At 62.0% G+C, this 55939-nt stretch carries 54 protein-coding genes and 2 tRNA genes (2 of these 56 cut by a window edge); 17 read left to right on the plus strand and 39 right to left on the minus strand.

What is annotated here, in order from left to right; genetic code table 11:
- From H3H45_RS18130 to H3H45_RS18180, 11 genes are all read right to left on the minus strand, one after another.
- A protein-coding gene (locus tag H3H45_RS18130; RefSeq protein WP_182835106.1) for an ATPase, T2SS/T4P/T4SS family crosses the window boundary here: on the minus strand, positions 1–807 show its 5' portion. 849 nt of this gene lie to the left of the window's left edge; 807 of the gene's 1656 nt are visible here — the first part of the coding sequence; it begins with the start codon at positions 805–807; its stop codon lies beyond the left edge, outside the window.
- Between the two features lie 10 nt (positions 808–817).
- The gene (locus H3H45_RS18135; RefSeq protein ID WP_182835107.1) at positions 818–2290 is read right to left on the minus strand and encodes a type II and III secretion system protein family protein; all 1473 of its coding nucleotides are present in this window, start codon (positions 2288–2290) and stop codon (positions 818–820) included.
- An 87-nt stretch (positions 2291–2377) separates the two neighbouring features.
- A complete protein-coding gene (cpaB, locus tag H3H45_RS18140) occupies positions 2378–4435 on the minus strand; it encodes a Flp pilus assembly protein CpaB (protein ID WP_182835108.1) in 2058 nt (685 codons plus the stop codon).
- Between the two features lie 106 nt (positions 4436–4541).
- The gene (locus tag H3H45_RS18145) at positions 4542–5633 is read right to left on the minus strand and encodes a hypothetical protein (RefSeq protein WP_182835109.1); all 1092 of its coding nucleotides are present in this window, start codon (positions 5631–5633) and stop codon (positions 4542–4544) included.
- Between the two features lies 1 nt (position 5634).
- Positions 5635–6306, minus strand: a complete 672-nt coding sequence (locus tag H3H45_RS18150) for a hypothetical protein (protein WP_182835110.1) — start codon at positions 6304–6306, stop codon at positions 5635–5637.
- A complete protein-coding gene (locus tag H3H45_RS18155) occupies positions 6299–7216 on the minus strand; it encodes a hypothetical protein (protein WP_182835111.1) in 918 nt (305 codons plus the stop codon). Before H3H45_RS18155 ends, H3H45_RS18150 begins: the two co-directional genes overlap by 8 nt.
- On the minus strand, positions 7213–9285 hold the full coding sequence (locus H3H45_RS18160) for a Tad domain-containing protein (protein ID WP_182835112.1): 2073 nt from the start codon (positions 9283–9285) through the stop codon (positions 7213–7215). Before H3H45_RS18160 ends, H3H45_RS18155 begins: the two co-directional genes overlap by 4 nt.
- A gap of 21 nt (positions 9286–9306) precedes the next feature.
- The gene (locus H3H45_RS18165) at positions 9307–9558 is read right to left on the minus strand and encodes a hypothetical protein (RefSeq protein WP_182835113.1); all 252 of its coding nucleotides are present in this window, start codon (positions 9556–9558) and stop codon (positions 9307–9309) included.
- A 211-nt stretch (positions 9559–9769) separates the two neighbouring features.
- Positions 9770–10099, minus strand: a complete 330-nt coding sequence (gene grxD, locus H3H45_RS18170; RefSeq protein ID WP_182835114.1) for a Grx4 family monothiol glutaredoxin — start codon at positions 10097–10099, stop codon at positions 9770–9772.
- A 128-nt stretch (positions 10100–10227) separates the two neighbouring features.
- Positions 10228–12336, minus strand: a complete 2109-nt coding sequence (locus H3H45_RS18175; protein ID WP_182835115.1) for a molybdopterin oxidoreductase family protein — start codon at positions 12334–12336, stop codon at positions 10228–10230.
- 184 nt (positions 12337–12520) lie between these two features.
- Positions 12521–12952 carry a hypothetical protein gene (locus H3H45_RS18180; protein WP_173208467.1) on the minus strand — a complete coding sequence of 144 codons (432 nt, stop codon included), beginning with the start codon at positions 12950–12952 and terminating at the stop codon, positions 12521–12523.
- Positions 12953–13275: 323 nt separating this feature from the next.
- On the opposite strand from H3H45_RS18180, the gene argF reads away from it, so the two are divergent.
- Together argF and H3H45_RS18190 are read left to right on the plus strand one after the other, a co-directional pair.
- Positions 13276–14187 (plus strand): ornithine carbamoyltransferase, encoded by a 912-nt coding sequence (gene argF / locus H3H45_RS18185; RefSeq protein ID WP_182835116.1) that lies wholly within the window; start codon positions 13276–13278, stop codon positions 14185–14187.
- On the plus strand, positions 14184–15290 hold the full coding sequence (locus H3H45_RS18190; protein WP_182835117.1) for an ABC transporter ATP-binding protein: 1107 nt from the start codon (positions 14184–14186) through the stop codon (positions 15288–15290). Before argF ends, H3H45_RS18190 begins: the two co-directional genes overlap by 4 nt.
- Positions 15291–15460: 170 nt before the next feature.
- On the opposite strand, the gene H3H45_RS18195 is transcribed toward H3H45_RS18190, so the two are convergent.
- Positions 15461–16240 carry a PhzF family phenazine biosynthesis protein gene (locus H3H45_RS18195; RefSeq protein WP_182835118.1) on the minus strand — a complete coding sequence of 260 codons (780 nt, stop codon included), beginning with the start codon at positions 16238–16240 and terminating at the stop codon, positions 15461–15463.
- 347 nt (positions 16241–16587) lie between these two features.
- On the opposite strand from H3H45_RS18195, the gene H3H45_RS18200 reads away from it, so the two are divergent.
- On the plus strand, positions 16588–17817 hold the full coding sequence (locus H3H45_RS18200) for a hypothetical protein (RefSeq protein ID WP_182835119.1): 1230 nt from the start codon (positions 16588–16590) through the stop codon (positions 17815–17817).
- A gap of 74 nt (positions 17818–17891) precedes the next feature.
- Positions 17892–18674 (plus strand): type IV pili methyl-accepting chemotaxis transducer N-terminal domain-containing protein, encoded by a 783-nt coding sequence (locus tag H3H45_RS18205; RefSeq protein WP_182835120.1) that lies wholly within the window; start codon positions 17892–17894, stop codon positions 18672–18674.
- Between the two features lie 167 nt (positions 18675–18841).
- Here H3H45_RS18205 and H3H45_RS18210 read toward each other — a convergent pair whose 3' ends face one another.
- The 3 genes from H3H45_RS18210 to ybaK form a co-directional block, all read right to left on the minus strand.
- On the minus strand, positions 18842–19621 hold the full coding sequence (locus tag H3H45_RS18210; protein ID WP_182835121.1) for a substrate-binding periplasmic protein: 780 nt from the start codon (positions 19619–19621) through the stop codon (positions 18842–18844).
- A 47-nt stretch (positions 19622–19668) separates the two neighbouring features.
- Positions 19669–21156 (minus strand): glycerol kinase GlpK, encoded by a 1488-nt coding sequence (glpK, locus tag H3H45_RS18215; RefSeq protein ID WP_182835122.1) that lies wholly within the window; start codon positions 21154–21156, stop codon positions 19669–19671.
- A 77-nt stretch (positions 21157–21233) separates the two neighbouring features.
- On the minus strand, positions 21234–21704 hold the full coding sequence (gene ybaK, locus H3H45_RS18220; RefSeq protein WP_182835123.1) for a Cys-tRNA(Pro) deacylase: 471 nt from the start codon (positions 21702–21704) through the stop codon (positions 21234–21236).
- Between the two features lie 105 nt (positions 21705–21809).
- On the opposite strand from ybaK, the gene H3H45_RS18225 reads away from it, so the two are divergent.
- Positions 21810–22568, plus strand: a complete 759-nt coding sequence (locus H3H45_RS18225) for a DeoR/GlpR family DNA-binding transcription regulator (RefSeq protein ID WP_182835124.1) — start codon at positions 21810–21812, stop codon at positions 22566–22568.
- A gap of 346 nt (positions 22569–22914) precedes the next feature.
- Positions 22915–24450, plus strand: coding sequence for a glycerol-3-phosphate dehydrogenase (glpD, locus tag H3H45_RS18230; RefSeq protein WP_182835125.1), 1536 nt, complete (start codon positions 22915–22917; stop codon positions 24448–24450).
- Positions 24451–24611: 161 nt separating this feature from the next.
- On the opposite strand, the gene H3H45_RS18235 is transcribed toward glpD, so the two are convergent.
- From H3H45_RS18235 to H3H45_RS18245, 3 genes are all read right to left on the minus strand, one after another.
- Positions 24612–25634, minus strand: coding sequence for an alpha/beta fold hydrolase (locus tag H3H45_RS18235; protein ID WP_182835126.1), 1023 nt, complete (start codon positions 25632–25634; stop codon positions 24612–24614).
- A gap of 191 nt (positions 25635–25825) precedes the next feature.
- On the minus strand, positions 25826–27445 hold the full coding sequence (locus H3H45_RS18240; RefSeq protein ID WP_182835127.1) for an ATP-binding protein: 1620 nt from the start codon (positions 27443–27445) through the stop codon (positions 25826–25828).
- A 10-nt stretch (positions 27446–27455) separates the two neighbouring features.
- Complete coding sequence (locus tag H3H45_RS18245; protein ID WP_182835128.1) at positions 27456–28178, minus strand: response regulator; 723 nt, start codon at positions 28176–28178, stop codon at positions 27456–27458.
- A gap of 793 nt (positions 28179–28971) precedes the next feature.
- Here H3H45_RS18245 and H3H45_RS18250 point away from each other — a divergent pair.
- The 5 genes from H3H45_RS18250 to H3H45_RS18270 all read left to right on the plus strand — a co-directional run bounded on the left by H3H45_RS18250 (position 28972) and on the right by H3H45_RS18270 (position 36461).
- Positions 28972–31857 carry a ribonucleoside-diphosphate reductase subunit alpha gene (locus H3H45_RS18250; RefSeq protein WP_182835129.1) on the plus strand — a complete coding sequence of 962 codons (2886 nt, stop codon included), beginning with the start codon at positions 28972–28974 and terminating at the stop codon, positions 31855–31857.
- Between the two features lie 406 nt (positions 31858–32263).
- Positions 32264–33505 (plus strand): ribonucleotide-diphosphate reductase subunit beta, encoded by a 1242-nt coding sequence (locus tag H3H45_RS18255; RefSeq protein ID WP_182835130.1) that lies wholly within the window; start codon positions 32264–32266, stop codon positions 33503–33505.
- A 165-nt stretch (positions 33506–33670) separates the two neighbouring features.
- Positions 33671–34462, plus strand: coding sequence for a hypothetical protein (locus tag H3H45_RS18260; protein ID WP_182835131.1), 792 nt, complete (start codon positions 33671–33673; stop codon positions 34460–34462).
- Positions 34459–35952 carry a helix-hairpin-helix domain-containing protein gene (locus H3H45_RS18265; RefSeq protein ID WP_182835132.1) on the plus strand — a complete coding sequence of 498 codons (1494 nt, stop codon included), beginning with the start codon at positions 34459–34461 and terminating at the stop codon, positions 35950–35952. Before H3H45_RS18260 ends, H3H45_RS18265 begins: the two co-directional genes overlap by 4 nt.
- 347 nt (positions 35953–36299) lie before the next feature.
- The gene (locus H3H45_RS18270; protein ID WP_182835133.1) at positions 36300–36461 is read left to right on the plus strand and encodes a hypothetical protein; all 162 of its coding nucleotides are present in this window, start codon (positions 36300–36302) and stop codon (positions 36459–36461) included.
- Positions 36462–36722: 261 nt separating this feature from the next.
- On the opposite strand, the gene H3H45_RS18275 is transcribed toward H3H45_RS18270, so the two are convergent.
- The 4 genes from H3H45_RS18275 to H3H45_RS18290 form a co-directional block, all read right to left on the minus strand.
- Positions 36723–36914, minus strand: a complete 192-nt coding sequence (locus tag H3H45_RS18275; RefSeq protein ID WP_182835134.1) for a CsbD family protein — start codon at positions 36912–36914, stop codon at positions 36723–36725.
- A gap of 240 nt (positions 36915–37154) precedes the next feature.
- Positions 37155–37655, minus strand: a complete 501-nt coding sequence (locus tag H3H45_RS18280; RefSeq protein ID WP_182835135.1) for an MgtC/SapB family protein — start codon at positions 37653–37655, stop codon at positions 37155–37157.
- An 87-nt stretch (positions 37656–37742) separates the two neighbouring features.
- Positions 37743–38039 carry a hypothetical protein gene (locus H3H45_RS18285; protein WP_182835136.1) on the minus strand — a complete coding sequence of 99 codons (297 nt, stop codon included), beginning with the start codon at positions 38037–38039 and terminating at the stop codon, positions 37743–37745.
- Positions 38040–38147: 108 nt separating this feature from the next.
- Positions 38148–38294, minus strand: coding sequence for a lmo0937 family membrane protein (locus H3H45_RS18290; protein ID WP_182835137.1), 147 nt, complete (start codon positions 38292–38294; stop codon positions 38148–38150).
- Positions 38295–38582: 288 nt separating this feature from the next.
- On the opposite strand from H3H45_RS18290, the gene H3H45_RS18295 reads away from it, so the two are divergent.
- Complete coding sequence (locus tag H3H45_RS18295) at positions 38583–39272, plus strand: GNAT family N-acetyltransferase (protein WP_182835138.1); 690 nt, start codon at positions 38583–38585, stop codon at positions 39270–39272.
- Positions 39273–39278: 6 nt separating this feature from the next.
- Here H3H45_RS18295 and H3H45_RS18300 read toward each other — a convergent pair whose 3' ends face one another.
- The 3 genes from H3H45_RS18300 to H3H45_RS18310 all read right to left on the minus strand — a co-directional run bounded on the left by H3H45_RS18300 (position 39279) and on the right by H3H45_RS18310 (position 41712).
- Positions 39279–40061 carry a hypothetical protein gene (locus H3H45_RS18300; RefSeq protein WP_182835139.1) on the minus strand — a complete coding sequence of 261 codons (783 nt, stop codon included), beginning with the start codon at positions 40059–40061 and terminating at the stop codon, positions 39279–39281.
- A gap of 109 nt (positions 40062–40170) precedes the next feature.
- Entirely contained in the window at positions 40171–41022 is an 852-nt protein-coding gene (locus tag H3H45_RS18305; RefSeq protein ID WP_182835140.1) for a CAP domain-containing protein, read from the minus strand.
- Between the two features lie 234 nt (positions 41023–41256).
- Positions 41257–41712: a hypothetical protein gene (locus tag H3H45_RS18310; RefSeq protein WP_182835141.1), complete on the minus strand. Its 456-nt coding sequence runs from the start codon at positions 41710–41712 to the stop codon at positions 41257–41259.
- A 267-nt stretch (positions 41713–41979) separates the two neighbouring features.
- On the opposite strand from H3H45_RS18310, the gene H3H45_RS18315 reads away from it, so the two are divergent.
- On the plus strand, positions 41980–42378 hold the full coding sequence (locus H3H45_RS18315; protein ID WP_182835142.1) for a hypothetical protein: 399 nt from the start codon (positions 41980–41982) through the stop codon (positions 42376–42378).
- A 29-nt stretch (positions 42379–42407) separates the two neighbouring features.
- Here the strand turns inward: H3H45_RS18315 and H3H45_RS18320 are convergent, their stop codons facing one another.
- Complete coding sequence (locus tag H3H45_RS18320; RefSeq protein WP_328822424.1) at positions 42408–43151, minus strand: substrate-binding periplasmic protein; 744 nt, start codon at positions 43149–43151, stop codon at positions 42408–42410.
- An 83-nt stretch (positions 43152–43234) separates the two neighbouring features.
- Between H3H45_RS18320 and H3H45_RS18325 the strand changes: the two genes are divergently transcribed.
- Positions 43235–43414: a hypothetical protein gene (locus H3H45_RS18325; RefSeq protein WP_182835143.1), complete on the plus strand. Its 180-nt coding sequence runs from the start codon at positions 43235–43237 to the stop codon at positions 43412–43414.
- A gap of 13 nt (positions 43415–43427) precedes the next feature.
- On the opposite strand, the gene H3H45_RS18330 is transcribed toward H3H45_RS18325, so the two are convergent.
- The 4 genes from H3H45_RS18330 to dapA form a co-directional block, all read right to left on the minus strand.
- Positions 43428–43517: transfer RNA gene (locus H3H45_RS18330), tRNA-Ser, on the minus strand.
- A 166-nt stretch (positions 43518–43683) separates the two neighbouring features.
- The gene (locus H3H45_RS18335; RefSeq protein WP_182835144.1) at positions 43684–44553 is read right to left on the minus strand and encodes a phosphoribosylaminoimidazolesuccinocarboxamide synthase; all 870 of its coding nucleotides are present in this window, start codon (positions 44551–44553) and stop codon (positions 43684–43686) included.
- Between the two features lie 102 nt (positions 44554–44655).
- Positions 44656–45768 carry an outer membrane protein assembly factor BamC gene (gene bamC, locus H3H45_RS18340; protein ID WP_182835145.1) on the minus strand — a complete coding sequence of 371 codons (1113 nt, stop codon included), beginning with the start codon at positions 45766–45768 and terminating at the stop codon, positions 44656–44658.
- Between the two features lie 17 nt (positions 45769–45785).
- Positions 45786–46664 (minus strand): 4-hydroxy-tetrahydrodipicolinate synthase, encoded by an 879-nt coding sequence (gene dapA / locus H3H45_RS18345; RefSeq protein WP_182835146.1) that lies wholly within the window; start codon positions 46662–46664, stop codon positions 45786–45788.
- Positions 46665–46878: 214 nt separating this feature from the next.
- Here dapA and H3H45_RS18350 point away from each other — a divergent pair, with 214 nt between their 5' ends.
- Positions 46879–47436 (plus strand): glycine cleavage system protein R, encoded by a 558-nt coding sequence (locus tag H3H45_RS18350; protein WP_182835147.1) that lies wholly within the window; start codon positions 46879–46881, stop codon positions 47434–47436.
- Between the two features lie 20 nt (positions 47437–47456).
- Positions 47457–47930 carry a peroxiredoxin gene (locus H3H45_RS18355; protein ID WP_182835148.1) on the plus strand — a complete coding sequence of 158 codons (474 nt, stop codon included), beginning with the start codon at positions 47457–47459 and terminating at the stop codon, positions 47928–47930.
- 52 nt (positions 47931–47982) lie between these two features.
- On the opposite strand, the gene H3H45_RS18360 is transcribed toward H3H45_RS18355, so the two are convergent.
- Positions 47983–48222, minus strand: coding sequence for a sulfurtransferase TusA family protein (locus H3H45_RS18360; protein ID WP_182835149.1), 240 nt, complete (start codon positions 48220–48222; stop codon positions 47983–47985).
- Between the two features lie 107 nt (positions 48223–48329).
- Between H3H45_RS18360 and H3H45_RS18365 the strand changes: the two genes are divergently transcribed.
- A complete protein-coding gene (locus H3H45_RS18365) occupies positions 48330–49763 on the plus strand; it encodes a M48 family metalloprotease (protein WP_182835150.1) in 1434 nt (477 codons plus the stop codon).
- A 56-nt stretch (positions 49764–49819) separates the two neighbouring features.
- Here the strand turns inward: H3H45_RS18365 and nadA are convergent, their stop codons facing one another.
- From nadA to tolA, 8 genes are all read right to left on the minus strand, one after another.
- Complete coding sequence (nadA, locus tag H3H45_RS18370; RefSeq protein ID WP_182835151.1) at positions 49820–50878, minus strand: quinolinate synthase NadA; 1059 nt, start codon at positions 50876–50878, stop codon at positions 49820–49822.
- 159 nt (positions 50879–51037) lie between these two features.
- Positions 51038–51113 (minus strand) — tRNA-Lys (locus tag H3H45_RS18375).
- A 57-nt stretch (positions 51114–51170) separates the two neighbouring features.
- Positions 51171–51845 (minus strand): 7-cyano-7-deazaguanine synthase QueC, encoded by a 675-nt coding sequence (gene queC / locus H3H45_RS18380; RefSeq protein WP_182835152.1) that lies wholly within the window; start codon positions 51843–51845, stop codon positions 51171–51173.
- Positions 51846–51860: 15 nt separating this feature from the next.
- Positions 51861–52508, minus strand: a complete 648-nt coding sequence (gene queE, locus H3H45_RS18385) for a 7-carboxy-7-deazaguanine synthase QueE (protein WP_182835285.1) — start codon at positions 52506–52508, stop codon at positions 51861–51863.
- 192 nt (positions 52509–52700) lie between these two features.
- Positions 52701–53528 carry a tol-pal system protein YbgF gene (ybgF, locus tag H3H45_RS18390; protein ID WP_182835153.1) on the minus strand — a complete coding sequence of 276 codons (828 nt, stop codon included), beginning with the start codon at positions 53526–53528 and terminating at the stop codon, positions 52701–52703.
- 6 nt (positions 53529–53534) lie between these two features.
- Positions 53535–54023, minus strand: coding sequence for a peptidoglycan-associated lipoprotein Pal (pal, locus tag H3H45_RS18395; RefSeq protein ID WP_182835154.1), 489 nt, complete (start codon positions 54021–54023; stop codon positions 53535–53537).
- A 54-nt stretch (positions 54024–54077) separates the two neighbouring features.
- Entirely contained in the window at positions 54078–55385 is a 1308-nt protein-coding gene (gene tolB, locus H3H45_RS18400) for a Tol-Pal system beta propeller repeat protein TolB (RefSeq protein ID WP_182835155.1), read from the minus strand.
- Positions 55382–55939, minus strand: the 3' portion of a protein-coding gene (gene tolA / locus H3H45_RS18405) for a cell envelope integrity protein TolA (protein WP_182835156.1). The gene runs 387 nt beyond the window's last position; 558 of the gene's 945 nt are visible here — the last part of the coding sequence; its start codon lies beyond the right edge, outside the window; the stop codon is at positions 55382–55384. Before tolA ends, tolB begins: the two co-directional genes overlap by 4 nt.

Here is a 55939-nt window from a genome sequence, read left to right on the forward strand (position 1 = left end):
CTTGAGACGCGCATCGACCATCGGCGAGCTTTCGTCGATGCGCCGTCCCAGCGGCGAGATGATCCGTTCGATGGTCGCCATCACCGTGGCATCGGAGCTGAAGCTGATCGCCGAACGCTCCAGGCGCCCGGCCCGCTCGACGTAGATATCGTCGTGGCGGTTGACCATGATCTCGCTGACGCTCTCGTCGGCCAGCAGGTCTTCCAGGGGACCGAGGCCGACCGCCTCGTCCAGCACGATCTTGTGCAACACGCTGCAATCGATGCACTTGGGCAGGCGCCCGCGAATCTGCTCCATGACCTCGTCGACCAGTTCCGCCAGGCGCGCACGCACCTCGTCATGGGCCATGGTCTCCAGGCTCATGCGGCGCAGGTCCATGGCGCGGAACAGCTCGGCGTGGATGTACTTCGACCACTCCATGTAGGCCGCCTGGTCGTGCGTCACGATGCCGGCCGCTTCCGCCTCGTTGAGCGGCAGATCGCTATCGCTGGGCGGCATGGCCTCCGCTTCGACCTGCAGCGAGCGCACCCGTACCAGGTAACCACCGATGCCAATCTGGTCACTGTCGCTCAGCGGCCCGTAGCGCCCGATCAGCTTGCCGTTGACTTCGACCTCGTAGCCACGACTGAGGTCTTCGACGAACAGGCCGGCTAGTGAGCGCTCAATCCGCGCATGGATCGGCGCCACTTTCCAGCCGCGCAGACGCAGGATGCAGGTGCGCGCCTTGCCCAACTCGCACTGCGCGGCCGTGCAGGTGACCTTGTCGACCGGCTGACCGTTGCGGTAGGTAACCTCTAATTCGAACATCTGGTTACCCTCAGTCGAGCAGGCCGTTCTTCACGGTCTTGCCAAAGTCATCACGCATGCGATTGGCACGCTCGATTTCCCGCTGGTTGGCGCCGCTGCCGGCAATCATCAGCTCTGGAGTGATGAAGATCACCAGCTCGGTCTTGCCGCCCTTGAAGCTCTTGCTACGGAACAGTGCCCCCAGCACCGGGACATCTTTCAACCAGGCCACGCCCTCATAGGACTGCTGGCTGTCCTGATTGACCAGCCCGGACAGCACCAGGGTTTCGCCGACTTTCAGCTGCACTTCGTTATCGGTGCGACGGGTCTTGAATGCCGGGTAATCCCCCACCTGGTTGGCCTTGTCCAGCTGGCTGATCTCGGCCATCACCTTGGCCGCGATACGGTCACTGCCGTAGATCTGCGGGGCGATGTTGAGGATGATGCCGAACTCCTTGTACTCCACCGAAGGGCCGTTGATGCTGCTCGTCACCACCGGCACTTCGCCGCCCACGGTCAGCTCGGCATTGCCGCCGCTGCGCGCAGACAGACGCGGCGAAGCCAGGGTCAGGGCCGAGCCGTTCTTCTCCAGCAGGTTGATGCGAGAAGTGATCTCGGTGGCGATACCGAAGTAGGTATTGGTGCCGGTATTGCCGATCGCATCGTTGAGCTCATCGAACGTCCCGGCCGCGCTGGGGAACTGGCCGCGGAAGTAGTCATTGGTGATGCCATCGGCCGAATGGGCGAGCGTCGGCCCGTTGATGCTGGTACTCCAGTTGATGCCCAGTTCTTCCACGTCGTCCTTGGCGAACTCGGTAATGCGCACGTCGAAGTAGATCATCGGGGCGACGAAATCGGACATTGGCTGCGCCAGCACCAGCAAGTCTGGATAGCGCTCCTGCAGCAGCTTGATGCGTTCCATGTCGATCTCGTTGAGATCACCGTCGACCACGATCTGCCGGCCCACCGGTTTGATCGAGATACCGGGAATCTGCCCAAGCATGGCCCGCACTTCCTCGAGCATCAGCCCGGAGTCGGACTTGGTTGCCGCCCCTGTCTGCTCTTCGGCCAGCACCAGCACATTGTCGTAGAACTTCACGGCATCCTTGACCCGCTGCAGGTCGCGACTGTGCAGCTGCCCATCCATGACCACCTGACGACCAACGGTGCGGATCTTCAATCCGGGGATATCGGCCAGCAGTGCACGCAGTTCGCCGATCTGCCGATAACCATTGGCCTTCACCACCACCACGCCCATCTGCTCGCGATGGCCATCGGTGAACCACACCTGCACGGTGGTTTCGCCTTCGTTTTCGGCGGTGATGACCATTTCCTGATTCTTCAGCAAAGTGGCGCTGATCACCTCCACGTCCCCTACCGCCAGACGTTCGATGCCAGGCGTTTCGAGTACCCGTACATCACCACTGTAAAGCGTCAGCTGTGCCGGAAGATCCTCGGCCAGCGCCGGAAACAGCGTTCCCATCCCCAAAAACAGAACCAGCAAGCGTGCTTTCATTGTGGTTATCTCAAAGCCCTAGCATTTTCTTTTTATGCAGCGGCGCGCACGCCGCTGAGGTGGCAGCGAGCTGCCTTATTCCATGCGAATCGTCTGGATCGGGATGATGCCGTCCTTGCCGGTGCCACCCGGAATGAACTGCACCATGCGACTGGCAGCCGGCGTTTCACTGGCCGCCGCGTCAGTGGCCAACGCCGCGTTGGCGGCAGCCTGGCCTTCGAGCGCGGCACTCACCCCGGCGGCTACGACATTGCCGTTGCCATCCACGACCTTGCCATCCACCAGTTTGCCAACCACCTTGCCATCGGCACCGTAGACGGTATCGCCCTTGAGCATGCCGATGACCTTGCCCGAGGCATCTCGCGCCACGCGGGCAACATCCTGCTGCACTTCTACGGCGACACCCTCCGCCACCACCTGGCCATCCTTGCCGACCACCTTGCCATCCACCAGCTTGCCGACTTCACGGCCTTGCTCGTCCAGCACGCGATCGCCGACCACCGTGCCGAGCACCTTGCCCGAGGCGTCGCGCACCACCCGCACAGCGTCGTCTTTGGGCCGACCCTGCTCGTCGAGCAAGACCTTGTCGACCTGGCCGATCGCTTTGCCATCGGCACCGACTGCCTTGCCGTCCTTGACCTGACCGATGACCTTGCCGTTGGCGTCGACCACCTTGCCGTCAATCACCCGACCGAGAATCTTGCCATCGGCGCCACGCACCACCTCGCCCATCTGCCCGACCACCTTGCCCTGGGCATCCACCACGGCGGTGCTGACCTGGCCCAGGACTTTGCCTTCCAGGCCGACCGGCTTGCCATCCTTGACCACGCCAATCACCTGGCCACGGGCGTCGAGCACCTTGCCGTCCTTGATGGTGCCGATCACCTTGCCGTTGACATCGCGCACCACCTGTTGCTCGCTGCCACGCACCTGCGGCAGCGCCTGGGCGATGGAAGCGCCCATATCGACTACGCGACCCTGAGCATCCAGTGCCACATTGCGCTCGACACGACCTAGGGTTTCGCCCTTGAGGCCTACGGCCTTGCCATCCTTGACCACGCCAATGATCTTGCCATCGGCGTCCAGTACCTTGCCATCGACCACCCGACCCAGCACATTGCCATCGGCATCACGCACCACATCGGCCCGCGCCCGCACCCGCAGCAGCGGGTCATTGGCGGCCACTTTTTCCCTGACCGTACCCAGCGCCTTGCCATCGAAGCTCACCGGCTTGCCGTCGACCATCTTGCCGACGATGCGACCCTGGGCGTCCACCACGTTGTCGCCGACGATGCGCCCGACCAGTTGGCCATCGGCGCCGAGCACCACATCAACGGTTTCCGTCGGGGGCGGATCGAGCAGGTTGGCCACGGTGACCTGGCCAAGCTTGCCCAGGCTGGTGTCCTTGGGATGGCGCAGAACCGCCAGCAGTTCGCCAGTCTTCTCCGCCAGTTCGACACGCGCCACCTGCTGCGGGCTGAGCGCCAGGGTGATGGTGGAAAAGTTCATGTTGAAACCGTCGGCCGAGTTCTGGTCATAGAAGGTCTCGTATTTGCGCCCGCTGGCGTCTTCGCGGCCGGCAGCCAGCACCACGACGTTTTCCAGCACGGTCATGACCACATCGTCGGAATAATTCGGTTGTTTCTGCAGGCCAATATCGGTGGCGCTGAAGTTACCCAGCAGGTCGATATGGTCTCCGGGACGCAGCAGGCCATCGAAGGAGTTGATCTTGCTGATCTTCACCGTCTTGCCGCGCTTGCCCAACTCGAGGTTCTCGGAAAAGCGCGTCACCGCGCTGCCCTCCACGGCACTCCAGGTGATCGGCTTGCCTTTCTGCAACGGCGCCTCGACCATGCGCCCGTCGAGCTTCTTCCAGTCCTGCGCCAGCACAGCACCGGACGGCACGAACTGCGCCGGCACTTCCAGCACCGCGACCTTGTCCTTGGTCACCACCTCGGCCCTGCCGATGTCGTTGCGTGGCACCACCAGCGCCACCTTGCGCTCCACCGGTGGCTTATAGGCCTCGCGGTACTGCGCTTCCTTGCTCTTCAGGTACAGCCAGGCCGCGCCGCCTGAGACAACCCCGCAGACCACGGCAATGATCAACAACTTGCTCCCCGAAACCGGCTGCATGCCCTCTCCCCTATCGCAAAGCCAAAAATTCTTGTTATTGCCCGCCGTAAGCGGCGGATTGTTCTAATTCTTCGTCAGCACGCCGCCAGTGGAACGGCGACAGACCTTAGTTCGGCCCGCTCAATGTCCAGCTGTCCGCGTTCTCCTGCAGCACCCAGCGGCCCTGGCAACCTCCCGAGCCGAGGTCGCCACTGTCGATGAAACCCACATTGTTGGTAGGTGACTCGACTACCGCGTTATTGGTGGTGGTGACATCGTTGTCGTCGGCATCTTTTTCAGTCTTGGCAAAGGTGTAATCGCCACTGCCGGGATAACCGCTCAGCTCGCTGTTGACCCAGTCCAGGCCGCGCGCCACGCACTTCGAATAGCCGCTCCAGCTGGCGATGGTCGTCAACTGGCTCAAGCGCATCTCGACCAGTTCAGCGTCCGGTATCTTCGCAGAGCCGTAGGTTTCGTTAGCCACCTGCACCTTGGCCAGCGAGTAGATGTAGCCGTCCACCTCATAGCCGAAATCGCTGATCTTGCCGGCGCTGTCGCGAATTTTCACCACGCGGGTATCACGTACCTCGGCGCCGTTCGGCACTTTGTCGGTCTCTTCACCCTGCAGGGCGTCGTAGTACTTGCCATCGTCGACATAACCGAAGCCCACCAGGTTACCGTTGACGACGAAGGCCTTGACCTCTAGAGGGTCACCGTCCTTGCCCACCACCACACCGACGACGCTGACACCGGTGACAATCTCGCCATCAATGACCGCGGTCTGCTCGCCAGTTTCCGGATTGAAGACGTAATCACCAATCAGATTGCCTTCCAGGTCATAGATCTGCGTGCCCTGCACGACTCCCAGCAGATTGCCATTGGCGTCATAGATCTGGTTGACCTTGCCCAGGGTTTCCGGCTGCGGCGTATCGCCGTCATCGTCGCCACCACCGGGGATCTCGTCGTTGTCCTCTTCATCGTCGTCATCGTCCTCGGCAGGCGGCGCAGCCACCTCCACATCGCCGTAATCCTGAATATCGCCGATGGCCGCCGAGTAGCCCGCATAGTTGTTATGCAGGGCGTCGAGCATGGTCGGGATGCAGCCCTTGGCGCTATTGGCCTCGCTGCACGGCACCAGAGTCAGCGCCGCCAGGATGCTGCCGCTGACGCCCAGCACTACCAGGTACTCGGCCATCGACTGCCCCTTTTGGCGGCGCATCTCAGCGATCCATCCGGTTGAGCAGGATCTGGGTGAATTCCTGATGGCGCAGGAACACGATCGACAGCTGTTCGCGCCCTTCGCTGTAGATCAGCGTGGCGTCGTTCTGCCGCACCAGCCGGCGGTTGAGCTGCCAGCCATTACGCGCCATCTCGCTCTCGTACCAGCTCACCGAATCTTCCAGGGTGTTGGAACTGGCCAGCATGACCATTTGCCCATCCCGGAAACGGTCCTGGTTCTGCATGTCGGAGACCACCGCAGCATCGGGTGGAATCGGCACGCCACTGCCCAGCGGGCGGCTGACCATCTCCTCGTCCGGCGGGTTGACCAGCATCAGCCGGCCCATGCTCTGCGTGCCCTGGCCCTGCAGCTGCACCATCATCATGCAGTCTTCGGTGAGGTGCATGATCTGCTGCCAGGGGCCGAACTCGCTGAAGTCGACCTCGCCTTCCCAGCGCTCGCCATAGAAGCCCTTTACCGCCTCCGGGGGCGCCTCGACCTGGAAGCCCTTGACGCTCATCGGCACGTTGTTCCACTGCATGTTCTCGGCAATGCTGGCTACCTGCATGCCTTCCAGCAGTGGGAACTCATCGAAGTCGCAGTCCGCCCGCAGTGGCTCGGCGCAGGACAGCGCCGCGGCAAACACCAGCGCGCCCAGCCGAGGGTTATTCATCGAAGTAACAGAAGCCAAAGTCGCAATCCACGTCAGCATCGGGCAGCGGCTCGATACCGACATAACCGAAGTCCACATCATTGAATGAGGGCTCGAACAGCCCGATCACATCGATGGCGGCATTCACCACCGCGTTGTCCATCATGGTGCCGATGGCGAAGTCGTCCACCCGCTCCTTGAAGTGATGATCGCCCTGGGCATTCCAGCCATCGGCCAGCACGGCACTGTTGGCACGCATCGTCAGGCCAGACGGCAGGTATTCCGGGCCGAGAAAGCCGCGTCCGTCGATCGTCTCCAGGCCACCGTTACCGAGATTGACGCTGGCGGTGACGTTGGGCGTGAAGTAGTTGTCCTGCGGGTGGGCAACCTGCAGAAAGTCATCATCGTTCTGGATCTTCAGCATGGTCAGCGGCGTCATCAGCAGATCCATGCCGTCGTTGTAGACCTCCAGCACGTCGTAGGCGAACGAGGGGGTTTCCTGCGGGCTCAGGCTGCCACCGGTCAAACCGCCGCCGCTGAGCATCTGCTGGCCATTGCTCCAGCGCCACAGGGCATGCTTCTCGCCGGTGGCAATACCGGACACATCACTGGCACTGAGAGTTTGCGGCACACTGCTGAAGGTCAGCAGGCGCTTCTCGGCAGTACCGGAAATCGCTGCATCGCTGCGGATGGCGATGTCATAGCCGGGCTCGGTGGTTTCACCCGGCTGGTCGCCGTTGTCGTACCAGACGGTGCGCTCCCAGGCCACATAACGGGCCATTACCTGGGTCTGGAAGCTCATGTCGAGCAGCTTGGCCAGCCCCGGCACGATCAGGAACAGCACCAGCAACACGCCACTGGTCATGACCACGAACTCGGTCATGGCCTGGCCGCTGCTGGCCCTGGGCAGATCACGCTGAGCGAGGCTCATGGCACATAGCTCTCCAGCTCGCCCATCAAGGCATCCTTGGCCGTGCCGGTCACCTCATCCATCACCTCGTCGACCACTTCCTCGGCGAACATTTTCACCGGTGGTTTGATGGTCTTCAGCAGGCGTTCCTTGGCCGGGTCGGCCAATGCGCCGATGGCGGTATCCACCACATACTCGGCGACGCCCATGATGCCGCCCGACAGGTTGAGCTCACTGAGCAAGGTGAAAGGATCGACATCACCACTGGCGATCATCATGGTGATCTTGCTCGGTTCACGTAGGCGCGCGTCCCAGAACGGGCTGAACTGGCTCGCCACCTCGCCATCCCGCGGGCTGGCGAAATAGGTCTCGGCCGAGGACACGGTCATCAGTGCATCCGGCTCCTGCCACATCACCGTGGCGTAGGCCGTGGCCACCGCATCACCCTCGCTGGCACTGGTGGTGTCCAGCTGGAAGCGATGCAGATTGGTACCAGATGAGCCATTCAGGTTGAGGCCGTCGGGGCTGTCGGTGGTGGGCACATCGCTGAGCTTCTTGGCCACCGCAATGCTGAACTCATGGCTGGTACCAGAATCGGCAAAGGAATCATTGAGGCCGAAGAACGATGGCGGTCCGGCATAGTTCTTCGCCACATCGGCGGGAATGCTGCCGTAGATATTGCGCACGTTACCCCACAGATAGGTCACCGCATGCACCAGGTCGAAGGTTTCGCCGTACATGCCCGGTGCCATGTCCAGGTATTGCATCCCTGGAAAGCCCCATTGCGGCCCGGCGCGCATGGCGTCCAGGTCCTCGGCCACCAACTGTTCGGTCGCCCCGCTGATGGGTAGCCCCATGTGGATGGGAATCGTCCCGTCGATGATGGTGAAGCATTCGGTGCCAACCACCGGGAACCACAGGCACAGCTCGACGGAAAGATCGATATCCAGCTTGAAGCCAAGCGAGGTCATGTCGATCGAGGTCCAGCCATAGCGCTCGATACCATCGCCCGTGCTGCTGGTACGCAAGGGGTTGTAACGGTAGGCTGTGCCGCCATCGTTGAACGAGCCGACCTCAAGAGTCAGGCTGAACTTGATGGTCAACGGGCCGAGGAAAATCGGAATCTCCGGCGAGCTGATCGCCGGCGGCCCCAGATTGAAATGGCGATCGGCCAGCCAGTCGTTGCGGTTGTCGTTGACGATGGCGGCGAAGTGCTTGTAGGCCTCCTTGGCGTCGTCATTGGGCGGCGGATCGGCGGCTCCGGCCTTCTTCTTGTAGCGATCCGGGTTGGTATCCACCAGCATGGTTTCCGGCCCGTTGAGGCCGCCGAGGAAAGAGCCGACCACCTCGTCGGTGGTAGAGGGTTCGGCCGCGCCACCTCCCGCCGCGCCACCGCTGTTCATGGCGCTGCTGGCCTGGCTGTAGAGGTTCTCGTAGCTGAAGGTATCGCCGAAGTAAGTCAACGCCGCATTCTGGGTCAGGAAGTAGTAGCCCAGCAGCGGTATATAAAGGTCATCGTCGGGATCGGCGTTCGACGGATTCTGGTGCGCCTCCACCACTTCGATCATGCCTTCAATCTGCGACTCCACCGTGGCCACGGCAAAGGCCTTCTGAAACATGGACAGGGCCATGTTGAAGTACGACACGGTGGTCGGATAGAAGCCCACCAGCGGCTTGCTCACCGCCTCCACCCCGTAGCCGAGGATGATGTAGGGCAGATAGGCCAGCTTGAGCACATCGGCCAGGGTCGGCCGTGGCGAAGGCGGGACTATGGGAATCTGGTACGCCGGGAAGGAATCGACCCAGCTGGGAATGGTCTTGTAGCGCTTTGACCACGACAGCATCGCCACCATCTGCCCCACCGACAGCTCGTTGGCGACCATGGCGCGGTTGGTGTAGGCGATGAAGTTCTGGTTGCGGGCGAACAACTTGGCCTGGGAATACACCGCCGCATCGGCGGCGTTTTCCAGCTGCACGCGATCACGGCTGAGGATGCCGTGGTTGTACACCAGCAGCATCGCCACCAGTGCCACACCGAAAAAGAGCAGGCCAAAAACCATGGCCTGCCCTTTCTGGGCTGAACGCTTCATGGGAGCAATCTAGGCTTGCTCTTATTCGGCCTGCTTGAAGTCACCCAACTCGTAGTCCTCAGCCGCTTCGGCACCTGCTTCAGTACCCGCCGCTGCACCCTGGTCGGTAGCGGTCTGACCACCCAGCTCCGCCGCCATATCACCCACCTGCCCACGCACGGTATCGCCGAACAGGTTGTAGACGACGATGGCAGCGATCGCGATCAGCGCCACGATGATGATGTACTCGGTCATGCCCTGACCCAGCTGACGTGCGCGCGCTTTGATATTCATGGAAATACTCCCGTTTTTATTGGTTATGGCGAATCTATGGCAGATGGCCGATACACTACCAAAGTTGTAGGAAATTGGCGCAAAAAAGTTAGACAAACAGCTTGACTCTGTCTGATTGATCAGATTTTAAATCGCGCAACTATGGCGCAAGCCAAATTCCAGGCAAAAAAAACCGATGCTTGGGCATCGGTCTTTTGGTTCCAGCAACGAATTACTCGGCGCTGGCCTTCTGTGCGGCTTCCTTGATCAGGGTCTGCAGCTCACCCTTCTCGAACATCTCGGTCATGATGTCGCTGCCGCCGACCAGTTCGCCGGCTACCCACAGCTGCGGGAAAGTCGGCCAGTTGGCGTACTTCGGCAGGTTGGCGCGGATTTCCGGGTTTTGCAGGATGTCCACATAGGCGAACTTCTCGCCACAGGCCATCACCACCTGCGCGGCTTTCGACGAAAAACCGCACTGCGGCGCATTCGGCGAGCCTTTCATGTACAGCAGAATGGTGTTGTTGGCGATTTGATCTTTGATGGTATCGATAATATCCACGACTCACCTCGTCTGAACTTTCCCGGACTGCACCGGACAGGATGGGCGCGATTGTAACCGAAAAACCCACTAGTGGGCTCGGGCTTGCTCTGCCCCCCTCGCCCACTAGAGCCAGAGGGACAAAAGCCTCAGGCCGCCTGGATACGCACCGGCACCCCGTTCAGTGCCGCGTTACCGGATACCGCATCCAGATGACGCTCGTCGGTCAGGTCGTTGGCGCTGGCACCCGGCTGGGCGCTGGCAATCGCCATCTGCACACCCGGGCGGGCATGGCCCCAACCGTGTGGCAGGCTGACCACGCCGGGCATCATATCCTCGCTGCCGAGCACCTCGACCTCGATGGCACCCACCCGCGACTCGATGCGCACCCGCTGGCCATCGCTGAGGCTACGTCCGGCCATGTCCTGCGGATGCATCAGCAACTGGTGGCGCGGCTTGCCCTTCACCAGGCGCTGGTAGTTGTGCATCCAGGAGTTGTTGCTGCGTACATGGCGGCGGCCAATCAGCATCAGCTCGCCCTCACCCGCCTGCGGTTGCGCGGCGAAGCGCGCGAGGTCGGCGACCAGTAGCGCCGGCGCCGCTTCGACAGCCTTGGATTCGGTTTTCAGGCGCTCGCCCAGGTTTGGCTGCAGCGGCCCCAGGTCGATGCCATGGGGCTGCTCGCGGATGGCCGCCAGGCTGAGCTTGTATGGCGACTGGTCGCCGTAAGGGCCGAAGCGCACGCCCATATCGATCATCTGCTCCGGCGCCTTGGTCGGTTTCAGTTCATTGCCGACCTTGGCAGCGAAGGCCTGGGCCAGACCGACGAATATTTCCCAGTCGTCCAGCGCCCCGGCCGGCTTGTCCAGCACCGCCTCGTTGAAGCGGGTGACGTTGCGTACGGCGAAGGCATTGAAGGTGCTGTCGTAGTGCTCGTGCTCCAGCGGCGCGGTGGGCGGCAGGATCAGGTCGGCATAGCGGGTGGTTTCATTTATATAGAGGTCGATGCTGAGCATGAACTCCAGCCCCTCCAGCGCCTGCTCCAGCTGGCGACCATTGGGGGTGGACAGCACCGGGTTGCCGGCCACGGTGATCAGCGCACGCACCTGGCCTTCGCCAGGGGTGAGCATCTCTTCGGCCAGGGCCGCCACCGGCAGCTCACCGCCATATTCTGGCAGGCCGGATACCCGGCTCTGCCAGACATTGAAATGGCCGCCGGAGGTGGTCGCCACCAGGTCCAGCGCCGGCGTGGTGCACAGCGCCCCGCCCGGTTGGTCGAGATTGCCGGTAACCAGGTTGATCAGCTGGATCAGCCAGTGACACAGGCTGCCGAAGGCCTGGGTCGATACGCCCATGCGCCCGTAGCACACCGCCGAGTCGGCTGCGGCGAAGTCCCGCGCCAGTTGGCGGATGGTCGCCGCCGGCACGCCACAGCGGCCGCTCATGGCCTCGGCCGTGAACTCGGCAATCGCCGCCCGCACCTGCTCCAGGCCATTGACCGGCAGGTGGCTGGCGCGGGTCAGGCCCTCGTCGAACAGGGTATTGAGCAGGCCCAGGAGCAAGGCTGCATCGTTGCCGGGGCGGACGAACACATGCTGGTTGGCCATTGCCGCTGTCTCGCTGCGGCGCGGGTCGACCACCACCAGCTTGCCGCCGCGGGCCTTGAGCGCCTTGAGGCGTTTCTCCACGTCCGGCACGGTCATCAGGCTGCCGTTGGACGCCAGCGGGTTGCCGCCGAGGATCAGCATGAACTGGGTGTGATCGATGTCCGGGATCGGCAGCAGGAAACCGTGACCGTACATCAGGTAGCTGGTCAGGTGGTGCGGCAACTGATCCACCGAGGTGGCGGAATAGCGGTTGCGCGTCTTCAACTGGCCGAGGAAGTAGTTGCTGTGGGTCATCAGCCCATAGTTGTGCACGCTGGGGTTGCCCTGGTAGATGGCCACGGCGTTCTTGCCGTGTTGCTCCTGGATGGCCGCCAGGCGCTCGGCGACCAGGGCAAAGGCCTCGTCCCAGCCAATCGGCTGCCATTCGCTGCCATGGCGGCGCATGGGCTGACGCAGGCGGTCGGGGTCGTGCTGGATGTCTTGCAGAGCCACGGCCTTGGGGCAGATATGGCCACGACTGAAGCTGTCCTGGGCGTCGCCCTTGATCGACAGGATCTGCTGGCTGCCGTCGGCCAGGCGTTCGGTTTCGATGGTCAGACCGCAGATAGCCTCGCACAGGTGGCAGGCACGGTGGTGGAGGGTCTTGCTCATGGCTGGCCTCATCTTCTTGTTCGAGACGACCGGTCAGGTCGTGGAAACAAGACTATGGAGGCAGAAGGAATGCTTGGCCAGTGGCCTGCGTTTCATGAATCGGTGGGCATCATGCCCACCGATTCAACAGCGCATCAATCGATCAGGCCGGGCTCGACTGCAGGCAGCCGAGTAGCCCGGCAGATCAACGAATGGCGCTGATGGTGCCTTTGTTGCCGGTCACTTTGACGTTGACGGCCTTGTACACCATGTAATCCTGCACGCTCACTTCGTAGCGCGGCGCGACGATCAGGTCGGCACCGGAGGATTTGACGGCCTTGAAGGCAGCCGCGGATTTGGCAGCAGCCACCGGGTCCAGACCCAGGGCGAAACCACCTTCGCCGCCACCATAGGTCACGCCGTCGGCGAACTGGGTATCGCCACCCAGCTTGAACAGACCGAAGAGGATGTTCACCGAGGACTCGCCCGTGATGGACTCGCCGACTTTCACGTCCGCTTTCAGGTTAGTTTGTACTTCACCATTCAGCGGTGCGCTCGGCTGGCTGTAGTTCTGGCTGGCACAGCCAGTCAGCAGAGCGAGGGCGGAAAAAGCGGCGGCATAGGCTACGTGTTTCATGCAAGACTCCTTTGCATTGATCTATCCATGTGCCCTGTTGCAGGGCTTGAAGTGCCTAGTCAGGCGGCGCGCATGGTAGGAGCCGGGAACCTAGGCCAGCAAGCCTGCATGTCACTTTTGTGACATCGCCCGCAGTGGCAATAATCTGCTGACTCGGCCAGTTGCAATACATGGCAGGGCCGCTCATTTGCCCCGGCTCGTCATTTCCTTATAAGATCGCGCCTCCCCATTTGTCGTCCCCACGCGGCTCCAGCCGCTGTACGGCGTGCTTTTCCCCGGAAAAACCGCCGCCACGACAATCGTAAAAACTAAGGTAGTGAATGATGAGCACCAGGCACTTTCTCTCGTTGATGGATTGCACCCCTCAGGAACTGAGTGGACTGATCCGTCGCGCCATCGAGCTGAAGGACCTGCGCCAGCGTGGCGTGCTACATGAGCCGCTAAAGAATCGTGTGCTGGGGATGATCTTCGAGAAGGCCTCGACCCGCACCCGCCTGTCGTTCGAAGCCGGCATGATCCAGCTCGGTGGCCAGGCCATCTTCCTCTCCCCGCGAGATACCCAGCTGGGCCGCGGCGAGCCGATCGGCGACACGGCCATCGTCATGTCGCGCATGCTCGATGCGGTGATGATTCGCACCTTCGCCCACAGCAGCCTGACCGAATTTGCCGCCCATTCGCGGGTACCGCTGATCAACGGCCTGTCCGACGACCTGCATCCCTGCCAGTTGCTGGCCGACATGCAGACCTTCGTCGAGCAGCGCGGCAGCATCGCCGGCAAGACCGTGGCCTGGATCGGCGACGGCAACAACATGTGCAACACCTATATCGAAGCGGCACAGCAGTTCGATTTCCAGCTGCGCGTGGCCTGTCCCGAAGGGTACGAGCCGAAGGCCGAATTCATCAAAGCCGCCGGCGAGCGCGTGCAGATAGTCCGCGATCCGCGCGCCGCCGTGGCAGGCGCCCATCTGGTGAGTACCGACGTGTGGACCTCCATGGGCCAGGAAGAGGAAAGTGCCAAGCGCCTCAAGCTGTTCGCCCCCTACCAGGTCAACCGCGCCCTGCTGGATGCCGCCGACCCTGCGGTGATCTTCCTGCATTGCCTGCCAGCCCACCGTGGCGAAGAAATCAGCCTGGACCTGCTCGACGACCCGCGCGCCTTTGCCTGGGACCAGGCTGAAAACCGCCTGCATGCGCAGAAAGCCCTGCTCGAATTCCTCGTCGCACCCCAGGCATGAGCCAGTCCCTGCTGCTCAGCCTGCGTGGCCTGGCCTGCGGCTATCAGGAACACCCCGTGGTGCAGCAGCTCAACCTGCACCTGAATGCCGGCGACATCGGCTGCCTGCTTGGCCCCTCAGGCTGCGGCAAGACCACCACCCTGCGCGCCATCGCCGGCTTCGAACCGCTGCTGGAGGGCGAGATCGAGCTGGCCGGTGAAGTGATCTCCCGCGCTGGCTACACCCTGGCCCCGGAGAAACGCCGGATCGGCATGGTGTTCCAGGACTACGCGCTGTTCCCCCATCTGTCGGTGGCAGAGAACATCGCCTTCGGCATCCGCAAGCATCCACGCCGCGAACAGATCACTGCCGAGTTGCTGGAACTGGTCAAGCTCACGCACCTGAGCAAGCGCTATCCCCATGAGCTGTCCGGCGGCCAGCAGCAGCGCGTCTCGCTGGCTCGCGCCCTGGCACCGGAACCGCAACTGCTGTTGCTCGACGAGCCCTTCTCCAACCTCGACGGCGAGCTGCGCCGCCGGCTCAGCCACGAGGTGCGTGACATCCTCAAGGCGCGCGGCACCAGCGCCATCCTGGTCACCCATGACCAGGAAGAAGCCTTCGCCGTCAGCGACCATGTTGGCGTGTTCAAGGATGGCCGGCTGGAGCAGTGGGACACGCCCTACAACCTCTACCACGAGCCACTGACGCCCTTCGTCGCCAGCTTCGTCGGCCAGGGCTACTTCATCCGTGGCCTGCTGCAGAGCCCGGACACGGTGCAGACCGAGCTGGGCATCATCCACGGCAATCGTGCCTACACCTGGGCACCCGGCAGCTCGGTGGACGTGCTGCTGCGCCCGGACGACATCGTCTACGCCCCGGACAGCGAGCAGAAGGCGCAGATCGTCGGCAAGACCTTCCTCGGCGCCGCCACCCTGTACCGCTTGCAACTGCCGACCGGCACCCAGCTGGAAGCCATCTTCCCCAGCCACGCCGATCATTTGCCGGGCCAGCAAGTCGGCATTCGCGTCGCCGCCGACCACCTGGTGGTGTTCCCGGTGCAGGGCAGCGTGGCCGCCCAGGTCAACCTGGCCGAGTCCGGCGTACGCCGCGTTACCAGTAACTGAAGGAAAGCTCAGCGGCACAGGGCCGATTGCACTCGCGCACCGCCTGCCGCGAGGCCTCGTCGCCTGTGTAGGAGCCAGCTTGCTGGCGATGCTTGCCGCCTGGATCGCCAGCAAGCTGGCTCCTACAAGTACACCGGTGCTTTCCTAGGCTGTGCAGCTAAACCACTCATTTACAGAAACAGCGTGCCGCCCGCCACCAGCACGGCCTGGCCGGCGATTTTCACCCGCTCACCGTCCAGGCGACAGTGCAGCTCACCCCCGCGCGCCGAGCACTGGAAAGCGCTGAGTTCGCTCTTGCCCAACCGCTCCGCCCAGTAGGGAATCAGCAGGCAGTGGGTGGAGCCGGTCACCGGATCTTCGTCGATGCCGATAGCCGGCGCGAAGTAGCGCGAGACGAAGTCATGCTGGAGCCCCGCCGCGGTGACGATCACCCCCAGCCCCGGCAGCCTGGCCAGGGCTTGCATGTCCGGCTGGCAGGCGCGCACCGCCTGCTCCGACTCCAGCACCGCGAGCAACTCATTGCCCTGCCGCGCTGCCATTACCGGCACGCCCAGGGCCTGCTCCAGCGCGACACTGACCGCCACCTCAGCGGCAGGCAGCGCCGGAAAGTCCAGCACCAGCCGGCCTGCCTCGCGCGCCACGCTGAGGGCCCCGGACTTGCAGATGAAGTCCAGGCGCTCGCCCGGCTCCCCATACAACTCGAACAGCACATGGGCGGTCGCCAGGGTGGCATGGCCACAGAGCGGTACTTCGGTGGTCGGGGTGAACCAGCGAATATGCCAGACGGCCCCTTCGCGCACCACGAAAGCAGTCTCGGCCAGGTTGTGCTCGGCGGCGATCTGCTGCATCAGGCTGTCAGCCAGCCAGGCGTCCAGGCGATAGACCATGGCCGGATTACCGCTGAAGGGGCGACTGGTGAAGGCGTCGATCTGGTGGAATTGCAGGTGCATGGTGCGGTTCCGTGGCGGTCGTTGAATGCTCGGCAGCATGCCGTTTCCGCCAGTCTGGCGCCCGGTACAGTAGCCCACTTTTCCTGCACTACAGCTGCACTGTATCAATGCACTACGAGCAAGCGCAGTGCATGTATAAATCGCAAAAAGTTCTTAAAAATTCATTAAATCTTAATAAATCATGAGCTTATAAATCCTGGCACGCCGCCTGCTATGACCCACCCCGGTCAGCACAACGGCGTGTCTGCCACTCAACCGACAACGACGTCATGGCATCCCCTCCCTTTCTGGAGCAGTGGACGCTGTGGCGTTTTTTTTTGTGTTTTTTGGCTTACAGGAAGACCGCTATGCGCATGATGAAACTGTCCCTGCTGTCGCTGGCCATTGCCGGCACCACCTTCAGTCACGCCGCCTTTGCCGAAGAGGCCTTCAGCAACCTGTTCAGCGAAGGCAAGCCGATCCTCGACGCGCGCTATCGCTATGAGCACGTCGACCAGGACAACGCCCTCAAGCACGCCAATGCCCAGACCCTGCGCACCCGCGTCGGCTTCCAGAGCGGCAAGTGGTACGGCCTGTCGGCGCTGATCGAGGCCGACAACGTCAGCCGCATCGGCGATGCCGCCTACAACGAGACCCGCAACGGCCAGAGCGAATACTCGGTGGTCGCCGACCCGGACGGCAGCGAAGTCAACCAGGCCCTGCTGCGCTACGACCACCAGTACGGCGCTGCCGTACTCGGCCGCCAGCGCATCAACCTGGACAACCAGCGCTATGTCGGCGGCGTGGCCTGGCGCCAGAGCGAGCAGACCTACGACGGCGCCCTGGCCCAGCTCAAGCCCCTCGACGGGCTGACCCTGACCTACGCCTACATCGACAACATCAACACCATCTTCGGCCCCGGCAACGGCCAGTACGACACCGCCGGCAACCCGGCCAACATCGAAGGCCACAGCCACCTGATCAACGCCCAGTACGTGGCCATGCCGGAACTGACCGTCACCGCCTACAGCTACCTGCTCGGCCTCGACAACCTGCTGGGCAATACCCAGTCCAGCCAGACCACCGGCCTGCGCCTGAACGGCGCCATTGCCGGCGTCAGCTACGCTGTGGAATACGCCCAGCAGAAGGATTACGCCGACAACCCGCTGGACCTGGACAGCGACTACTACCTGGCCGAACTGGGTTACACCATCAAAGGCGTGGCCCTGAAAGCCGGCTACGAAGTGCTGGGCGGCGACGAAGGTCCGGACAACCGCGCCTTCCAGACTCCGCTGGCGACCAAGCACGCGTTCCAGGGTTGGGCTGACCAGTTCCTCGTCACCCCGGCCGATGGCGTCAAGGATGCCTATGTCGGCGCCACCGTGCCGCTGCTGGGCGGCAGCCTGCAGGCCTGGTACCACGACTTCCGCGCCGAGGAAGGCAGCAGCCAGTATGGCGAGGAGATCAACCTGTCCTACGCCCACCCGATTCCGGGCGTTAAGGGCCTGGTCGGCCTGGTCAAATACGCCAGCTACGATGCCGACGATTTCGCCGTCGACACCGACAAGGCCTGGCTGCAACTGCAATACACCTACTGATAGTCCGGCCCCGCAACGGGGCCCTGCCCGACTGGCGCGTGGCGGCCTGCCGCTACGCGCCTCTGGAGGTTCATATGTTCAGTCGTCTGCTTACCCCCTTTTTATTACTGCTCGCCCTGCTCTGCCCGCCCGCCTCGGCGGCGATCAGCGACGCCGAAGCGATGAACCTGTCCGGCATGCAGCGCATGCTCAGCCAGCGTATCGCCAAGACCTACCTGATGATCGGCGCCGAAGTGCGCAGCGAAGTGGCGATCCAGCAGCTCGACCAGAGCGTGGCGCGCTTCGAGAGCAACTTCCTCGCCCTCAGCGAATACGCACCCAACGCCGATATCCGCGCCGCCCTGGAGCAGGCCGGCAGCACCTGGCAGGTCTATCGCGAACTGGCCTTATCACGCCCCAGCCGCGAACAGGCCGTGCAACTGCTGCAACTCAGCGACCAGCTCCTGGCGGAGAGTGAGCGGGTGGTGCAGCTGATCGAGCAACACACCGGCAGCCAGAACGCCCGCCTGGTCAACCGCAGTGGCCGCCAGCGCATGCTCAGCCAGCGCATCGCCAAGCTCTACCTGGCCGTCAGCTGGCGCCTGCCAGTCGCAGGGCTGGAAGCGGAACTGCAGAAAGCCACCGAAGAGTTCGAAACCGCACAACAGGAACTGCTCGCCGCCCAGCAGAACACCGCGCAGATCAGCCAGGCCCTGCAAAAAGTCGAGGCGCAGTGGCGTTTCGCCCGCGCCGGATTCCGCCTGTCGGCCGACTCGCACTATGTGCCGACGGTGATCACCACCACCACGGAAACCCTGCTCTGGCAGATGAATGAGCTGACCAGCGCCTATGAGCAGGTCATGCAGCAGGATTCCTGAGAACCTGCCTACGATCTGCTGCGCGTCGGCTAAACGGCGTTGAAAACGACCTCGGAATGCTCATTTACCATTCGTAAACTCCGCTTCCTCGGCCGTTTCCGCCACCGTTTATCTCTAGCTCGCGAAATCGTAAACAGATTCTGAGACCGATCTGTAGGGGCGCCGCACTACGGCCGGCCCACCCCATAGGCATCCAGCAACGCCTGCAAACGACCATCGGCCCGATAGCGTTGCAGGCCCTGCTCGAACAGCTCGACATAGCGCGCACTGCTCGGTAGCGCCGGGGAGAAGGCCAGGTAGATAGGCACATCCGGTTCGCGACAGCCAGCCTCGCGCAGTTCACCCGCCTTGCCTTGCTGGGCTAGCATGGCCTGCACCACCCAGCTGTTTTCCAGCAGCACATCCAGACGCCCCAAGCGCAACTTACCGAGGTTCAGCTCCAGCGCCTTGTCGCCGGCAGCCACCTGAATGCGCGCGCTGTCGTGGCGGTGCTGGTCGATGTAGGCATTCAGCTCATCACCGTAGCTGTAGTCGTTGATCACGCCGACACGCTGCTGGGACAGCGACGGCACACCGTTGAAGCGCCAGGTGGAGTCGGCACGGGTGAAGAAGCAGTTGCGCGACTGCGCCACCGGCGTGGAGGTGAAGAGAAAGTCCGGGGCATCCTCGATGCCTGCACCGATCGCCGCATTCAGCTCGCCACGGCGTACCTCGTGCAGGGTGCGCGCCCAGTTCAGCGCCTGGTATTCCACCGTGATGCCGGACTCGGCGAAGATCTCCCGCGCCAGCTCGACGAAGATGCCGGGCCGTTCAGCGCCCGGCTGGCAGTTGATCGGGCACCAGAGATCGGCGGCGATCACCAACGTCTCCGCCCGCGCCGTGCCGGCACAGCCGGCGAGCAGCAACAGCAACCCACGAACGACAACCAGACAACTACGCGGCAACATGCGGGCATCCCATGAGCGGGGAACAACTGCTCGCAGTTTTACCACCCTCACCCTTCGCTGCGCACCCTTTTCACCGCATCCAGCCAGCCGTGGTACAGCCTGCCGCGATGCTCGTCGGCCATGCGTGGCTCGAAGCGGCGCTGACGATGCCAGTGGCTGGCGACCTCGTCGAGGTCGCGGTATAGCCCGGCCTGCAAACCGGCCAGGTAGGCCACGCCAAGGGCCGTGGTTTCGGTGACTTCCGGGCGTTCCACCGGCACACCGAGGATATCGGCGAGGAACTGCATGACCCAGTTGTTGACCACCATGCCGCCATCCACGCGCAGCGCGCTCGGTTCGGCGGCGCCGTCCTGGCGCATGGCTTCGAGCAGGTCGCGGGTCTGGTAGCACACCGACTGCAGGCCGGCGGTGACGATCTCCTTGATCCCGGTGTCGCGGGTCAGGCCGAAGATCGCCCCGCGCGCCTTCGGGTCCCAGTACGGCGCGCCGAGGCCGGTGAAGGCCGGCACCAGGTACACACCACAGGCATCGCCGGTCTGCTCGGCCATCGCCTCGCTGTCGCGGGCATCGCTGATCAGCTTGATGCCGTCGCGCAGCCACTGCACGGCCGCGCCGGCAACGAAGATACTGCCCTCCACGGCGTAGGTGACCTTGCCACCCAGGCGATAGCCGACTGTGGTCAGCAGGCGATTCTTCGACACCACCGGCGTGCTGCCGGTGTTCTGGATCATGAAGCAGCCGGTGCCGTAGGTGCTCTTGACCATGCCGGGCTGGAAGCAGGCCTGGCCGATCAGCGCGGCCTGCTGGTCGCCGGCCATGCCCAGCACCGGGATCGGTGCGCCGAGCAGTTCGGCCTCGCAGGTGCCGAAATCGGCGGCGCAATCGAGCACCTCCGGCAGCAGGCTGCGCGGGATGTCGAAGAGCTGCAGCAGCTCCTCGTCCCACTGCTGGCTGTGGATATTGAACAGCAGGGTGCGCGAGGCGTTGCTGGCATCGGTCTTGTGCGACTTGCCGCCGGACAGGCGCCACAGCAGGAAGCAGTCCACCGTGCCGAAGCGCAGCTCGCCACGCTCGGCGCGCTCACGGGCGCCCGGCACGTTATCGAGAATCCAGCGCAGCTTGGTCGCGGAGAAATAGGGGTCGATCAACAGACCGGTCTTGGCCGCCACCTGCGCCTCATGGCCGGCAGCCTTGAGCCCCGCGCAGTAGTCGGCGGTACGCCGGTCCTGCCAGACGATGGCCGGGTGGATCGGCACGCCGCTGAGCGCATCCCAGACGATGGTGGTCTCGCGCTGGTTGGTGATGCCGATGGCGCGGATTTCCTCGGCTTTCAGGCCCTTCTGCGCCAGCGCCTCGCGGCACACCTTGAGGGTGGTCAGCCAGATTTCTTCGGCATCGTGCTCAACCCAGCCGTCCTTGGGGAAATACTGCTTGAACTCCTGCTGGGCACGCGCCAGCGGCAGGCCCTGGGCACTGAAAACGATGGCGCGGGAGCTGGTAGTGCCCTGGTCGATGGCCAGCAGGTAGTGGGACATGGGTGGTTTCCTTGTTGTTATGCGTTGTTTGTCTCCTCTCTCCCACTTGTGGGAGAGGGGCCGGGGGAGAGGGAGGTTTACTCCCTGCCGATGGCGGCAAACTGCCCCTGGGTATGCAGGGCCAGCAGCTCGGCGCCCAGTTCCACCTCCAGGCCACGGCGACCGGCGCTGACATAGATGGTGGAGTGCTGCCTGGCCGATTCGTCGATAAAGGTACGCAGGCGCTTCTTCTGCCCCAGCGGGCTGATGCCGCCGAGCAGGTAACCTGTAGCCCGCTGCGCCGCCTGCGGGTCGGCCATGTCGGCCTTCTTCACCCCGGCGGCGTGGGCCAGGGCCTTGAGGTCAAGGCTGCCGGCCACCGGCACCACCGCCACCAGCAGTTCGCCCTTCTCGCTGGCGGCCAGCAGGGTCTTGAACACCCGGGCCGGATCGAGACCGAGCTTTTCCGCCGCCTCCAGGCCATATGACGGCGCCTTGGGGTCGTGGCTGTAGCTGTGTACTTGGTGCTCGGCCTTGGCCTTTTTCAGCAGATCGATGGCTGGAGTCATGTTCGAATGTGAAAATAGAATGACAGTTTGCGCGTACCATAGCCGAAAAAACTGTCGACTGGCAGCTCCCCGTTATACTGCGCCGTCGCCCAGAAAGGATCGCCCATGAGCCTCCCTCCCCGCCAGCAAAGCATATTGGATCGCGCCCGCGAGCGTGGCTACGTGAGTATCGACGAACTGGCCCAGGCCTTCGCCGTCACGCCGCAGACCATTCGCCGCGATATCAACCAGTTGGCCGAACAGGGCCTGCTGCGGCGCACCCACGGCGGCGCGGCGAGCGAGGCCTCGAGCATCCAGAATACCGCGTACGCCATGCGCGCCGGGCAGATGCGCGACGAGAAACAGCGCATCGCCGAAGCCATCGCCGCACAGATTCCTGACCATGCCTCGCTATTCATCAACATCGGCACCACCACCGAAGCCATCGCCCGCGCCCTGCTCGGCCACAAGCACCTCAAGGTGATCACCAACAACCTGCACGTCGCCGCCCAGCTCAGCAGCAAGGCCGACTTCGAAGTGCTGGTGGCTGGCGGCACGGTGCGCGCCGACGGCGGCGTGGTCGGCCAGGCCGCGGTAGATTTCATCCAGCAGTTCAAGGTCGACTTCGCCCTGGTCGGCATCAGCGGCATCGACGAGGACGGCAGCCTGCTCGACTTCGACTACCAGGAAGTGCGCGTGTCCCAGGCGATCATCGACAATGCCCGCCAGGTACTGCTGGCCGCCGACTCCAGCAAGTTCGGGCGCAACGCCGTGGTGCGCCTGGGTTCGCTGAACCTGGTAGACCAGGTGTTCACCGACGCCCCGCCCCCCGCCAGCATCGCCCGTCTGCTGAGCGAGCAGAAGATCCAGCTGCATATCGTCTGAGAACCTGTTTACGATCTCCTGGCCGTCAGCCATACGGCGTTAAAAACAGCCTCGGAATGCTCATTTACAGCTCGTAAACTCCGCTTCCTCGGCTGTTTTTGCCTTGTCTGGCTCTAGTCCAAAAGACCGTAAACAGGTTCTGAGCAAACCGTAGCCCGGATGCAATCCGGGAAAGCCTGGCGCCCCCCCGGATTGCATCCGGGCTACGCACCGCCAAGCCACCTGCACACCTATCTATCGGACATTTGGCGCCACGCCAGGCTGGCGTCAACAGCATTCTTCGACTAGCATATTTTCGGAAACGAACATTCAATTGTTCACTTTAAAACTTTCCGGTGCTTTCGCCATGCCCAACAGCCAGACTCATCCCCTCGCCGAAATCTACGACCTGGCCGTGGTCGGCGGCGGCATCAATGGCACCGGCATCGCCGCCGACGCAGCCGGACGCGGCCTCTCGGTATTCCTTTGCGAACGCGACGACCTGGCCAGCCACACCTCTTCGGCCAGCAGCAAACTGATCCACGGCGGTCTGCGCTACCTCGAACATTACGAATTCCGCTTGGTGCGCGAGGCCCTGGCCGAGCGCGAAGTGCTGCTGGCCAAGGCGCCGCACATCGTCAAGCCGATGCGCTTCATCCTCCCGCACCGCCCGCACCTGCGCCCGGCCTGGATGATCCGTGCCGGCCTGTTCCTCTACGACCACCTGGGCAAGCGCGAAAAACTGCCGGGCTCCAACGGCGTGCGCTTCGGCGCCGGCAGCCCACTCCAGACAGAGATGGCGCGCGGCTTCGAATACTCCGATTGCTGGGTCGATGACGCCCGCCTGGTGGTGCTCAACGCCATGGCCGCGCGCGAACACCACGCGCACATCCACACCCGCACCCGCTGCGTCAGCGCGCGGCGCAGCAAGGGCCTGTGGCACCTGCACCTGGAGCGCAACGACGGCAGCCTGTTCTCCATCCGCGCCCGCGTGCTGGTGAATGCCGCCGGGCCCTGGGTAGCACGCTTCATCAAGGACGATCTCAAGCAGCCTTCGCCCTACGGCATCCGCCTGATCCAGGGCAGTCACATCGTCGTGCCACGCATGCACGATGGCGAGCAGGCCTACATCCTGCAGAACGAGGATCAGCGCATCGTCTTCGTGATCCCCTGGCTGGAGCGTTTCAGCCTGATCGGCACCACCGACCGCGAGTACCAAGGCGACCCGGCCAGGGTGAAGATCAGCGAGGAAGAAACCGATTACCTACTCAAGGTGGTCAACGCCCACTTCAAGCAGCAGCTCTCGCGCAATGACATCCTGCACAGCTTCTCCGGCGTGCGCCCGCTGTGCGACGACGAATCCGACGAGCCTTCGGCAGTGACCCGCGACTACACCCTGTCGCTGTCCGGCGCACCGGGTGAGGCACCGCTGCTGTCGGTGTTCGGCGGCAAGCTGACCACCTACCGTAAGCTGGCCGAAGCCGCCATGAGCCAGCTGGCGCCGTACTTCCCACGCCTGTGCCCGGCCTGGACGGCCAAGGCGCCATTGCCCGGCGGCGAGAACATGGACAGCCGCGAGGCCCTGGTGGAACAGCTGCAAGCCCGCTTCGGCTGGCTCGACCGCGAACTCGCCCAGCGCTGGGCCAGCACCTACGGCAGCCGCAGCTGGCGCATCGTCGATGGCCTCAAGCAGCAGAGTGAACTGGGCGAGCATTTCGGTGCCGGTCTCTATGCCCGCGAAGTCGACTACCTGCGCCGTGAGGAGTGGGCGATGGAAGCCGAGGACATCCTCTGGCGCCGTACCAAGCTCGGGTTGTTCATGACCCCGGGCCAGCAGGCCAAGCTGAAAGGCTATCTGAGCGGCACGCAAACTCCGCAGCCGCTCGGTGCCAAGGCGGTCTGAGAGCGGAGTTCCCCTCTCCCCAACCCCCGGCTTTGGCTTCCTGCGTTGCTCTACCTCCTGCATCCATGCAGTCGTCTCCCGTAAACGGGAGAGGGAGCAAAGCGCAGCGTGCCGCCGCAGCGGTGGATAAGCAGAGCGCGCCTCACGCAACCAGCCAGCCGTTACAGACGCGGCGCCGCTTTCCCTGCACCGCTCAGCTGCGCCAACTGCTGCCCATCCAGACGATGAGCCCGCAAGTGCGGCAGCACCGCTGCCAATAGCGGCTCCTTGAAGGCGCTCTGGAAGCGATGAGCCAAACCGGGGATCAACTTCAGCTGGCTATCCTTTATATGTGCCGCCACATGCACGCCATGCATCACCGGCAGCAGCGGATCGGCCGTGCCATGCACCACCAGGGTCGGCACACGCAGGCGTTTGAGCAGCTCGACCCGGCTCGGTTCGGCAAGGATCGCCAGGATCTGCCGCTGCACACCCTGCGGATTGAACGCGCGATCATAGGAGCGCGCCGCCTCACGGCGCAGGCCCGCCAGATTACTGTCGAGCTGCGGACTGCCAAGGGCGGCGAGCAAGGTCGCCTGCTGGGTGATGGCCGCTTCCCGGTCCGCCGCCTCGCGCTGAGCCAACAACTCCAGCAGGGCCGCCTGCGGCGCCGGCAGGCCCGGCGCACCGGAACTGGTCATCAGCAGGGTCAGGCTCTCCACCCGCTGCGGCGCCAGGTCGGCCATATGCTGGGCGATCATCCCACCCATGCTTGCACCCAGGATATGGAAGCGCTGGATACCCAGGGCATCCATCAAGCCCAGGCTGTCGCCGGCCATATCACGCAGGCTGTAAGGCGCGCTGACGCCCAGACCAAGACGATAACTCAGCACGCCATAGGCCAGATTGGCGCTCGGCGGCTGGCCCTGCCAGGTGGACAGGCCGACATCGCGATTGTCGAAGCGGATTACCCGGAAGCCCTGGCCACACAGGCGCGCCACCACCTCGTCCGGCCAGTGGATCAGCTGCCCACCCAGCCCCATCAAAAGCAGCAGGGCCGGATCGCTGTCGCGGCCGATGCTCTGATAGGCCAGGCGCACCTCGCCAACGCTGGCCATAGCCACCGGCACCTGAACATCGCAACGGGACGCCGCCACAGACGGCACGCCGCACAACAGCGCGACAAGGAAAAGCAACGCACGCATAGCCAACACCAACACGCAGAACCCCAGTGAAGCGCGAGTGTGCGGACGTTTGTTGCAGCGCGCTGCCACAGAAGCGTGACAGTTTGATGAAGGGCGCCGAACGGTAGCTTCCTCCCCTCTCCTACTTGTGAGAGTGGGGGGCACAAGCGCTGTGTGCCGGCGTTACCTAGGGCAAAAATCGTGAACCATCTTCATGCCCGCTCCGCGCCTTCCTGCTGCCTTGGCCAGACCAGACTGAACTGCGCGCCACCCAAGCCGGCGCTGCGGCCGACATGGGCGCGACCGGTGTGCCAGTAGATGATCCGCCGCACAATGGACAGGCCCAGGCCATGCCCGCCGGAGGCACGGGTGCGGCTGTCGTCCAGGCGCAGGAACGGCGTAAAGATGCGCTCCCAGGCCTCTTCCGGCACACCCGGACCATCGTCCTCGACATCGATCCGGCAACGCCGATGACCGATGCGGTAGGTCAGCCGCACCCGCGACTCGGCGTGGCGCATGGCATTGCTAACCAGATTCTGCAGCGCCCGGTGCAGATAGCGCGGCTCTGCCTCAACGCGGGCCCCGTTGCCATCCGGCGCATCCTGCGACTGGCCCAGCTCGACCCGTACGCTGGCGCGCAATGGCGCCAGCTCGTCGATCACCTGCTCGAGCAGCGCATGCAGGTCGACCTGCTGGTAATGCAGCTCCGGCGACCCCTGCTCCAGACGCGCATAGACCAGCATCTCGTCGACCAGCTTGTCGAGCTCCTGGATGTCGCCGTCCATGCCGTCCATGTACTTGCGTCGAGCCTGGTCGGTCTGCGCGTCGCCGATCATTTCCAGGCCGAAGCGCAGGCGCGCCACCGGCGTGCGCAACTCGTGGGACACCGCACGCACCATCTCGCGCTGGATGCCCAGCAGGCGCTGCAACTGCTCGGCCATGGTGTTGAAGGTCGCTGCCAGGCGCCCCACCGAGTCGGCGCTGCGGGTCGGTACGCGGGCATCCAGGTGGCCACTGGCAATCCGTGCCGCGGCGCTTTCCAGGCCGAGCAGGCGGCGCTCCAGGCGACGCACCAATAAATAGAGAATCAAGCCGGTCAAGCTCAGGCCGAGCACCCCGACCAGCACCAGCAGCTCGGTTGGGTAGGGATTCATCTGGTACAGCGGGCCGACTTCCAGCACCCAGGGTGTACCGACCATGCCGGCGATCACGCGGATCGAATCGCCGCCCTTGCCCAGCGCCAGCACCGTGTCGCCCTCGTCCACCCGGCGCTGCTGGTCATCGTCGAGGTCGACCTTTTCCAGGGTGACCAGGCGCAGGTCGAAACCGAAGTTTTTCTCCGCCTTCAACGCAGCCAGGCGCTTGGGCTGCTCGACGATCGGATAGCGCACCAATTCGTCCATCAGCAGGTAGACGGTGGCCCGCGCCAGCTGCTCGCTGATCTGCTCCACCTCGGCGGTCAGCACCAGTTGCTCCTTCTCGCTGACCAGGCTGTAGACCCGCGCCGCATGCGGCCCGGTCTGTTCCACCAAAACCTGGCCACGCAGCAGCAAACCACGCGCGCGGCCATCCAGCGGTTCGGCCTTGAGCGACTCCAGGGCCAACGGCACGCCAAGCAGGCGACTCCAGGTCACCAGCGCACGGCGCCGGTCGACCGACTCCATGCGCTCGAGGTTGTCGGCCATCAGGCGGAAGGTGCCGCGCGCCAGCTGCTCGCGGTACTGATCGCTGCGCACCTCGTTGGTCAGCTGCAGCACGCCCACGCCGAGCAGTGCCACCAGCACCAGGGCGGCGATGATGCCGCCATAGATGCGCAGGAAGATCGAGTTCATGCGCCGCGCCTCACAGCACTGCCTCAGCGGCCTCGGCGACGAACAGATAGCCCTTGCTACGCACGGTCTTGATCAGCCGCGGGTGCATGGGGTCATCACCGATCTTCGGACGGATACGCGAGATGCGTACATCGATGGAACGATCCTGACCGTCATACTCGATGCCGCGCAGGGCGGTGAAGATTTCCTCGCGCGAGAGGATGCGCCCGGCGTTGGCCGCCAGCAGCCAGAGCAGGTCGAACTCGGCGCTGGTCAGCTCGATGCTCTGCTCGCGCAGCCAGGCCTCGCGCATGGCGCTGTCGATCACCAACTGGCCGAACTGCAAACGCCGCTGGCTCTCCGCCTCGACCTCGGCATGTCCTTCGCGGCGGCGCAACAGCGCACGGATACGCGCCAGCAACACACGCGGGCGCACCGGCTTGCACACATAGTCGTCGGCCCCCATTTCCAGACCGAGCACTTCATCCATGTCATCGGTGCGTGCGGTGAGCATCAGGATCGGCCCATCGTACTGGCCACGCACCTTTCGGCAGATGGACAAGCCATCCTCGCCGGGCAGCATCAGGTCGAGTACCACCAGGTCAGGCTGCTCCTTGAGGATGCGCCCCGCCGCCTTGGCCCCATCGGATTCGATCGCCACCTTCAGGCCGTTGCTCTCCAGGTATTCCCGGGTCAACTCGGCCAGGCGCTGGTCGTCCTCGACGATCAGGATTTGCCAGGCTTCTTGCTCCACACGCCCTCCAATAACTGCTTACGACTGCCAATCAGGCCGGCATTGTAGCAACGCCGCCCCGGCAAAGGCGCAATCGCCAGCACCTATGCCCAGCAGTGTAAGGGCACCGATAGAAGCGCCGACGCGCTTGCACAGAGCGCGCCAGAAGCCACGAGAAAAACCCTACATATTGTGTTTGTGTGATTGACTAAAAAGTCACGTTGAGGAACGGCAAAAAAGCTCAGTCAGGCTCGACGGACGGTATGCAGGGGGCGGCCCCAGCAAGCGCGGGGCCTGGCGAAACTTACCCCAAAGTAACCCACAGATTTATCCACAGGCCGCCAAGTTTTATCGGCTTGCCTTCGTTCGAGTACCGCACTATCTTGTATCCCCAGCGCGACAAACACCTACATGTTGGGTTTTCGCACCAAAAAAGACACAAGCACATTTGCCCCAAAACAGTCCACACCCGGAACTGAAAAAGTGCAGATGACCGCGAAGTTAAACGCTTTAGCTCCATCGATTCAGAGCAGGACCCTGTACCGCCAGCAGAGCGAGGGCGTCCTGATCGGCGCACGCAGCCCCAGGCGGCGTGACACAACATCTAGTGGTGCCAGCCTGAACGCTGGCACAAGACTTGAAGAGCCAGGAAGGCGCTTGGTCGTACCTTCCCAGCCCAGTTATGCAAGTCCCGCGCGTCCGGCCTCACTGCCGTCCGCGCGGCGTTGTTGAAATGGAATGAACGGCGGTACGGCGTAGCAATCCACTGCTAATAAGCGCCTAACTAACAATTAAGAAAAACACGGAGACCTCCATGCACACCGACACTACTCGCGAGAACCCGCAGGCCGTGGCGCCGCAGGCTGCAGATGCCAACTCGGATCTGGCTGCCACCGCTCCCGGCCAGCTGCGCGTGATCAAGCGTAACGGCACCGTCGTGCCGTATACCGATGACAAGATCACCGTCGCCATCACCAAGGCGTTCCTTGCAGTAGAAGGCGGCACCGCTGCCGCCTCGTCGCGTATCCATGAAACCGTCGCGCGCCTGACCGAGCAGGTCACCGCTACCTTCAAGCGCCGCATGCCCTCCGGCGGCACCATCCACATCGAAGAAATCCAGGACCAGGTCGAACTGTCGCTGATGCGCGCCGGCGAGCAGAAAGTCGCCCGCGACTACGTGATCTACCGCGAATCCCAGGCCGCCAAGCGCAAGAGCGCCAGCGCCGCTGACGTCGCCGTACCGCACCCGAGCATCCGCGTGACCAAGGCCGACGGCAGCGTGCAGCCGCTGGACATGGGCCGCCTGCAGACCATCATTACCGAGGCCTGCGAAGGCCTGGCCGAAGTCGATGGCGAGCTGATCCAGAGCGAGACCCTGAAGAACCTGTACGACGGCGTAGCCGAGAAGGACGTGAACACCGCCCTGGTGATGACCGCCCGCACCCTGGTCGAGCGTGAGCCGAACTACTCCTACGTCACCGCCCGCCTGCTGATGGACAACATCCGCGCCGAGGCCCTGGGCTTCCTGGGTATCGCCAGCAGCGCCACCCACCACGAAATGGCTGACCTCTACGCCAAGGCCCTGCCGGCCTACGTGGAAAAAGGCGTGGAATACGAGCTGCTCGACGCCAAGCTGAAAGAATACGACCTGGAGAAACTGGGCCGCGCCATCAACCACGAGCGCGACCAGCAGTTCACCTACCTGGGCCTGCAGACCCTGTTCGACCGCTACTTCATCCACAAGGATGGCGTGCGCTTCGAACTGCCGCAGGTGTTCTTCATGCGCGTGGCCATGGGCCTGGCCATCGAAGAGCCGAAGAACCGTGAAGAGCGCGCCATCGAGTTCTACAACCTGCTGTCGTCCTTTGACTACATGGCGTCCACGCCGACCCTGTTCAACGCCGGCACCCTGCGCCCGCAGCTGTCGTCTTGCTACCTGACCACCGTGCCGGACGACCTGTCGGGCATCTACGGTGCCATCCACGACAACGCCATGCTGTCGAAATTCGCCGGCGGCCTGGGCAACGACTGGACTCCGGTGCGCGCGCTGGGCTCCTACATCAAGGGCACCAACGGCAAATCCCAGGGCGTCGTACCCTTCCTGAAAGTGGTCAACGACACCGCCGTAGCCGTGAACCAGGGCGGCAAGCGCAAAGGCGCCGTCTGCGCCTACCTGGAAACCTGGCACCTGGACATCGAGGAATTCCTCGAGCTGCGCAAGAACACCGGTGACGACCGTCGCCGTACCCACGACATGAACACCGCCAACTGGATTCCGGACCTGTTCATGAAGCGCGTGTTCGACGATGGCCAGTGGACCCTGTTCAGCCCGTCCGAAGTACCGGATCTGCACGACCTGACCGGCAAGGCCTTCGAAGAGCGCTACGAGTACTACGAAGCCCTGACCCAGTACGGCAAGATCAAGGTCTTCAAGACCATCGCCGCCAAAGACCTGTGGCGCAAGATGCTGTCCATGCTGTTCGAAACCGGCCACCCGTGGCTGACCTTCAAGGACCCGTGCAACCTGCGCAGCCCGCAGCAGCACGTCGGTGTCGTGCACAGCTCCAACCTGTGCACCGAGATCACCTTGAACACCAACAAGGACGAGATCGCCGTCTGCAACCTGGGCTCGATCAACCTGGTCAACCACATCGTCGACGGCAAGCTGGACACCGAGAAACTCGGCCGCACCGTGAAGACCGCTGTGCGCATGCTCGATAACGTTATCGACATCAACTACTACAGCGTGCCGCAGGCGCGTAACTCCAACCTCAAGCACCGTCCGGTCGGCCTCGGCCTGATGGGCTTCCAGGACGCCCTGTACCTGCAGCACATTGCCTACGGCTCCGACGCGGCCATCGAGTTCGCCGACAAGTCGATGGAAGCCATCAGCTACTACGCCATCCAGGCTTCCTGTGACCTGGCTGACGAGCGCGGCAGCTACAGCACCTTCGAAGGTTCGCTGTGGTCCAAAGGCATCCTGCCGCTGGACTCCCAGCAGATCCTGATCGAAGCCCGTGGCCAGAAGTACATCGACGTCGACCTGAGCGAGTCGCTGGACTGGGCCCCGCTGCGCGCCCGTGTGCAGAAAGGCATCCGCAACTCCAACATCATGGCCATCGCGCCGACCGCGACCATCTCCAACATCATTGGCGTATCGCAGTCGATCGAACCGACCTACCAGAACCTGTACGTGAAATCGAACCTCTCCGGCGAATTCACCGTGATCAACCCCTACCTGGTTCGCGACCTGAAAAACCGCGGCCTGTGGGACAGCGTCATGGTCAACGACCTGAAGTACTACGACGGCTCCGTACAGCAGATCGAGCGCATCCCGCAGGACCTCAAAGACCTGTATGCCACCGCGTTCGAAGTGGAAACCAAGTGGATCGTCGATGCCGCCAGCCGTCGCCAGAAGTGGATCGACCAGGCCCAGTCGCTGAACCTTTACATCGCCAGCGCCTCGGGCAAGAAGCTGGACGTGACCTACCGCATGGCCTGGTTCCGTGGTCTGAAAACCACCTATTACCTCCGTGCCCTGGCCGCGACCAGCACCGAGAAATCCACCATCAACACCGGCAAGCTGAACGCTGTGTCCAGTGGTGCGATCGACGAGGGCAACTTCGCCGCACCGGCAGGCCCAGCCCCGGTTCCAAAGGCATGTGCCATCGACCAACCCGACTGCGAAGCTTGTCAGTAAGCAGGAGCGCACGAATCTGAGCGGCACCCGCGTCGTTTCCTGGCAGGTCGGCCCCCATCACGTACAGCCGTACGCTCAGGGGCTCCAACCTGCCAGGCGCCTAGCGCTCACTCGCTCAGCTTCGCGCTTACTGCGTGTTGTCGGTAGGTAAAAGCCACCCGCAACACGGACTGCTTCCAGTCCCCTCTCCCCTCGGGGAGAGGGCCAGGGAGAGGGGGCCCGGCAACCCCGAGCCGCCCTCCCCCACAAATTACCGCCCCGCGCCAGCCCACCGGCGCGGAGCAACGCCCAGACGGGCGGTACAGCTTTACCCTTGCGCGTATACCGCAACAGAACATAATCAGAATTACTGGATATTCATACAGGCCGAGAAGAATGCGGCCGAGTGACCACGCAGGAGAACATGATGCTCAGCTGGGACGAATTTGATAAGGAAGACGGCGCAGAAGTCGCCGCCAAGCCCGCCGCCGTAGTTGGCGCCGCCATCGACAAGCTCGACGACGAAGCCGCCGGCTCCGTGCAGGAAGCCCGCGCCGTATCGGCCGACGACTCCGACGCCGTCGCCCGCGCCAAGAAAGCCCTCAACGACCTGGACATCCAGGAAGGCCTCGACGAGCTGGAAGGCGCCGATGCCCGCGTCCACGTCGGCGACAAGCAGATGATCAACGCCCGCGCCGACCTCAACCAGCTCGTACCCTTCAAGTACGACTGGGCCTGGCAGAAGTATCTGGATGGTTGCGCCAACCACTGGATGCCGCAGGAAGTGAACATGAATGCCGACATTGCCCTGTGGAAGAGCAAGGACGGCCTCAGCGAAGACGAGCGCCGCATCGTCATGCGCAACCTCGGCTTCTTCTCCACCGCCGACAGCCTGGTGGCCAACAACCTGGTGCTGGCCGTGTACCGCCTGATCACCAACCCCGAGTGCCGCCAGTACATCCTGCGCCAGGCCTTCGAAGAGGCGATCCACACCCACGCCTACCAGTACTGCATCGAATCGCTGGGCATGGATGAAGGCGAGATCTTCAACATGTACCACGAGATCCCAAGCGTGGCGAAGAAGGCCTCCTGGGGCCTGAAATACACCCGCTCGATCTCCGATCCGAAGTTCGAAACCGGCACCCCGGAAACCGACCGCCAGTTCCTGCGTAACCTGATCGCCTACTACTGCGTTCTGGAAGGCATCTTCTTCTATTGCGGCTTCACCCAGATCCTCTCCATGGGCCGCCGCAACAAGATGACCGGCACCGCCGAGCAGTTCCAGTACATCCTGCGCGACGAATCCATGCACCTGAACTTCGGCATCGACGTGATCAACCAGATCAAGATCGAGAACCCGCACCTGTGGGACGCCGCGATGAAGGACGAAGCAACCCAGATGATCCTGCAGGGCACTCAGCTGGAAATCGAATACGCGCGTGACACCATGCCGCGCGGCGTACTGGGCATGAACGCGGCCATGATGGAGGACTACCTCAAATTCATCGCCAACCGTCGTCTGACCCAGATCGGCCTGAAGGAAGAGTACCCGGGCACCAGCAACCCGTTCCCGTGGATGTCGGAGATCATGGACCTGAAGAAAGAGAAGAACTTCTTCGAGACGCGGGTTATTGAGTATCAGACTGGTGGGGCGTTGAGCTGGGACTAAACAGCTCTGGTCACGACCAGTGACAAATATTTAAGCGCTTTACCTGAAATGGAAATTTGGGGCAGCGGCAAAACGAGAAGCCCCGCCTAGTGCGGGGCTTTTTTCTGGGCATTAACTATGTGTATTCTTAAGACAATTCGTTCGCTTATAAGAAAACGGCCCACAATGAATGATCAAATTCTGGAAGAAGCCATTCCAACGCAAGCCCAAACTTCGCTAGCACTGCTACTCTGCGGCCCACTTCCTAACGACCAGAGCGAACTTGACGAAGTACTCAAACATTTATCCACCACAATAGACAATGTGACAGGAGAAATAGAGAGGCTCAAGGGCTTCAACGAGTCACAGATAGCCCTTTATGGTCCATTCCTAGGTAGGAGCATACTTGAACTAGGTTGCACCGCCTTAATAGCCCGACTGGATCCGTTTAGAGTTCTTGTCATACGAGAAAAACAAAGACAGCCAGATTACGAACTTGGAAAAATCAACAAATCATCGATTCGATGGCAAGGCGATGTTCTTGCAGACAAGGTCGGGAATCTCTGGGAAGACAAGTCACTGCAAAATCCAACAAGAGCGCTACTAGGTGATTACTATTCAAGTTTAATTTGGCCATCAAGCTTCCAAAAGCTTATCGATGCGACTGACAACATCACAGGTGACGATTGGATTGCAGAAATTCGTCTAAAAGACTCCGAAAGATTTTGCAACGAAATCCGAAGTCAAATATCAACCCTTTATTCCGAATTATCTAAAGGCATACACCACGAACTTGTTATACCTGTAAGTGCCGCGTTCGATATAGAAACAACAAAAGACATGATACGCAGAAGTATTGTATCAATATCAAATCTTGCACTCGTAAGCACATGCGTACCACACACAGCTAACAGCTTAGAAATAGGCCTAGCCACAGATGCATATAGACAAATCCAGAAAATGGAAATTTTTCAATGAATAACCAACTTGAAAATTCCTCCTTAATACTCGCAGCTGAGGACTGCCCACCCGATCAATTCTCGAGACTTCACTACTTTTCAAAGCAAGAACAAAAAATAATCTCGAAATTAATAGCACATGGCCCAGTTTTACTTAAAGGCGCTCGAGGAAGTGGAAAAAGCGCTTTAATGATTGAGGCGTCCAGGAATATGTACCCTGACGCAGACTCAAGCCAAACATTCGGCATATATTTAAGTTTGCGCCATCTAGCCCTGATCAGGAGTGAAGGAGAGAAATATGAGAAATTCCTTTGCCAGCTCTTATTAGAAGCAGCAAACTCCACAATAAAAAAAGCCGGGCTAGACTTCGAACTAAACGCCCAGCCAAATACGACATCAATCCAGAAAGAGCTATCGAATTTATCGAGCGGAATAGGGAAGAGGATCGTAATACTCTTTGACGACGCCGCTCACATCGGGCGCGAAACCCCACTCCATGAATTTTTCGACATTTTTAGAACAATTTCAAACAGCGTAATATCTTGCAAAGCGGCCATATACCCGGGAGTAACAAGATTCGGCAATCGATTCGATGTGTACAATGATGCAACCGTAATCGACGTATCAAAGAGCGATGACTCCGAGGAATACAACAAGAGCTATGCAGAAATATTCATCAAGCGCTTTCCAAATGAAAACCCCAATTCGTTATTCACGGAAGACCTCGACCTCATAAATACAGCCGGCTTTCTCGGAAGAGCAGTATTAGGAAATATGAGGGGTTATATTTTTGCCTGTAACAAGCTAGCAGACGCCAAAGGCGAAGGTAAAATAGGACTTGGCACACTAACAAAAACACTTATTGATCTCTCAGCCAACTATTACTGGCCACTCATCGAGGAGGTCATTCCAAAACTCGGAATCTACGCACCAATGGCAGAATCTGCGATAGATATTGCCAACGTAATATTTAGTGAGTCCGCCAGCAATAACAACAAAAGAAGCGCGACTATACTCAGAGAAATAGCTCAGAGACTTGCAAAGCCCCTAGAAATCCTAGAATACACAGGGTTCATTTCTATTCGAGACATCTCGAGAGCCATGAAGTCTAGAGGACGGGGGACACGATATATTCTAAACCTCTGCACCCTGCTTGAAAAAACGCACGGCGCAAGAATAACAGGCGATTTATTCTCCGCCTGGCAAAATGACAAAGAAGAGCCAGTCGAATTTCACAAAGGTAGCGAATTATACAAATTAGAGCTACCAGAGTTATCCGAAAGCGGAGAAATGTTAATCCTTTCAGAGAGCATAGAAAAACTTCGGAAAAGTAACATTTACCCTTACGGCCTGACAGACCATAAAATTGATATTCTACTTAAAGCAGGATACAAAACAGTTTCAGACCTAGCTGACGCAAATGATGTCGACTTACTGAAGCTTGATGACATTGGCGAACAAACCTTGAAAAGAATAAAAAGCACTGTCGCCCAAGCAATTTGGATGTAAATCTGAACGTCCCCACGCCCCAGCCTGGGAACGTTCAGATAATTGATCGTTCCCACGCTCCGCGTGGGAATGCAGCCCTCGACGCTCCAGCGTCCACCTGCCAGCAACCACGCGGCGGAAGCCACAGCGCGACGCAGAGCGTCGCAGGCTTGCTCCCACGCAGGAGCGTGGGAGCTATCGGGGATCAAAAAGCAGCACAGCTCCACTGTTGGCATGGCTACAAACGCAGTTACAGGCAAATAGCCATTATCTAATGTGATGCAAATCACACTAAACCACTGACCAAGGTGTCGACGCCGTCACATTCCTTGCTAGGCTTGCGGTGCAACTCACCAAGGAGCTTTCCGATGAAGGAACAACGGAAATTTGTCGCGTTACGTGCCCACATTGACGATCTACTCAAGAACGGAGCCGAGGTAGTCGGACGCTATCCGTTCACCATTCGCGTCAATGGACGCCTGCTGCGGGCTCAGCATGGCATGCTGATCGGCTACTCAGCCGCGGCATAGCCCAAAGCACAGCACGCGAGCAGCTGCACCGCTCGAATTCGAAAGCCCCTGACCGCATAGCGGTCAGGGGCTTTTTTTCATTTCAGCCGGTAGCCCGGATATCCCCGGTGGAAAAAACTTCGCAGCCTTCCACCCCACCTGGCTGCCCGCCAGGGAATGCCCGCTGGCTCGGTAATGCCGGGCAGTCGACCAGCTTTCGCCTACGCATAAAAAACCCGGCTCCTTGCAAGAAGAGCCGGGTTTGGCGTTACCGGGACGCTATCAGAGCTTGTCGACGGTTTTTTTGATCGCCTCCTTGGCGTCACCCTTGAGTTGTTGGGCTTTGCCCTTTATTTGCTGAGCATCGCCTTTACCTTCAAGACGTGGATTATCGGTGACCTTACCGACAGCCTCTTTGACTTTACCGATGGCTTCGTTGGTGTGGCCTTTGACTTTGTCTTTCGTGCTGCTCATGTGGCACCTCATTTTCAATGGATTGCGGGGGGTGGAGTCTGCTCAGTCTCAATGGTTTCGTTTTTCTGACGAATGAATGGTTGGGGAGGCAAAGCCAAACACGCAGGTAGCCCGGATATCCGCGGCGGCCAACGCGAAGCCTGTCCAGCAGCACTGCTGGCACGCGACGCTCAAAGATGAGCCGTCACCCGAGACCAACACAAAGCGCCCCGACCTGCCGCTGTGCCCTCCAGGGCCACGCTAGGCCTTCTTGTACTCATTGCCGTCGGGCTTGGGGTCCAGCAACAGCGGCACGACATGCAGGATCAGCAGCGCCATCAGGGTGCCGAGCACCGCAGTCGCTTCATGCCCCAGCCCCACCGCCACGCCGATGGCCGCAGTGGCCCATAGCCCGGCGGCAGTGGTCAGGCCTTGCACATTGGAGATGTCCTGGCCTTTGAGGATGGTGCCTGCGCAAAGAAAACCGATACCGGCGGCCACGCCCTGAATCACTCGACTCAGGGCATCGTGACCCGCGCCTTCCAGCTCCAAGAGCATGACGAAGACACTTGCTCCCAGGCACACCAGCATGTGCGTACGCACGCCTGCGGCCTTGCCCTTTACCTCGCGCTCATAGCCAAGCACCCCGCCCAGCAGTACGGCCAGCAGCAGCCGCAGGGTGGCACGGGTCAGGTGTTCCACTTGGCCGAGGTCGGAAAACTCGTCCAGCAGAGTGGTCAGCACGCGCTCGGCGAAGTCCATTTGCCTCTCCTGACTGGTGTCCCTTAATCCCTGGCCTAGCAACAGCGGCGCGGCTTTCAGGCGGGAACGCGCGAGCGATCAGCCGTGCTAGACGTAGGATTGCCCTTTGAAGCCTCTGGGCAGACGCTGCAGCCCCGGCATGTCGGTAAGCTTTTGCAGCCAGGCTGTGCGCCATTTGCAGGCTTCGTGGAGGGCCTTGGCAACGTGCCGCGCCGCTCGGCGCGCCGCGTTGCGTTCGACTCGGCGAGCCTCCTGGAAGACGTCACTGCCGCGGCAGTTGCGACACTTCACCTGCGCCACTGCCGTGGTGCTGGCCAGTGTGTCGCCGTGACGGCCGCAGGCCAGATGCCCGTCGGTCATGTAGTGAGTAACTTGAGTAGCCATCGATGAATCTCCTGCGCAGTGGGTGCGGTACAGGACAGGCGCTTGGGCCATGGGGATAGTCGCCGCGGCCCACACAAGGCCAGCCGGCAGTTCAAGATGCTGTCGGCATCACCCTCGGCGCCCTTGAAGGAACTGGACCAGAAACACCACGATCGCCACGACCAGGAGGATGTGGATAAGACCACCCAAGGTGTAAGACGAAACCAGTCCCAGCGCCCACAGAACCAACAAGATAATCGCGATCGTCATGAGCATGTCGGTATCTCCAATCAGTGTGCGGCTCGTATCTGCCTACAGCACAGATTGTGCGCAGCAACCGCCCCCGGTCTGTTCGCTAGCGAACACTCGCTGCCTGCTGCCGCGCAGCAAGTAGCCCGAACGATGGAAAAGCTTCGCGGTTTTCCACCCTATGCGGCTACGCGAGACTGATTGAGTTCGAGCGCTGGGATGCATGACGCGGAACGTCACTGGCAGCATTCGCAAACGATCAGCCGCGTGGGCGTTACAATGCCGCGATTACCGATACCCGGAGCCAGATTGCCGATGTTCACCCTTGTACAGCTGGATATCCCGCCGCCCGAATCCCTGAAAAGCCAGGTGTTGCAGATGGTGGTGGACTACTTCAGCGACATCAGCCCGGTCTCGCTGACACCGAGCAATCCGCTCTACCAGCTGTACCAGTACGTGATCGGCTACGAGGTGCACCTGTATCTGCAGGGCATGGACGCAGCCCTTCAGACCAGCGCGCGGTTGATCCTGGCCCTGGATGATCAAGACCCGTCCCAGGTGCTCGGCTTCGCCCTGTACCTGCCGGCCAAGGATGCCCCCGAAGCCTGCACCCTGGCTTATATGGCCGTCCAGGCCAGCCACCGCCGCCACGGTATGGCCCGCGCCATGTTGCAGCAGATGATCACCCGCCACCCGCATACCGAACTGGCCTGCGTGGCAAGCAAGGTGCCGATCTTCGAGGCCATGGGTTTTCAGGTATTGGCGGCGCGCGGGCCACAGGTGCTGATGAATACACGGAATTACAGCTCGGACGGCATGATCGCCGTGCAGGACCTGGCGCCGATCTTCCAGTCCAAGGAAGTAAGGCAGATCCACGCCTACCTGGTGCAGCAGCACGGCAAGAAAGCCATGAGCGACGCGGAGAAAAAGCGCGACCGCCTGCTCGACCAGATGGCCCGCCAAGCGCAGGCGCTGGTGGACGAGCGCCGCGTTTGGCTGCACTAAAGAGAGCTAGCCCATCGGGCTGAAGCCATTGCTGGCACTGCAATAGCGATCTTCCATGCGCTTGCTCTTGGGCTCCCGATCCGCGTCCCAGCGCTTACCCCAGTCGCGGCACTGCTCCTTGAAGAACTGCTTGGCACCCTTGCGGCACTCGCGGTAGTCGATGGAGCCACGCCGGTGATTGGCACAGACACTGGTGTAGTCGATGCGGTTATCCAGCACCTGCCATGCGGCTTGATAGGTATCCCCACCACTCCACTTGGCGATCCGCTGCACGTCGTTTTCCACCTGAGCACTTGAGCCACGGCGAGGATTGCTAGCCTCTGTCTTTTCTTCGCGATAGCGCGCCAGGTATTGCGCATTGACCATGCCCTGGGCCTGCTCCGGCGGTGCTGAACGAGGCAGTTTGCCGTAGCGACAACGCACCACGTTCTCGTCGATGACCTTGTCGGCGCCTATGCAATCAGCCAAGGAGCTAGGCTCACTGGACTGCAGCGCGGTGCTGCTGGGCTGGATCGGTTCCAGATGCTGGGGAATGGGGTAAGCATCGGGGGCTACCGCTGGCGGCGAAACTGTCTCGACCAACGAAGACGGCGGTGCGAGCCAGTCACGCAGAGGGCCACGGGCGTACAGCAGGTACAGCGCCCCGCTCAGCACAGTGAGTACGGCGAGCCCGTTGAAAAGAGCGATTAGGTTGCTGCCACGCCGCCGTGCCAGGCCCTGCATGCGCTCGCGGATATAGTCCGGAGCATCGTCCCAGTCGTTGCCTTGCCAGTCGTCCCGTTTGGCCATCACCAATCCCTTGCCGGTTCCTGAGGGTGAATTCGCTCACACAGCGCAGACGATACCCATGGCGCCCCGGTCGGCCAATAGACCCGCAGGAAAGATCGTCCGCCGGCCCTCAAGGCGCGCCAAACAGTGCCGTCCAGTAGATCCCCGCATCACTCTTCGGATCGACCGCATAGGCCGCGCCCAACTCGCTGAACTGTGCGGCCATCAGGTTGGCGCAGTGGCCGGGACTGGCCAGCCAGCCGTCGACCACCTTGCGTGCGCCGTCCAGCCCGGCAGCGATGTTCTCGCCGATCTGCTGGCCGCTGTAACCAGCCAGTTCGGCGCGGTCGCCAGGGGTGCGGCCGTCACGGTCTCGATGGTCGAAGAAGTTGCCGTTGGCCATCGCCCGGCTATGGCTCTCGGCCGTACTCGCCAGCGTGGCGTTCCAGGCCAGCGGCGCGGCAGCGGCGAAGGGTTGTCCGCCACACTGGCGCGCCTGGGCGCGGGCGGCGTTGATCTGTTCCAGCAGCTTCTGCCCTTCCGCCTGCCAGTCGCCCAGGCGCCCGCCCAGCAGCGGTCGCGCCAGGACGATGCGCCAGTCGCGGTCCAGGCGGCTCACGCCGATATCGACAAACTGCGGATCGAGTACCACCTGGCAGAAGCTCTCGCGCAGGGCCTGCATCGCCGCTTGCGCATCGCGCGGGCCGGACAGGCTGATCGCCTGGACATTGACCATCGGGTAGCTGGCGCGAGCCAGTGCGCCCTGCAGGTCGGCGCTACCGGTGGCCGGCAGCACCAGACGCGGATCGGCGGCCAGCGGCGGCAGCTCGGCCGAAGCCTGGCCAGCGCAGCGCTGCACCTGGCTGCGGTAGGCGTTGATCGACTCGATCAATTGCGCCTCTTCGGCCGCTCCCGCCGTGGCGGCTATCAGCAGGCCCAGCGACAGGGCGACGAGACGCGGAATGAATGACGTGACGCGCATGAACAACTCCCTCGACATGACTGTGCACATGATGCGCGATTACGCGCGTTTGCGAACCCCATGCGGGAGCAGATCGTGCGCGGGCGTATCGGAGCGACAAGAATCTGCGGGGGCACTGTGCGTGCACCACGAAGCCCGTGCGTACGGCGGGCCCTAGGCAAGCGACGCGCAGAGCGGAACCTGTATGGCCCGATTGCTCATGGGTCACAGCTGAGAAAGACCGTAAACCAGTGCTCAGGCGTAAACGCTGAGGCCGCCTTTGGCCTGCAGCCAGTCGCGGTAGGTCTTCAGCGAGCTGGTCTGCTCGGTGCCGTTGTAGCCGACGAAGGTGTCGCTTTCGCCGAAGCCTCGATCGACCAGCTTCTGCACCTGAGCCAACAGCTTGTCGGCGTCTTCGCGCTCCAGCTCGGCGACATCGGGCAGCTCGATCTTTTCCCGCGCGCCGCTGGCCTCGCTGTTGAGCGCGGCACGCTCACTGGCCACCAGGCCACTGGCGTTGCTCTGCATGGCCCGCAGCAGACCGCCGCGGCTGTGTGCCACCAGGTCGGCGGCGTAGCGCCGCAGTTCGGTAACCGGATCGCTGCTGCTTGTTGCCGGTTGTTCCTGCGGCGTGCCGGTGCTGGCGGCATTGCTCTTGCCGATGTTGCTGACATAGTTCGCCACTGGCGAATGACTGGAGATGGTGTTCATGGCCGCGCCCTGCGTCTGTTCACAGGACGTGTTTAGCAGGATCCGAGCCAGATCACGCAAGCCCCGCCACGTCTGGCCTGGCACACTATCGATTGGGGTTGCGCAGGCCATCGCTTGCCAGCGTAGGCAAACCTTTGCCGACGACGAGCCAGGGTGCGGCAAAACCTTGGGCAGTTATCTCGTCAAGCGACTAAGGTATCGACGTCACGGACAGGCATGGCATGCCCCATGCGTATCCGGTAATCCAACCCGCCAAGGAAGCTTGCCATGCACCTGATTACCGCCCAGCTGAAACTCATCATGCTGATCACCGGCGCCCTCACCTGCACCATGGCATACGCCCTTGTCGCGCCGCAGGCCGCGCTGCTGTCGATGTTTGGTGAAGCGCTGCCGGACAGCCCGCTGATGCACATCGTGGTGCGCAGTTGGGGCATGCTGATCACCCTGCTCGGCGCGGCGCTGATCTACGGCGCCTTCAACCCGGCCGTGCGCCCACTGGTGCTGACCCTCGCCGGTCTGAGCAAGCTGGTGTTTGTCGGTCTGTTGATCCTGCTGGGCGGCCAATACCTGCCGAAAACCCTCACGCCGATCCTGATCGATGGCCTGGCCGTGATCCTCTACGCCATCTGCCTACCGCGCGCTCGCCGCGAAGCCGCCGCGATTTAGGCCTGCTCCGCTATGGTGGCAGCCATCGCTCAGTCGTGCAGATAGCTCTGCACGATACGCTCGTGGCTGCCATCCTCGACCAGTTGCCGTAACACACGCGCATAGCTCTGCACGAACTCCGCCGAATTGCTCTTTTTGCTGAAAGCCACTTCCGCAGCATCGGCGGAAACCACCACGGCCGTCGGCCTGATGCTGTCGTCGAGGCCCAGCTGCTGGGTCTCGTAGAGACCCGTACTTTCATCGGCAATCACGCCGTCGATGCGCCTCTTCTTGACCATCTGCCACAGGTTGGCGCGACTGGTGCTGAACGACACGCGCGAGGCGAAGTCGGCCTCGGCCATCAGCTGCTGATAGACCGGCCCGTAGGAAACATCGATCTGCGCGCCCAGGCGAAACGTGGTGTTCTGCAGGTCGAGCAGGTCGCTGACGGGCCAGCGCGCCAGTGCGTCCTGGTGCATGAAGAGGATATTGCGCGAGGGTTTCAGTACCGCGCCGGAGAAGTGTGCATACACCTCGCGCTCGGGCTTGCGGAAGGCGCCGGGGAGGATATCCAACCGCCCCAGCTCAAGCTCTTTGAGCGCTCGTGCCCAGGGCAACTTGACCAGCTTCACCGTGCAACCCAGCCGCGCCAGCGCCGCCCGGTTGAGATCGATATCGATACCGCCAACCTCGCCATTCGCTTGCAGCATGCTGAAAGGCGGATCGTCGTCCCAGCGCAGGCTCTTCTGGCAGGCCTGCACCGCGCCTGGAAGGCTGATGAACAAAAGCAGCACCGTGCATGTATAGAAACGGCGTAGTGGGCTCGAAGCGTCGACGACAACTCTATTCAAGATCAGCGCTCACAGGGACTCATCCGATGGATTTGAGTCTAGAGAAGCGCGCGGGCGGCGGCCACGACTTCCTGCTGCTGCCAAAAACCGGCACCACCTTACAACTAGAGCGGTATGAGGCGTCGCTGGTTTGCCCTAAAAATGCCCAAAACCCTTTCCCCAAAAACGAAAAAGCCCCTGATTCATTAATGAATTCAGGGGCTTAGTCAGTATCGAGTATGGCGGGAAGATAGGGATTCGAACCCTAGGTGCACTTGCGTACACAACGGATTTCGAATCCGTCCCGTTCGGCCACTCCGGCATCTTCCCACGGCGGCGCGCATGATATCAGCTCAAGGCGTTTTGGCGAACCCCGTTCGGCGTTTTTTTCGCATGGATTCAGGTGCTTGCGAAATCGCCGAGGAAGGGAGACTGTTTTCGAGCATAAAAAAGAGGAGCCGAGGCTCCTCTTTGCTAGCGCGGGCCGAAGCGCCGATCAGTTGGTCAGACGGGTCAGCGCTTCGCGGTATTTGTCCGCAGTCTTCTGCGCCACGTCGGCCGGTACGGCGGGAGCTGGCGGCTCCTTGTTCCAGCCGGTAGATTCCAGCCAGTCGCGCACGAACTGCTTGTCGAAGCTCGGCGGATTGCTGCCTTCGGCGTAGCTGTCGGCCGGCCAGAAGCGGCTGGAGTCGGGGGTCAGCGCCTCGTCCATCAGGGTCAGGGTGCCGTTTTCGTCCAGGCCGAACTCGAACTTGGTGTCGGCGATGATGATGCCGCGGGTGGCCGCGTATTCGACCGCTGCGCTGTACAGGGCGATGGCGGTGTCGCGCACCTTGGCCGCCAGTTCGGCGCCGATGATCGCTTCGCACTGCTCGAAGCTGATGTTCTCGTCATGGTCGCCGACGGCGGCCTTGGTCGAGGGGGTGAAGATCGGTTGCGGCAGCTTGGCCGCTTCTTTCAAACCGGCTGGCAGCCGGATGCCACAGACGGTGCCGCTCTTCTGGTATTCCTTCCAGCCGGAGCCGACGATGTAGCCACGCACGATGGCTTCCACTGCGACCGGCTGCAGACGCTTGGCCACTACCGCACGACCTTCCACCAGCGGCAACTCGGCAGCCGGCACCACGTCTTCAACCCGGTCGCCGGTGAAGTGGTTGGGCACCACGTCCTTGAGCTTGTCGAACCAGAAGTTGGAGATGGCGGTGAGGATCTTGCCCTTGTCCGGGATCGGCTCGTTGAGGATTACGTCGAAGGCCGACAGGCGATCGGTGGCGACCATCAGCATGCGCTTGGCGTCGATTTCGTAGAGGTCGCGGACTTTACCCGAATAGATTTTCTTCAGGCTCAGGGTGCTGGGAGTGGTCATGTCGGAATTTCCGCCTTGATCAAACGAAACAGGCGAAACCCACCGGGTTTCGCCTATCGAGTTACTGCTCGGCCGGCACCCGAGGTGCCGGCACCTTGCAACTTAGCCGAGGTTTTCCTGGATCAGCTGCAACACACGGCGCGCCACGTCTTCCGGCGCTACGGTGTTGAGGTCCTTCTCCACGGAAACCTGCACGTCGCCATCGGCCGAGCGGGTCAGGCGAACCTGATAGCGCTCGGCACGGGCGTCGATTTCTTCCTGGCTTGGCTCGCTGCCGAACAGGCCACTGATGAAGCCTTTCTCTTCTTCCGGCTTCTTCGCACCTTCGGCCAGGTTGACGTAGTACACGCCCAGGCTGCGGTTGATGTCGTCGATGCGCACGTTGCCCAGTTCCAGGGAACGGCCGACGCTGGACCAGGCACGATCGAAGTCGGTGCTGAGGTTGAGTACCGGGTTGCCGTTGCCGTCCTGGGTCAGGCTGACGCGGCTAGGTGCATCGTAGTCGCGGGCGGCCAGCAGGGACACAGAGCCGTGCTCGGCGGTGCTGCTCAGGTCAGCCAGCATGCCGTCGAGCAGCGAGGCTTCCAGCGGAGCATTGCCAGTACGTGCCGGGAAGGCTACGTCGGCAGAGCTGCCCTCGTCGCGCTCGGCGCTGACGATGAACACTTCGCTGGTGTTACGCACCACGCCCGGCTCGATACGCACACGCACGCGCACTTCATTGTCACTATCAGTCATCAGGTCGCCCAAGCGACGCGCCATGGACGGTGCCAGCTCTGCAGCCGGCTGCCAGGCGCTGCTGAACTCGCCGGTCTGCGGGCGCTCTTCGGCAATACGGAAACCGTTGTTCTCGAAATACTGGCGCGCTACCGGCCAGACTTCCGCCGGGCTGCGCTGAGCCACCAGCCAGCGCGAGTCACCGCTCTTCTGCAGGCTGAACTCGCTGGTCTCGCCGACCGGCATGGCCTGCGGACGCGGCACTTCGAATTTTTCCGGAGTATCGGTGCTGGTGGCCACGTTCATCGGCACCGGCAGCAGAGGGTCTATGCGTTTGGCATCGACGTTCGCCGGCATCTGCATCGGCGCGGTCTGGCGCGAGTCCAGGTAATCGGTGCTGCGGTCACGGAAATAGCCTTCGTCACCCCACAGCCACCCGCAACCGCTGGTGCTGGAGATAATCACGGCAAGGGCGGAAAGTCCGGCCAATCGCTTCATGCGTAATGCTTCCTCGGTTAAACCAGTACGCCGGACTGGCGCAGGGCCTGACGCAGCGGTTCGTGACAACGCGGGCTGAGCCAGGTCAGGGGCAGGCGGATGCCGTCCGGCATCATGCCCATTTCATGCAGGGCCCACTTCACCGGAATCGGGTTGGATTCAATGAACAGAGTTTTGTGCAGCGGCATCAGGCGCTCGTTGATGGCGCGGGCAGTGGCGGCATCGCCAGCCATGGCGGCGGCGCACAGTTCGGCCATGGCGCGCGGAGCGACGTTGGCGGTGACCGAGATGTTGCCCTTGCCGCCCATCAGCATCAATTCGACGGCAGTGGCGTCGTCACCGGAATAGACCAGGAAGTCCTTGCTCACTCGATCCAGTATTTCCTGGCCGCGCTGCAGGTCGCCAGTGGCTTCCTTGATACCGATGATGTTACTGATCTTGGACAGGCGCTCGACGGTCTCCGGCAGCATGTCGCAGACGGTACGACCCGGCACGTTGTAGAGAATCTGCGGAATCGCCACCGCTTCGGCGATATGGCGGAAGTGCTGGTACAGGCCTTCCTGGGTCGGCTTGTTGTAGTAGGGGGTGACCAGCAGGCAGGCATCGGCGCCGACGCTCTTGGCGTTCTGGGTCAGCTCGACCGCTTCGCGGGTGCTGTTGGCGCCGGTACCGGCGATCACCGGGATGCGCCCGTTAACCTGATCGACCACGCGGCGGATGACCTCGACATGCTCGTGGACATCCAGGGTAGCGGACTCACCCGTGGTGCCGACGGCAACGATGGCGTTGGTGCCCTCTTGCAGGTGGAAGTCCACCAGCTTGCTCAGGCTGTCCCAATCCAGACCACCCTGTGCGTCCATGGGCGTGACCAGTGCCACCATACTGCCCGAAATCATGCAACCGCTCCTGCCGGAAAAAGAGAGCCGTAATGGTACTGACGCCACCAGGGTTGTACAAGCAAAGGACTGCACCTGCCGACCGTTAAACAGAATGTGCTGCCAGCCACGCCGTACGCCGCACCGGCATTCCCCTGAGCGGTGCTTTTCGCTACCCTTCCTTCCTTTGTTCGCCACGTCATGTGCCGATCACTCTTCGTTTTAGGAATGCTGCATGTCCACCCCCCAGGTTCGCGAACAATTCCTCGTTATCAGCGCCCTCGGCGCCAACCCCATGGAGCTGACCAGCGTGCTGTGCCGGACCAGCCAGGAGAACCGCTGCGCCATCGTCAGCACCCGCCTGACCCGCCACGGCGAGTACAGCGCGCTGATCCTGCAGGTCAGCGGCAGCTGGGATGCTCTGGCACGCCTGGAAGCGGCTCTGCCGGTACTGGCCAAGAAGCACAGCTTCAGCGTCAACATGACCCGCAGCGGCGCCCTGGAGAATCGCCCCCAGGCCTTGCCTTATGTGGCCTACGTCAGCTGCGTGTACCGCCCGGACATCCTCAACGAGCTGTGTCAGTTTTTCAGCGACCACCGCGTCGAGCTGGAAAACATCACCTGCGACACCTACCAGGCCCCGCAGACCGGCGGGACCCTGCTGAATGCCACGCTGACCGTGACCCTGCCAGCCGGTACGCAAATCAGCTGGCTGCGCGACCAGTTCCTCGACTTCGCCGACTCGCTCAACCTCGATGCGCTGATCGAACCCTGGCGCCCGCAGAACCCGTAAAGAGACAGAAGGAGCAGCACATGGCCGTTACCCTCGACCAGCCGGTCGCCGACTTCAGCGCCGAAGCCACCAGCGGTGTGCAGGTCTCCCTGAGCGCCCTCAAGGGCCAGCAAGTGGTGATCTACTTCTACCCGAAGGACAGCACCCCGGGCTGCACCACCGAAGGCCAGGGCTTTCGCGACCACTACCCGGCCTTCCAGGCAGCCAACACCCTAGTGTTCGGCGTATCGCGCGACGGCATGAAGTCCCACGAGAACTTCAAGTGCAAGCAGGAGTTCCCCTTCGAACTGATCTCGGACAAGGACGAGGCGCTCTGCCAGCTGTTCGACGTGATCAAGCTGAAAAAGCTCTACGGCAAGGAATACCTAGGCGTCGACCGCAGCACCTTCCTCATCGACCAGAACGGTGTGCTGCGCCAGGAGTGGCGTGGGGTAAAGGTGCCGGGGCATGTGGAGGCCGTGCTGGCCGCCGCGCAGGCACTGAGCAAGCGTTAAACCACCGAACATGAAAAAGGGCCGCATCGTGGCCCTTTTTATTGCACCCCCCCTAAACCTTGCGCAACCAGTAACGGAATACACCGCCCTCTTCTTCCTCGCGCAGCAGTTCATGCCCAGCCAGGCGCGCAAAGGCACGAAAATCGCGCTGCGAGCCGGCATCGGTGGCGATCACCTTGAGTACCGCACCACTGGGCAAGCGGTTCAACTCCAGCTTGGCCTTGAGCAGCGGCAACGGACAGTTCAAGCCGCTGGCATCCAGCTCGGCATCACAGACAACAGGATCGGTCATCAAGGGCTCTCCACAGGGGCGGCAAGCATACCCAAGGCCGCACAACCCTGGCCAGCCGACCACCCTGGCAGCTACAGTAAGGCCTTTGTTTGCCATGAGCCCTGTGCATGAAGCTTCTGCGCCCTTACCTGCTCGCCCTCGCCTGCCTGCTCGCCTATCCGGTCACTGCCGATGACCTGCCTTCGCTGGGCGATGCCAGTTCATCGATCGTTTCGCCGGAACAGGAACACCAGCTCGGCCGCGCCTGGCTGAGCATTCTGCGCGGCCAGGTCGACCAGCTGTCCGACCCGCAGCTCAAGGACTATGTGGAAAGCAGCGTCTATCGCCTGGCGGAAACCAGCCAGGTGCAGGATCGGCGCCTGGAGTTCGTCCTGCTCAACAGTCCGCAGCTCAACGCCTTTGCCGCGCCAGGCGGAATCATCGGGGTCAACGGAGGCCTGCTCCTCTATGCGCAGACGGAAGGCGAATATGCCTCGGTGATGGCCCACGAACTGGCGCACTTGTCGCAACGCCACTTCGCCCGCGGCATCGAAGCCCAGCAACGCATGCAGGTACCGGTGATGGCCGCCATGCTCGCCGGTATCGTCGCCGCAGCAGCCGGCGCCGGCGATGCCGGCATCGCTACCATCATGGGCGCCCAGGCCGCTGCTATTCAGGAACAGCGGCGCTTCTCCCGACAGAACGAACAGGAAGCCGACCGCATCGGCCTGCTCAACTTGGAAAAGGCTGGCTACGACCCGCGCGCCATGCCGAGCATGTTCGAGCGCCTGCTGCGCCAGTACCGCTACGACCGCAAGCCGCCGGAATTCCTCCTCACCCACCCGGTATCCGAGTCGCGCATCGCCGACACCCGCAACCGCGCCGAACAATTTCAGCCAGGCGGCCTCAACGACAGCCTGCGCTACCAGTTGATGCGCGCCCGCGTGCAACTGATCTTCGAGGAGACGCCGGGGATCGCTGCCAAGCGCTTTCGCGCCATGCTCGAGGAAAACCCCAGGCTGGACGCTGCGCGTTATGGCCTGGCAATCGCCAAGATCAAGGGTGGCCAGCTCAACGAAGCACGCACGGCCTTGCAGGAGCTGCTGGCCAAGGCACCGGAAGACATCGCCTACAACCTGGCCATGGTCGATCTGGATATCACCAGCAACCGCCTGAGCGACGCCCGCCAGCGGGTAGAACGGCTGCGCAACTTGTATCCGAACAACTATCCGCTGGATCAGGCGCGTATCGACCTGATGTTCAAGCAGAGCCAGGGCAAGGAGGCCGAGGTAGCACTCAACGAACTGCTCAAGAACCGCCCGCATGACCCGGATGTCTGGTATCAGGTGGCCGAGGCCCGCGGCCTGGCCGGCAATATCATCGGCCTGCACCAGGCCCGCGCCGAGTTCTTCGCTCTGGTTGGCGACTACGACCAGGCCCTGTCGCAACTGGACCTGGCCAAGCGCCGCGCCAGCAGCAACTTCCCTCTGGCTTCGCGCATCGACGCACGCCAGCAGGAACTGATGGAGGAGAAGCGCGCGATCGACAAGATGCTGCGCTGATCCAGCACACAGAAAAAAGCCCGGCACTGCCGGGCTTTTTTCTATCTGCACTCACCTCAAGCGTTGCCGCTCAACTTCAGCCGGGCTGCCTGAGTGAAATCCAGCATGCGCTTGAGCGGTTTGATCGCTCGCGGGATCAGCGCCGGCTCGACCAGGATCTCGTTGCTGCCCTCGCGCAGGCACTGCAGGGTGCGCTGCAGGGTGTTCATGGCCATCCACGGGCAATGCGCGCAACTGCGGCAGGCAGCGCCATTGCCGGCGGTTGGCGCCTCGATGAAGACCTTGTCCGGGCACAGCTGCTGCATCTTGTAGAAGATGCCGCGGTCGGTGGCGACGATGAAGGTCTGGTTCGGCAAGGTCTGCGCGGCCTTGATCAGCTGGCTGGTGGAACCCACCGCATCGGCCAGCTCGATCACCGCTTCCGGCGACTCCGGGTGGACCAGCACGGCGGCGTCCGGGTACAGCACTTTCATGTCGTGCAGCTGCTTGGCCTTGAATTCTTCATGGACGATGCAGGCGCCATCCCATAGCAGCATGTCGGCACCGGTCTGACGCTGGATATAGCGGCCCAGGTGCTGGTCCGGGGCCCAGAGGATGGTTTCGCCGTTGTCCATCAGGCTCTCGACGATTTCCAGCGCGCAGCTGGAAGTCACCACCCAGTCAGCCCGCGCCTTCACCGCCGCCGAGGTGTTGGCATACACTACCACGGTACGCTCCGGGTGCTGGTCGCAGAACGCCGAGAACTCGTCGACCGGGCACCCCAGATCGAGCGAGCAGGTGGCTTCCAGGGTCGGCATCAGCACGCGCTTTTCCGGGTTGAGGATCTTCGCCGTCTCGCCCATGAACTTGACCCCGGCCACCACCACGGTCTGCGCCGCGTGCTGGTTGCCGAAACGGGCCATTTCCAGGGAGTCGGAGACGCAGCCGCCGGTTTCCTCGGCCAGCGCCTGGATCACCGGATCGCAGTAGTAGTGCGCCACCAGCACGGCATTCTGCTTCTTCAGCTCGGCAGCGATTTCACTGCGGTAGAAGGCCTCCTGCTCGGGCGTAAGCGGCACGGGCTGCTTGGCATCGAGATGGGCTTGAACCAGGAGGCGTTCGGAAATATGCGTCATGTTGATCAGACCTGCAGGCGCGGGTTGGCAAGTGGAGAGTATACCATCGGGCCCTACCGCCTCAGGGCGGCGGAGCTAACGCAGCAATGCCAGATGCAGCATCGCCCGACTTTTTTCGAGGCATAAAAAAAGCCAGTCTTGCGACTGGCTTTTGCGATTTGGTGGGTCGTGTAGGATTCGAACCTACGACCAATTGGTTAAAAGCCAACTGCTCTACCAACTGAGCTAACGACCCGACGCGGTGCGCATAATACTGATTTAATTCAGGAAATCAACACCCCGCGAAAAAACTTCAGCAATAACGGGTCGGATCCGCCACTCCCGCGGCGATAAAACCGGCCGCCCGCAGCCGACAGCTGTCGCACTTGCCGCACGCCCGGCCATCCTCGTCAGCCTGGTAGCAGGACACGGTCAGAGAATAGTCGACACCATGCTGCATGCCGATCTGCACGATCTGCGCCTTGCTCAGGTTCTGCAGCGGCGCCTGAATACGGAAGCCCTCGCCTTCCACACCCTCACGAGTCGCCAGATTGGCCACCCGCTCGAACGCGGCAATGAAGTCAGGACGGCAATCCGGATAACCGGAATAGTCCACCGCATTGACCCCGATAAAGATGTCGTGGGCGCCCAGCACCTCCGCCCAACCCAGGGCCAGGGCCAGGAATACCGTGTTGCGTGCAGGCACATAGGTCACCGGAATGCCTTCGGTCGGACTCTCCGGCACGGCAATCGAACTGTCGGTCAGAGCCGAGCCACCGATACCGTTGAGATTGAGGCCGACCACCTTGTGTTCGGCCACACCCAGCTGCGCCGCCACCCGCTCAGCCGCCTGCAACTCGACGCGATGGCGCTGGCCGTAATCGAAACTCATGCTGTAGCAGGCGAAGCCCGCCGCCTTGGCCTGGGCCAGGATGGTGGCGGAATCGAGGCCGCCGGAAAGCAGCACCACGGCTTTCTTGTCTGTCATCTCAGTACTCTCGAATCAGTGGCCGGGCTCATCGTTCCACAGCAGCTTGTGCAGCTGCATCTGGAAACGCACGGGCAGGTTGTCGGCGATGATCCACTCGGCCAGGGCACGAGCACTGACCTGCTGGTGGCTGGGCGAGAACAGCACTTCGCCGGCGCGCTGGTCGAGGCGGTACTCGATCAGCTTGGAAACGGCCCAGTCGTAGTCCTCGCGCGAGCAGATGACGAACTTGACCTGGTCGTTGCCGGTCAGCAGATCCAGGTTGCTGTACAGATTGCGCGAGACTTCCGCCGAGCCCGGGGTTTTCAGGTCAACCACGCGACTGACGCGGGGATCGGTGGCCGCAATATCGAGGGCACCGCTGGTCTCCAGCGACACCTCGTAGCCGGCATCGCACAGGCGCTTGAGCAGCGCGATGCAATTGGGCTGGGCCAGCGGCTCGCCACCGGTCACGCAGATGTAGCGCGGCTTGTAACTGGCGATCTGCGCGCAGATAGCGTCCAGGCTCATGAGCTCGCCGCCACTGAAGGCGTAGGCAGTGTCGCAGTACTGGCAGCGCAGTGGGCAGCCAGTCAGGCGAACGAACACAGTGGGCAAGCCACTGCTGCGCGTTTCGCCCTGCAGCGAGTAGAAAATCTCGGTAATGCGCAGGGTTTCTTGCATATCGGCACCGGGCGTGACGGCGAAACAGGCCATCCGCCTCCGTTGCGGGAAAGGGGTCGCGATTCTAAACGAAAATATTCAGGGAGACATTTTTAACGTCGCCCAGGCGACGGAGCGAAGGGCAGCCGCCACGGAGAGCAAGCCATAAAAAACCCGCGACTAGCGCGGGTTTCTGAGCAATACACCGTTCGATCAGGGCAGGCGTTGCAAGTCACGCTGAGCCAACTGAGCGGCTGAGGATCCGGGGAACTGGGCAATCAGCTGGCGCAGAATGCCCTTGGCCTTGTCGGTATTGCCCAGGCGCTGCTCGACATCCGCCAGCTTGAACAGCGAATCCGGCACCTTGGCATGGGTCGGATAGGTCACGCTGACCTGGGCAAAGGCCTTGCCGGCGCCTTGCAAATCGCCCTTGGCCAGGTTGACCTCACCGAGCCAGTATTGCGCGTTGCCGGCGTACTGGCTGTTCGGGTATTTGCGCAGGAAGGCGCCGAAGGCCTGGCTGGCCTTGTCGAAATCCTTGGCTTTGATCAGGTCGAAGGCAGCGTCGTAATACAGCTTTTCCTTCGCCGGGTCGGCCGGCTCATTGCTCGCAGGCTGTGCTGGAGCTTCTTGGGCCGGAGCCGTTGGAGCACCGCCGGCGTTGATCGCGCCGTCGGCAGGGGAATTTTGGGTAGGAGCTACGGCGCCAGCGGCACCACCGGCCAGACGGCCGTCCAGATCCTGGTAACGCGCCAAGCTTTCTTGCTTGAGGCGCTGAATCTCGTTCTGCTGTTCTTCAACCATACCGCGCAGCGAAGCAATTTCTTGCTGCATCTGCTGCAACTGCATGAACAGCTCACCCTGCGCCGAGGCCGGGGCCGTAGCCCCGCCCCCGGCGTAGGCGCCATTCGTGCCGTAACCCACCGGCGGATAACTGCTAGTACCGTAACCGGCACTACTATCCACCACGGGAACCTCGGCCACTGCCGCAAGCGGCAGGGCGAGAACCAGAGAGGCTACGACACGAAGGCACTTTTGCATGGCGAATTACTTACGCAGTTCGACGCGACGGTTCTGAGCCCAGGACTGCTCTTCGGTGCCAGTGGCAACCGGACGCTCTTCGCCGTAGGAAACCAGTTCCAGCTGAGCCGGGGAAACGCCCTGCAGAACCAGGTAGCGCTGTACGGCTTGAGCACGACGCTCGCCCAGAGCCATGTTGTACTCGCGGGTGCCGCGCTCGTCAGTGTGGCCTTCCAGAACGACGCGAGCGCCGTTGCCTTTCAGGTCCTTGGCGTGTACGTCCAGGGAACGCATGGCTTCCGGCTTCAGGTCGGAGCTGTCGTATTCGAAGTAGAAGGTGGTGATGGCGCGCAGAGCGGCTTCTTCGGTCGCGTTAGCGTCCAGACCATTGGCGTTGGCGTCGTAGCCAGCGTTCGGGTCGGTGGCACCTTCGCCAGCGTTGTCGCCGCCTTTGGACGAGCAACCAACAGTAACGGCCAGAGCCAGGCCCAGTGCAGCAAATTTCAGGATTTCCATGGTGTAACTCCTAATGGTTTCTAGGTGTGTTTAAAGCAAAGTGTTGTTACCGCATCAGTTCAGGTAGGGGGACCAGGACGGTTCCCTGACATCACCTTGAGCGGTGGGAATCGGGAGTCTGACGCGCCCGTTGGTAGACACGAGCATCAGCACTCCACGGCCCTGCTGGCGGGTGGCGTAGATTAGCATGGTGCCATTGGGCGCAACAGTAGGCGAATCGTCCAGACTGGTCTCGGAGAGGATGCGCGGAGCGGAGCCTGAACGCGTCAGATCTTGCGCCGCCACCTTGAAGTTGGTGAAGCCATCCTGGCGATGGATCATCACCAGCATCTTTTCGTCAGCCGAAAGTTTCGGGTTGGCGTTGTAGTTACCGATGAAGGTCACGCGCTGCGCCTCGCCACCGGCGATGTTTTGCTTGTAGATCTGCGGCTTGCCGGCACGATCCGAGGTGAAGTACAGGGTCTGGCCATCCTTGCCCCAGAAGGGCTCGGTATCGATGGCGTAGTGATTGGTCACACGCTGCAACTGACGGCTGCCGAGGTTCATCACGTAGATTTCCGGGTTGCCGTCCTTGGACAGCACGAACGCCAGGCGATTGCCATCCGGCGACCAGGCCGGCGCACCGTTCAGACCCTGGAAGTTGGTGATCTGCTCGCGGCGGCCGGTGTCGATGTGCTGCACGAAGATGCGCGGACGGCGCTGCTCGAACGACACATAGGCAATACGGCGGCCATCCGGCGCATAGCGCGGCGACAGAATTGGCTCGCGGGACTGCAGCAGGGTCACGCCACGGGCACCGTCATAGTCAGAACGCTGCAGGGTGTAACGGGTGTTGTTGACCGAGAAACGCTCGGCGGTGACGTAGAGCATCTTGGTGGAGAAGGCGCCCTTGATACCGGTCAGTTTCTCGAACGACTGGTCGGCAACATGGTGCGCCATGTCGCGCAGCTGGTCCGGCGTACCGGCCACATTGCCGGCCGCGACCTGCTGCTGACTGGCCACGTTAAACAGGGCGAACTGCACCTGCAGGCGCCCGCCCGTCGGCGCGATGCTGCCAACCAGCACGTACTGGGCGCCCAGGGCCTGCCAGTCGCGGTAGATGATCTCGCTGGCCTGGGTCGGCAGGCTGATCATGTTCTGCCGTGGAATCGGCTCGTACATACCGGTGTTACGCAGGTCATTACCGATGATATCGGCCATGTCCTCGGGCAGCACGGTACCGCCCTGCCAACCGAAAGGTACTACGGCAATCGGAATGGCCCGGTTGGCCCCGCCGGTTACGGAGATGTTCTTTTCATCGGCGACAGCCAGGCCGGCTGCGCAGCAGAGAACAACAAGCAACCCTCGAAGAATATTGATCACAGGTCCAGATCCTCTGGTGTAAATGTCATTTTGAACGAGCGATAAGGCGCGAAGTCCGCAGGGCTGATGCTCTGCATTTCAGTAACCTGGCCCACGTTGCGCACCGCCGTTACGGCAGAGCTATCGAAGGCAGCATCGCCACTGGAGCGCACCACCGAGGCATTGACGATGGAACCACCCGGCAACATATTCACCTGCACAGTAACACTCATGCCATTACGTGCCGAAGGTGGGCGAATCCAGTTCCGCGTCACCAGTTCACGAATCAGGTCATCGTAATTGCCGGTTACCTGATCCCCTACCTCATCAGCGAGCGCCTGCTGCCGCTCGGTAGTATCAGAAAGCAGGTCAGCCAGTGCCGCCGCTTTCTGATCGGCAGCTGATTTACGCGCAGCTTCCTGAGCCTTTTTCTTGGCTGTTTCGGCAGCCGCCTTCTTCTTGGCGTCTTCTGCAGCTTTCTTCTTCGCCGCTTCGGCGGCCTTCTTCTTGGCCTCCTCGGCGGCTTTCTTCTTCTCTTCCTCAGATTTCTTCTTGGCGATATCGGCGAGCTTCTT

The organism is Aquipseudomonas guryensis, from assembly GCF_014164785.1.
GTDB lineage: Bacteria > Pseudomonadota > Gammaproteobacteria > Pseudomonadales > Pseudomonadaceae > Aquipseudomonas > Aquipseudomonas guryensis.

Excerpts from the sequence above, each read along its gene's own strand:
- cpaB (WP_182835108.1), bottom strand. The coding sequence starts at position 4,435 with ATGCAGCCGGTTTCGGGGAGCAAGTTGTTGATCATTGCCGTGGTCTGC.
- H3H45_RS18145 (WP_182835109.1), bottom strand. The coding sequence starts at position 5,633 with ATGCGCCGCCAAAAGGGGCAGTCGATGGCCGAGTACCTGGTAGTGCTG.
- H3H45_RS18150 (WP_182835110.1), bottom strand. The coding sequence starts at position 6,306 with ATGAATAACCCTCGGCTGGGCGCGCTGGTGTTTGCCGCGGCGCTGTCC.
- H3H45_RS18155 (WP_182835111.1), bottom strand. The coding sequence starts at position 7,216 with ATGAGCCTCGCTCAGCGTGATCTGCCCAGGGCCAGCAGCGGCCAGGCC.
- H3H45_RS18160 (WP_182835112.1), bottom strand. The coding sequence starts at position 9,285 with ATGAAGCGTTCAGCCCAGAAAGGGCAGGCCATGGTTTTTGGCCTGCTC.
- H3H45_RS18165 (WP_182835113.1), bottom strand. The coding sequence starts at position 9,558 with ATGAATATCAAAGCGCGCGCACGTCAGCTGGGTCAGGGCATGACCGAG.
- H3H45_RS18175 (WP_182835115.1), bottom strand. The coding sequence starts at position 12,336 with ATGAGCAAGACCCTCCACCACCGTGCCTGCCACCTGTGCGAGGCTATC.
- H3H45_RS18180 (WP_173208467.1), bottom strand. The coding sequence starts at position 12,952 with ATGAAACACGTAGCCTATGCCGCCGCTTTTTCCGCCCTCGCTCTGCTG.
- argF (WP_182835116.1), top strand. The coding sequence starts at position 13,276 with ATGAGCACCAGGCACTTTCTCTCGTTGATGGATTGCACCCCTCAGGAA.
- H3H45_RS18190 (WP_182835117.1), top strand. The coding sequence starts at position 14,184 with ATGAGCCAGTCCCTGCTGCTCAGCCTGCGTGGCCTGGCCTGCGGCTAT.
- H3H45_RS18195 (WP_182835118.1), bottom strand. The coding sequence starts at position 16,240 with ATGCACCTGCAATTCCACCAGATCGACGCCTTCACCAGTCGCCCCTTC.
- H3H45_RS18200 (WP_182835119.1), top strand. The coding sequence starts at position 16,588 with ATGCGCATGATGAAACTGTCCCTGCTGTCGCTGGCCATTGCCGGCACC.
- H3H45_RS18205 (WP_182835120.1), top strand. The coding sequence starts at position 17,892 with ATGTTCAGTCGTCTGCTTACCCCCTTTTTATTACTGCTCGCCCTGCTC.
- H3H45_RS18210 (WP_182835121.1), bottom strand. The coding sequence starts at position 19,621 with ATGTTGCCGCGTAGTTGTCTGGTTGTCGTTCGTGGGTTGCTGTTGCTG.
- glpK (WP_182835122.1), bottom strand. The coding sequence starts at position 21,156 with ATGTCCCACTACCTGCTGGCCATCGACCAGGGCACTACCAGCTCCCGC.
- ybaK (WP_182835123.1), bottom strand. The coding sequence starts at position 21,704 with ATGACTCCAGCCATCGATCTGCTGAAAAAGGCCAAGGCCGAGCACCAA.
- H3H45_RS18225 (WP_182835124.1), top strand. The coding sequence starts at position 21,810 with ATGAGCCTCCCTCCCCGCCAGCAAAGCATATTGGATCGCGCCCGCGAG.
- glpD (WP_182835125.1), top strand. The coding sequence starts at position 22,915 with ATGCCCAACAGCCAGACTCATCCCCTCGCCGAAATCTACGACCTGGCC.
- H3H45_RS18235 (WP_182835126.1), bottom strand. The coding sequence starts at position 25,634 with ATGCGTGCGTTGCTTTTCCTTGTCGCGCTGTTGTGCGGCGTGCCGTCT.
- H3H45_RS18240 (WP_182835127.1), bottom strand. The coding sequence starts at position 27,445 with ATGAACTCGATCTTCCTGCGCATCTATGGCGGCATCATCGCCGCCCTG.
- H3H45_RS18250 (WP_182835129.1), top strand. The coding sequence starts at position 28,972 with ATGCACACCGACACTACTCGCGAGAACCCGCAGGCCGTGGCGCCGCAG.
- H3H45_RS18255 (WP_182835130.1), top strand. The coding sequence starts at position 32,264 with ATGCTCAGCTGGGACGAATTTGATAAGGAAGACGGCGCAGAAGTCGCC.
- H3H45_RS18260 (WP_182835131.1), top strand. The coding sequence starts at position 33,671 with ATGAATGATCAAATTCTGGAAGAAGCCATTCCAACGCAAGCCCAAACT.
- H3H45_RS18265 (WP_182835132.1), top strand. The coding sequence starts at position 34,459 with ATGAATAACCAACTTGAAAATTCCTCCTTAATACTCGCAGCTGAGGAC.
- H3H45_RS18270 (WP_182835133.1), top strand. The coding sequence starts at position 36,300 with ATGAAGGAACAACGGAAATTTGTCGCGTTACGTGCCCACATTGACGAT.
- H3H45_RS18275 (WP_182835134.1), bottom strand. The coding sequence starts at position 36,914 with ATGAGCAGCACGAAAGACAAAGTCAAAGGCCACACCAACGAAGCCATC.
- H3H45_RS18280 (WP_182835135.1), bottom strand. The coding sequence starts at position 37,655 with ATGGACTTCGCCGAGCGCGTGCTGACCACTCTGCTGGACGAGTTTTCC.
- H3H45_RS18285 (WP_182835136.1), bottom strand. The coding sequence starts at position 38,039 with ATGGCTACTCAAGTTACTCACTACATGACCGACGGGCATCTGGCCTGC.
- H3H45_RS18290 (WP_182835137.1), bottom strand. The coding sequence starts at position 38,294 with ATGCTCATGACGATCGCGATTATCTTGTTGGTTCTGTGGGCGCTGGGA.
- H3H45_RS18295 (WP_182835138.1), top strand. The coding sequence starts at position 38,583 with ATGTTCACCCTTGTACAGCTGGATATCCCGCCGCCCGAATCCCTGAAA.
- H3H45_RS18300 (WP_182835139.1), bottom strand. The coding sequence starts at position 40,061 with ATGGCCAAACGGGACGACTGGCAAGGCAACGACTGGGACGATGCTCCG.
- H3H45_RS18305 (WP_182835140.1), bottom strand. The coding sequence starts at position 41,022 with ATGCGCGTCACGTCATTCATTCCGCGTCTCGTCGCCCTGTCGCTGGGC.
- H3H45_RS18310 (WP_182835141.1), bottom strand. The coding sequence starts at position 41,712 with ATGAACACCATCTCCAGTCATTCGCCAGTGGCGAACTATGTCAGCAAC.
- H3H45_RS18315 (WP_182835142.1), top strand. The coding sequence starts at position 41,980 with ATGCACCTGATTACCGCCCAGCTGAAACTCATCATGCTGATCACCGGC.
- H3H45_RS18325 (WP_182835143.1), top strand. The coding sequence starts at position 43,235 with ATGGATTTGAGTCTAGAGAAGCGCGCGGGCGGCGGCCACGACTTCCTG.
- H3H45_RS18335 (WP_182835144.1), bottom strand. The coding sequence starts at position 44,553 with ATGACCACTCCCAGCACCCTGAGCCTGAAGAAAATCTATTCGGGTAAA.
- bamC (WP_182835145.1), bottom strand. The coding sequence starts at position 45,768 with ATGAAGCGATTGGCCGGACTTTCCGCCCTTGCCGTGATTATCTCCAGC.
- dapA (WP_182835146.1), bottom strand. The coding sequence starts at position 46,664 with ATGATTTCGGGCAGTATGGTGGCACTGGTCACGCCCATGGACGCACAG.
- H3H45_RS18350 (WP_182835147.1), top strand. The coding sequence starts at position 46,879 with ATGTCCACCCCCCAGGTTCGCGAACAATTCCTCGTTATCAGCGCCCTC.
- H3H45_RS18355 (WP_182835148.1), top strand. The coding sequence starts at position 47,457 with ATGGCCGTTACCCTCGACCAGCCGGTCGCCGACTTCAGCGCCGAAGCC.
- H3H45_RS18360 (WP_182835149.1), bottom strand. The coding sequence starts at position 48,222 with ATGACCGATCCTGTTGTCTGTGATGCCGAGCTGGATGCCAGCGGCTTG.
- H3H45_RS18365 (WP_182835150.1), top strand. The coding sequence starts at position 48,330 with ATGAAGCTTCTGCGCCCTTACCTGCTCGCCCTCGCCTGCCTGCTCGCC.
- nadA (WP_182835151.1), bottom strand. The coding sequence starts at position 50,878 with ATGACGCATATTTCCGAACGCCTCCTGGTTCAAGCCCATCTCGATGCC.
- queC (WP_182835152.1), bottom strand. The coding sequence starts at position 51,845 with ATGACAGACAAGAAAGCCGTGGTGCTGCTTTCCGGCGGCCTCGATTCC.
- queE (WP_182835285.1), bottom strand. The coding sequence starts at position 52,508 with ATGCAAGAAACCCTGCGCATTACCGAGATTTTCTACTCGCTGCAGGGC.
- ybgF (WP_182835153.1), bottom strand. The coding sequence starts at position 53,528 with ATGCAAAAGTGCCTTCGTGTCGTAGCCTCTCTGGTTCTCGCCCTGCCG.
- pal (WP_182835154.1), bottom strand. The coding sequence starts at position 54,023 with ATGGAAATCCTGAAATTTGCTGCACTGGGCCTGGCTCTGGCCGTTACT.